50 protein-coding genes and 15 pseudogenes (1 of these 65 running past the window's edge) are annotated in these 56,766 nt (G+C 37.7%); 46 read left to right on the top strand and 19 right to left on the bottom strand.

Annotated elements, in window-relative coordinates:
* From V3224_RS17080 to V3224_RS17090, 3 genes are all read left to right on the top strand, one after another.
* Nucleotides 1–200, top strand: the 3' portion of a protein-coding gene (locus V3224_RS17080; RefSeq protein WP_032116137.1) for a co-chaperone GroES. It extends 94 nt beyond the left edge of the window; 200 of the gene's 294 nt are visible here — the last part of the coding sequence; its start codon lies beyond the left edge, outside the window; the stop codon is at nucleotides 198–200.
* Between the two features lie 47 nt (nucleotides 201–247).
* Nucleotides 248–1,885, top strand: coding sequence for a chaperonin GroEL (groL, locus tag V3224_RS17085; RefSeq protein ID WP_334471963.1), 1,638 nt, complete (start codon nucleotides 248–250; stop codon nucleotides 1,883–1,885).
* A 744-nt stretch (nucleotides 1,886–2,629) separates the two neighbouring features.
* Nucleotides 2,630–2,971: a DUF4156 domain-containing protein gene (locus tag V3224_RS17090; RefSeq protein ID WP_334471965.1), complete on the top strand. Its 342-nt coding sequence runs from the start codon at nucleotides 2,630–2,632 to the stop codon at nucleotides 2,969–2,971.
* Nucleotides 2,972–3,032: 61 nt separating this feature from the next.
* Here the strand turns inward: V3224_RS17090 and epmB are convergent, their stop codons facing one another.
* On the bottom strand, nucleotides 3,033–4,055 hold the full coding sequence (gene epmB / locus V3224_RS17095) for an EF-P beta-lysylation protein EpmB (RefSeq protein WP_334471967.1): 1,023 nt from the start codon (nucleotides 4,053–4,055) through the stop codon (nucleotides 3,033–3,035).
* Between the two features lie 44 nt (nucleotides 4,056–4,099).
* On the opposite strand from epmB, the gene efp reads away from it, so the two are divergent.
* The gene (efp, locus tag V3224_RS17100) at nucleotides 4,100–4,666 is read left to right on the top strand and encodes an elongation factor P (protein ID WP_334471969.1); all 567 of its coding nucleotides are present in this window, start codon (nucleotides 4,100–4,102) and stop codon (nucleotides 4,664–4,666) included.
* 184 nt (nucleotides 4,667–4,850) lie between these two features.
* Here efp and V3224_RS17105 read toward each other — a convergent pair.
* The 7 genes and pseudogenes from V3224_RS17105 to V3224_RS17135 form a co-directional block, all read right to left on the bottom strand.
* A pseudogene (locus V3224_RS17105) lies at nucleotides 4,851–5,710 on the bottom strand (carbon starvation CstA family protein); the annotation flags it as partial.
* Nucleotides 5,711–5,746: 36 nt separating this feature from the next.
* Nucleotides 5,747–6,955, bottom strand: coding sequence for an IS256 family transposase (locus tag V3224_RS17110; RefSeq protein WP_334471971.1), 1,209 nt, complete (start codon nucleotides 6,953–6,955; stop codon nucleotides 5,747–5,749).
* 105 nt (nucleotides 6,956–7,060) lie between these two features.
* Nucleotides 7,061–7,909 carry a HEPN domain-containing protein gene (locus tag V3224_RS17115; RefSeq protein ID WP_334471973.1) on the bottom strand — a complete coding sequence of 283 codons (849 nt, stop codon included), beginning with the start codon at nucleotides 7,907–7,909 and terminating at the stop codon, nucleotides 7,061–7,063.
* 2 nt (nucleotides 7,910–7,911) lie between these two features.
* On the bottom strand, nucleotides 7,912–8,886 hold the full coding sequence (locus V3224_RS17120; protein ID WP_334471975.1) for an IS701 family transposase: 975 nt from the start codon (nucleotides 8,884–8,886) through the stop codon (nucleotides 7,912–7,914).
* A 246-nt stretch (nucleotides 8,887–9,132) separates the two neighbouring features.
* Nucleotides 9,133–9,501 carry a hypothetical protein gene (locus tag V3224_RS17125; RefSeq protein WP_334471977.1) on the bottom strand — a complete coding sequence of 123 codons (369 nt, stop codon included), beginning with the start codon at nucleotides 9,499–9,501 and terminating at the stop codon, nucleotides 9,133–9,135.
* 377 nt (nucleotides 9,502–9,878) lie between these two features.
* Complete coding sequence (locus V3224_RS17130) at nucleotides 9,879–10,751, bottom strand: IS982 family transposase (protein ID WP_334467716.1); 873 nt, start codon at nucleotides 10,749–10,751, stop codon at nucleotides 9,879–9,881.
* Between the two features lie 187 nt (nucleotides 10,752–10,938).
* Nucleotides 10,939–11,478 carry a single-stranded DNA-binding protein gene (locus V3224_RS17135; RefSeq protein WP_032116167.1) on the bottom strand — a complete coding sequence of 180 codons (540 nt, stop codon included), beginning with the start codon at nucleotides 11,476–11,478 and terminating at the stop codon, nucleotides 10,939–10,941.
* 265 nt (nucleotides 11,479–11,743) lie between these two features.
* On the opposite strand from V3224_RS17135, the gene uvrA reads away from it, so the two are divergent.
* From uvrA to V3224_RS17170, 7 genes are all read left to right on the top strand, one after another.
* The gene (gene uvrA / locus V3224_RS17140) at nucleotides 11,744–14,611 is read left to right on the top strand and encodes an excinuclease ABC subunit UvrA (protein WP_334471980.1); all 2,868 of its coding nucleotides are present in this window, start codon (nucleotides 11,744–11,746) and stop codon (nucleotides 14,609–14,611) included.
* A 456-nt stretch (nucleotides 14,612–15,067) separates the two neighbouring features.
* Nucleotides 15,068–15,202 (top strand): phenolic acid decarboxylase, encoded by a 135-nt coding sequence (locus V3224_RS17145; RefSeq protein WP_334471982.1) that lies wholly within the window; start codon nucleotides 15,068–15,070, stop codon nucleotides 15,200–15,202.
* 221 nt (nucleotides 15,203–15,423) lie between these two features.
* Entirely contained in the window at nucleotides 15,424–16,350 is a 927-nt protein-coding gene (locus V3224_RS17150) for a sulfatase-like hydrolase/transferase (RefSeq protein ID WP_334471984.1), read from the top strand.
* Between the two features lie 134 nt (nucleotides 16,351–16,484).
* Entirely contained in the window at nucleotides 16,485–17,162 is a 678-nt protein-coding gene (locus V3224_RS17155; protein ID WP_334471986.1) for a sulfatase-like hydrolase/transferase, read from the top strand.
* Between the two features lie 39 nt (nucleotides 17,163–17,201).
* Nucleotides 17,202–17,888: an acyltransferase family protein gene (locus V3224_RS17160; protein ID WP_334471988.1), complete on the top strand. Its 687-nt coding sequence runs from the start codon at nucleotides 17,202–17,204 to the stop codon at nucleotides 17,886–17,888.
* A 179-nt stretch (nucleotides 17,889–18,067) separates the two neighbouring features.
* The gene (locus V3224_RS17165) at nucleotides 18,068–18,775 is read left to right on the top strand and encodes an acyltransferase family protein (protein ID WP_334471990.1); all 708 of its coding nucleotides are present in this window, start codon (nucleotides 18,068–18,070) and stop codon (nucleotides 18,773–18,775) included.
* A gap of 11 nt (nucleotides 18,776–18,786) precedes the next feature.
* Nucleotides 18,787–19,188 (top strand): SGNH hydrolase domain-containing protein, encoded by a 402-nt coding sequence (locus V3224_RS17170; RefSeq protein WP_334471992.1) that lies wholly within the window; start codon nucleotides 18,787–18,789, stop codon nucleotides 19,186–19,188.
* Nucleotides 19,189–19,200: 12 nt separating this feature from the next.
* Here the strand turns inward: V3224_RS17170 and V3224_RS17175 are convergent, their stop codons facing one another.
* Nucleotides 19,201–19,557, bottom strand: coding sequence for a tail fiber assembly protein (locus V3224_RS17175; RefSeq protein ID WP_334471994.1), 357 nt, complete (start codon nucleotides 19,555–19,557; stop codon nucleotides 19,201–19,203).
* A 178-nt stretch (nucleotides 19,558–19,735) separates the two neighbouring features.
* Here V3224_RS17175 and V3224_RS17180 point away from each other — a divergent pair, with 178 nt between their 5' ends.
* From V3224_RS17180 to V3224_RS17190, 3 genes and pseudogenes are all read left to right on the top strand, one after another.
* The gene (locus V3224_RS17180) at nucleotides 19,736–19,996 is read left to right on the top strand and encodes a hypothetical protein (RefSeq protein WP_334471996.1); all 261 of its coding nucleotides are present in this window, start codon (nucleotides 19,736–19,738) and stop codon (nucleotides 19,994–19,996) included.
* 160 nt (nucleotides 19,997–20,156) lie between these two features.
* Nucleotides 20,157–20,360: pseudogene (locus V3224_RS17185) on the top strand (IS701 family transposase); the annotation flags it as partial.
* A gap of 194 nt (nucleotides 20,361–20,554) precedes the next feature.
* Nucleotides 20,555–21,103: pseudogene (locus tag V3224_RS17190) on the top strand (transposase); the annotation flags it as partial.
* A gap of 344 nt (nucleotides 21,104–21,447) precedes the next feature.
* Here V3224_RS17190 and V3224_RS17195 read toward each other — a convergent pair.
* From V3224_RS17195 to dnaB, 5 genes and pseudogenes are all read right to left on the bottom strand, one after another.
* On the bottom strand, nucleotides 21,448–21,885 hold the full coding sequence (locus V3224_RS17195; RefSeq protein ID WP_334471999.1) for a hypothetical protein: 438 nt from the start codon (nucleotides 21,883–21,885) through the stop codon (nucleotides 21,448–21,450).
* A gap of 123 nt (nucleotides 21,886–22,008) precedes the next feature.
* Nucleotides 22,009–23,073, bottom strand: a pseudogene (locus V3224_RS17200) (filamentous hemagglutinin N-terminal domain-containing protein).
* Nucleotides 23,074–23,361: 288 nt separating this feature from the next.
* The gene (locus tag V3224_RS17210; protein ID WP_334472002.1) at nucleotides 23,362–24,558 is read right to left on the bottom strand and encodes an amino acid aminotransferase; all 1,197 of its coding nucleotides are present in this window, start codon (nucleotides 24,556–24,558) and stop codon (nucleotides 23,362–23,364) included.
* A 58-nt stretch (nucleotides 24,559–24,616) separates the two neighbouring features.
* Entirely contained in the window at nucleotides 24,617–25,702 is a 1,086-nt protein-coding gene (gene alr, locus V3224_RS17215) for an alanine racemase (protein ID WP_334472003.1), read from the bottom strand.
* Nucleotides 25,703–25,742: 40 nt separating this feature from the next.
* Nucleotides 25,743–27,152 carry a replicative DNA helicase gene (gene dnaB / locus V3224_RS17220; protein WP_334472063.1) on the bottom strand — a complete coding sequence of 470 codons (1,410 nt, stop codon included), beginning with the start codon at nucleotides 27,150–27,152 and terminating at the stop codon, nucleotides 25,743–25,745.
* Between the two features lie 346 nt (nucleotides 27,153–27,498).
* Here dnaB and V3224_RS17225 point away from each other — a divergent pair, with 346 nt between their 5' ends.
* Together V3224_RS17225 and V3224_RS17230 are read left to right on the top strand one after the other, a co-directional pair.
* Nucleotides 27,499–27,690 carry a hypothetical protein gene (locus V3224_RS17225; RefSeq protein ID WP_334472004.1) on the top strand — a complete coding sequence of 64 codons (192 nt, stop codon included), beginning with the start codon at nucleotides 27,499–27,501 and terminating at the stop codon, nucleotides 27,688–27,690.
* 197 nt (nucleotides 27,691–27,887) lie between these two features.
* Nucleotides 27,888–28,606 (top strand): IS5 family transposase gene (locus tag V3224_RS17230; protein WP_334472064.1). Its coding sequence is split into 2 segments (ribosomal slippage): nucleotides 27,888–28,181 and nucleotides 28,184–28,606, totalling 717 coding nucleotides; the frame shifts between segments, so codons are not numbered across the junction.
* 114 nt (nucleotides 28,607–28,720) lie between these two features.
* Here V3224_RS17230 and dusA read toward each other — a convergent pair.
* Nucleotides 28,721–29,755 (bottom strand): tRNA dihydrouridine(20/20a) synthase DusA, encoded by a 1,035-nt coding sequence (dusA, locus tag V3224_RS17235; RefSeq protein WP_334472065.1) that lies wholly within the window; start codon nucleotides 29,753–29,755, stop codon nucleotides 28,721–28,723.
* A 500-nt stretch (nucleotides 29,756–30,255) separates the two neighbouring features.
* Between dusA and V3224_RS17240 the strand changes: the two genes are divergently transcribed.
* Nucleotides 30,256–30,648 (top strand): pentapeptide repeat-containing protein, encoded by a 393-nt coding sequence (locus V3224_RS17240; RefSeq protein ID WP_334472005.1) that lies wholly within the window; start codon nucleotides 30,256–30,258, stop codon nucleotides 30,646–30,648.
* A 478-nt stretch (nucleotides 30,649–31,126) separates the two neighbouring features.
* Entirely contained in the window at nucleotides 31,127–31,387 is a 261-nt protein-coding gene (locus V3224_RS17245) for a hypothetical protein (protein WP_334472006.1), read from the top strand.
* 1,178 nt (nucleotides 31,388–32,565) lie between these two features.
* Here V3224_RS17245 and V3224_RS17250 read toward each other — a convergent pair.
* Nucleotides 32,566–33,539: pseudogene (locus V3224_RS17250) on the bottom strand (IS701 family transposase).
* On the opposite strand from V3224_RS17250, the gene V3224_RS17260 reads away from it, so the two are divergent.
* The 5 genes and pseudogenes from V3224_RS17260 to V3224_RS17280 all read left to right on the top strand — a co-directional run bounded on the left by V3224_RS17260 (nucleotide 33,524) and on the right by V3224_RS17280 (nucleotide 36,720).
* A complete protein-coding gene (locus V3224_RS17260; protein WP_334472008.1) occupies nucleotides 33,524–33,790 on the top strand; it encodes a hypothetical protein in 267 nt (88 codons plus the stop codon). The pseudogene V3224_RS17250 and the gene V3224_RS17260 overlap by 16 nt on opposite strands.
* A 389-nt stretch (nucleotides 33,791–34,179) precedes the next feature.
* A pseudogene (locus V3224_RS17265) lies at nucleotides 34,180–35,061 on the top strand (IS701 family transposase); the annotation flags it as partial.
* A 155-nt stretch (nucleotides 35,062–35,216) separates the two neighbouring features.
* Entirely contained in the window at nucleotides 35,217–35,351 is a 135-nt protein-coding gene (locus tag V3224_RS17270) for a hypothetical protein (RefSeq protein WP_334469502.1), read from the top strand.
* 23 nt (nucleotides 35,352–35,374) lie between these two features.
* The gene (locus tag V3224_RS17275; RefSeq protein ID WP_334472010.1) at nucleotides 35,375–36,271 is read left to right on the top strand and encodes an Rpn family recombination-promoting nuclease/putative transposase; all 897 of its coding nucleotides are present in this window, start codon (nucleotides 35,375–35,377) and stop codon (nucleotides 36,269–36,271) included.
* 299 nt (nucleotides 36,272–36,570) lie between these two features.
* The gene (locus tag V3224_RS17280) at nucleotides 36,571–36,720 is read left to right on the top strand and encodes a hypothetical protein (RefSeq protein WP_334472011.1); all 150 of its coding nucleotides are present in this window, start codon (nucleotides 36,571–36,573) and stop codon (nucleotides 36,718–36,720) included.
* Here the strand turns inward: V3224_RS17280 and V3224_RS17285 are convergent.
* Nucleotides 36,717–37,691 carry an IS701 family transposase gene (locus V3224_RS17285; protein ID WP_334472012.1) on the bottom strand — a complete coding sequence of 325 codons (975 nt, stop codon included), beginning with the start codon at nucleotides 37,689–37,691 and terminating at the stop codon, nucleotides 36,717–36,719. The two genes, V3224_RS17280 and V3224_RS17285, sit on opposite strands and share 4 nt — an antisense overlap.
* Before the next feature lie 482 nt (nucleotides 37,692–38,173).
* On the opposite strand from V3224_RS17285, the gene V3224_RS17290 reads away from it, so the two are divergent.
* From V3224_RS17290 to V3224_RS17320, 7 genes and pseudogenes are all read left to right on the top strand, one after another.
* Nucleotides 38,174–38,335, top strand: a complete 162-nt coding sequence (locus tag V3224_RS17290) for a hypothetical protein (protein WP_334472013.1) — start codon at nucleotides 38,174–38,176, stop codon at nucleotides 38,333–38,335.
* Nucleotides 38,332–40,089 (top strand): annotated as a pseudogene (locus V3224_RS17295) (DNA primase family protein). Before V3224_RS17290 ends, V3224_RS17295 begins: the two are co-directional and overlap by 4 nt.
* A 173-nt stretch (nucleotides 40,090–40,262) precedes the next feature.
* A pseudogene (locus V3224_RS17300) lies at nucleotides 40,263–40,637 on the top strand (IS701 family transposase); the annotation flags it as partial.
* Between the two features lie 119 nt (nucleotides 40,638–40,756).
* Nucleotides 40,757–41,629, top strand: coding sequence for an IS982 family transposase (locus tag V3224_RS17305; protein ID WP_334467716.1), 873 nt, complete (start codon nucleotides 40,757–40,759; stop codon nucleotides 41,627–41,629).
* A 28-nt stretch (nucleotides 41,630–41,657) separates the two neighbouring features.
* A pseudogene (locus V3224_RS17310) lies at nucleotides 41,658–42,260 on the top strand (transposase); the annotation flags it as partial.
* A 33-nt stretch (nucleotides 42,261–42,293) separates the two neighbouring features.
* The gene (locus V3224_RS17315; protein ID WP_334472015.1) at nucleotides 42,294–43,922 is read left to right on the top strand and encodes a Na+/H+ antiporter; all 1,629 of its coding nucleotides are present in this window, start codon (nucleotides 42,294–42,296) and stop codon (nucleotides 43,920–43,922) included.
* 18 nt (nucleotides 43,923–43,940) lie between these two features.
* Nucleotides 43,941–44,810, top strand: a complete 870-nt coding sequence (locus V3224_RS17320; RefSeq protein ID WP_334472016.1) for a carboxylate/amino acid/amine transporter — start codon at nucleotides 43,941–43,943, stop codon at nucleotides 44,808–44,810.
* Nucleotides 44,811–44,897: 87 nt separating this feature from the next.
* Here V3224_RS17320 and V3224_RS17325 read toward each other — a convergent pair whose 3' ends face one another.
* Complete coding sequence (locus tag V3224_RS17325) at nucleotides 44,898–45,290, bottom strand: YidB family protein (protein WP_334472017.1); 393 nt, start codon at nucleotides 45,288–45,290, stop codon at nucleotides 44,898–44,900.
* Nucleotides 45,291–45,642: 352 nt separating this feature from the next.
* Between V3224_RS17325 and udp the strand changes: the two are divergent.
* The 11 genes and pseudogenes from udp to tatC form a co-directional block, all read left to right on the top strand.
* Nucleotides 45,643–46,218, top strand: a pseudogene (gene udp, locus V3224_RS17330) (uridine phosphorylase); the annotation flags it as partial.
* A 180-nt stretch (nucleotides 46,219–46,398) separates the two neighbouring features.
* Nucleotides 46,399–46,599, top strand: a complete 201-nt coding sequence (locus V3224_RS17335) for a hypothetical protein (protein ID WP_442890607.1) — start codon at nucleotides 46,399–46,401, stop codon at nucleotides 46,597–46,599.
* Nucleotides 46,600–46,977: 378 nt separating this feature from the next.
* A complete protein-coding gene (locus tag V3224_RS17340) occupies nucleotides 46,978–47,508 on the top strand; it encodes a DedA family protein (protein WP_334472018.1) in 531 nt (176 codons plus the stop codon).
* 123 nt (nucleotides 47,509–47,631) lie between these two features.
* Nucleotides 47,632–48,969: a DNA recombination protein RmuC gene (gene rmuC / locus V3224_RS17345; protein ID WP_334472019.1), complete on the top strand. Its 1,338-nt coding sequence runs from the start codon at nucleotides 47,632–47,634 to the stop codon at nucleotides 48,967–48,969.
* A 95-nt stretch (nucleotides 48,970–49,064) separates the two neighbouring features.
* A complete protein-coding gene (gene ubiE, locus V3224_RS17350; RefSeq protein ID WP_334472067.1) occupies nucleotides 49,065–49,814 on the top strand; it encodes a bifunctional demethylmenaquinone methyltransferase/2-methoxy-6-polyprenyl-1,4-benzoquinol methylase UbiE in 750 nt (249 codons plus the stop codon).
* A 1-nt stretch (nucleotide 49,815) separates the two neighbouring features.
* Nucleotides 49,816–50,325, top strand: coding sequence for a ubiquinone biosynthesis accessory factor UbiJ (locus tag V3224_RS17355; RefSeq protein WP_334472020.1), 510 nt, complete (start codon nucleotides 49,816–49,818; stop codon nucleotides 50,323–50,325).
* Nucleotides 50,326–50,335: 10 nt separating this feature from the next.
* Nucleotides 50,336–50,476 (top strand): hypothetical protein, encoded by a 141-nt coding sequence (locus tag V3224_RS17360; protein ID WP_334472021.1) that lies wholly within the window; start codon nucleotides 50,336–50,338, stop codon nucleotides 50,474–50,476.
* Nucleotides 50,457–52,096: pseudogene (gene ubiB / locus V3224_RS17365) on the top strand (ubiquinone biosynthesis regulatory protein kinase UbiB). The gene V3224_RS17360 and the pseudogene ubiB overlap by 20 nt, the downstream one beginning before the upstream one ends.
* A gap of 111 nt (nucleotides 52,097–52,207) precedes the next feature.
* Nucleotides 52,208–52,445: pseudogene (gene tatA, locus V3224_RS30140) on the top strand (twin-arginine translocase TatA/TatE family subunit).
* Between the two features lie 71 nt (nucleotides 52,446–52,516).
* Nucleotides 52,517–52,836 (top strand): annotated as a pseudogene (gene tatB, locus V3224_RS17375) (Sec-independent protein translocase protein TatB); the annotation flags it as partial.
* Nucleotides 52,837–53,063: 227 nt separating this feature from the next.
* Nucleotides 53,064–53,802 (top strand): annotated as a pseudogene (gene tatC, locus V3224_RS17385) (twin-arginine translocase subunit TatC).
* An 85-nt stretch (nucleotides 53,803–53,887) separates the two neighbouring features.
* Here tatC and V3224_RS17390 read toward each other — a convergent pair.
* Nucleotides 53,888–54,058, bottom strand: a complete 171-nt coding sequence (locus V3224_RS17390; protein ID WP_334472022.1) for a hypothetical protein — start codon at nucleotides 54,056–54,058, stop codon at nucleotides 53,888–53,890.
* Nucleotides 54,059–55,463: 1,405 nt separating this feature from the next.
* Here V3224_RS17390 and V3224_RS17395 point away from each other — a divergent pair.
* The 5 genes and pseudogenes from V3224_RS17395 to V3224_RS17415 all read left to right on the top strand — a co-directional run.
* A complete protein-coding gene (locus V3224_RS17395; protein ID WP_334472068.1) occupies nucleotides 55,464–55,589 on the top strand; it encodes a hypothetical protein in 126 nt (41 codons plus the stop codon).
* A complete protein-coding gene (locus V3224_RS17400; protein WP_334472023.1) occupies nucleotides 55,573–55,722 on the top strand; it encodes a hypothetical protein in 150 nt (49 codons plus the stop codon). Before V3224_RS17395 ends, V3224_RS17400 begins: the two co-directional genes overlap by 17 nt.
* Nucleotides 55,723–55,888: 166 nt before the next feature.
* Nucleotides 55,889–55,960, top strand: a complete 72-nt coding sequence (locus V3224_RS17405; RefSeq protein ID WP_334472069.1) for a hypothetical protein — start codon at nucleotides 55,889–55,891, stop codon at nucleotides 55,958–55,960.
* 232 nt (nucleotides 55,961–56,192) lie between these two features.
* On the top strand, nucleotides 56,193–56,357 hold the full coding sequence (locus tag V3224_RS17410; protein WP_334472024.1) for a UbiD family decarboxylase domain-containing protein: 165 nt from the start codon (nucleotides 56,193–56,195) through the stop codon (nucleotides 56,355–56,357).
* 190 nt (nucleotides 56,358–56,547) lie between these two features.
* Nucleotides 56,548–56,766: pseudogene (locus V3224_RS17415) on the top strand (3-octaprenyl-4-hydroxybenzoate decarboxylase); the annotation flags it as partial.

Genomic DNA, 56,766 nt, shown 5'->3' on the forward strand with positions numbered 1-56,766 from the left:
CTGGTAAGTCAACTCGAGGCAAAGTGCTAGCTGTTGGTAACGGTCGCATTTTAGAAAATGGTGAAAATAAACCGTTAGATGTGAAAGTTGGCGATACTGTTATTTTTAACGACGGCTATGGCGTGAAGACAGAAAAGATTGATAACGACGAAGTATTGATTATGTCAGAAAGCGATATTCTGGCAATTGTTGAAAAATAATTTCTCGCTTAGATCTTCAGAATGAATGAATTTAAAGGAAAGAAACAATGGCAGCTAAAGACGTAAAATTTGGGATTGACGCCCGTGCAAAAATGCTTCGTGGAGTGAGTATTCTTGCTGATGCAGTTAAAGTTACTTTAGGTCCGAAAGGCCGTAATGTAATTCTGGATAAATCTTTCGGAGCACCTTCAATTACTAAAGATGGTGTGTCTGTTGCGCGTGAAATCGAATTAGAAGATAAATTCGAAAATATGGGTGCCCAGATGGTAAAAGAAGTTGCATCTAAGGCGAATGATGCAGCAGGCGATGGCACAACCACAGCAACAGTACTCGCTCAATCGATTGTTAGCGAAGGTTTAAAAGCGGTTGCTGCCGGCATGAACCCAATGGATTTAAAACGCGGTATTGATAAAGCGGTTTCTGCGGCAGTTGAAGAATTGAAAAAATTATCTAAACCGTGTGCTGATAATAAAGAGATTGAACAAGTCGGTACGATTTCGGCTAACTCTGATAAAACCGTCGGTGAATTAATTGCTAAAGCAATGAAAGCAGTTGGCAAAGAAGGCGTTATTACCGTTGAAGAAGGTTCCGGTTTAGAAGATGAACTAGCTACTGTTGAAGGTATGCAATTTGATCGTGGTTATTTGTCTCCTTATTTTGTTAATAAGCCAGATGCGGGCTCTGTCGAATTAGAAAATGCCTATATCTTGTTAGTAGATAAAAAAGTTTCTAATATTCGTGAATTGTTACCTGCATTGGAAGCTGTCGCTAAAGCAGGCAAATCGTTGTTGATTATTGCTGAAGATGTTGAAGGTGAAGCCCTGGCGACATTGGTGGTAAACAACTTACGTGGTATTGTAAAAGTTGCTGCGGTAAAAGCCCCTGGTTTTGGTGATCGCCGTAAAGCCATGTTGCAGGATATTGCTATTCTAACCAAAGGTGCTGTTATCTCTGAAGAGATCGGTATGGAGTTGGAGAAAGCGACTCTAGAAGATTTAGGTCAAGCGAAACGTATCGTTATTAACAAAGATAACACCACTATTATTGATGGTATCGGTGAAAAAAGCACGATTAAAAGCCGTATCGAACAAATTAAGCAACAACGTGATGAAGCAACCTCCGATTATGATCGTGAAAAATTACAAGAGCGTATTGCCAAGTTATCAGGCGGTGTTGCGGTGATTAAAGTAGGTGCTGCGACTGAAGTTGAAATGAAAGAGAAACGTGCCCGTGTTGATGATGCGTTGCATGCAACTCGTGCAGCCGTAGAGGAAGGTATTGTTGCTGGCGGCGGTGTTGCTCTGGTTCGTGTTGCAGCTGCATTAGATAAGTTGAAAGGTGACAACGAAGATCAAAAAGTTGGTATTGATATCGCCCTTCGCGCGATGGAATCACCTATGCGCCAAATTGTTGAGAATGCGGGCGAAGAATCAGCTGTAGTTGTTAACAATGTTAAACAAGGTAAAGGCAACTACGGTTATAACGCTTTAACTGAAGAGTATGGCGACATGCTTGACATGGGTATTCTGGATCCAACTAAGGTTACTCGTTCGGCTTTACAATTTGCTGGCTCAATCGCTGGTCTTATGATCACAACTGAAGCTATGGTAACTGATTTACCAAAAGAAGATAAAGCTGATCTAGGTGCTGCTGCTGGTATGGGTGGTATGGGTGGTATGATGTAAGGTATTAAAATCCTAACATCGTTATCCTTATCACGAGAAGAACCCTGAGTTTAACTTTTGACTCGGGGTTTTTTATTATCAAATTTTTATCTGTTTGCAATTTGATTTCATTAAGGCACGAGTTTCGCACCAACACGAGTTTCGCACCAATAAAAAAACGCTCTATTTTTAAGTTTAATTCAGCATAATATGTAAATAGATAAAACCTTATAAATTAAATATAACTTATTGTAAATTAAGTGAATTTATGCATTTCAGTAACTTGCAGATTAATCATTACTTTTAAGCCATTTCTAGAATTTTATAGGCCTGTGCGAAACTCGTGACCAATAAAAAAACGCTCTATTTTTAAGTTTAATTCAGCATAATATATAAATAGAAAAAATCTCATAAATTAAAAATAACTTATTGTAATTTAAGTAAATTTATACGTCTTAGCAAGTTACAGATTAATTATTGTTCTGAAGCCATTTCTAGAATTTTATATGCCCGTGCAAAACTCGTGTAAGGGTTTGCTAGCGGCTGGTTATTGGCTTTAAGTCTATTTTTTCACATAAGATGATTTAACCGAGTATATTTACTAGAATAGGGTAAAATATTGTTAACACGCTGGTATAAAAGATTGATGGCCAAACTATTTGGTTGGATATTATGTTGTTATTGATAATAAGCTTAATTTGGCAAAAAAATTCGGTAATGTAAGCGTTGATATTAATGTATAGCTAAAAGTAAATGAGGAACAACATGCGAATTAAAGTATTGCTTGGTGCCACACTATTTGTCTTGGCTGGCTGTTCAACAACCAATAAAATTACTACCGCGGGTGAAAAAGTTCGTTTCGTTAATGCCCAGCCTGGAAGTGAATGTCGGCATTTAGGGTCGATTACCGGCATCCAAAGTAATTGGCTTAGTGGCGTAAATAATGAGTCTAGTTCACTGCGTGGCGCAGCAAATGATTTACGCAATAAAGTTGCTGAGATGGGAGGTAATGTTATTTATGGCGCTAATAGCCCAACGGAAACGTTACTCTCGAGTTTTATTCCTACTGACAGTAAAATGATAGGACAAGTTTATAAGTGTCCATAACGCATGCTAAGCATGATCCTGAATAATATAGGATCATGCGTTTTATCATGTAGCTAAATTGTTATTGTAATTGTAAGTCAATCGATGTTTTACTCAATTTTCCACCTATTTCTCTGGTTAATCTCGGTACCAGATAGCCTGAGATACGGGTAAGCAGTTCTTTCATTATGATGCGAGCCTCTTCATCCGTTACCATAAAATGCGCGGCACTTTGGACTTTATCTAATAGATGTAAATAATAAGGTAGTATGCCGTTTTCAAACAGTTTATTACTTAATTTAGCGAGACAGTCAGCATTATCATTCACACCGCGCAAAAGTACACTTTGATTTAATAAGGTAACACTTACCTGTTTTAACTGTTCCATCGCGCGACTAAACTCACTGTCAATTTCGTTGTCATGATTGATATGAGTCACCATAATAATCTGTAATCGAGAAATATTGAAACGTTGGCAAAGTGTTGTGGTAATGCGAGCAGGAATAACCACCGGTAATCGGCTATGGATCCTAAGCCGTTTGATATGAGGGATAGTTTCTAACTGTGACATCAGCCAATCTAACTCATGATCTTTTGCCATCAAAGGATCGCCGCCTGAAAAAATAACTTCATTAAGCTCAGTATGGCGTTGAATATAATTTAATGCAGTCTGCCAATTTTGTTTGTTGCCTTTGTTTTCTTCATACGGAAAGTGACGCCGGAAGCAGTAGCGGCAATTAACGGCACAACCTCCTTTAACTAATAGTAGGACGCGATCCTGATATTTATGTAATAATCCTGGAATTGGACTATTTTGCTCATTTAACGGGTCAGTCGAAAATGTTGGCGTAATATTAAATTCAGATTTTAGCGTAATAACTTGGCGTAAAAGGGGATCATTGGCATCACCGATCCGCATTTTTGCAATAAAAGGGTGAGGTACGCGCAGCGGAAATAAAGCACGAGCAGCACTTCCAGCACGCAATTCCGGATCATTTTGTAGTGACAGTAATCGTAGCAATTCGTCAGGATCAGTGACAGCTTCTGCAAGTTGTTGTAGCCAGACTTCTCTGGCAGGGCTTTTTTGAGTTACAATATTAAACATTTTTTGGCTATGCCATTTTTACTTAAAAAATTTAGAGGATTTCTATGGCTACCTATAGTACCAATGAATTTCGCTCAGGTCTTAAAATCATGTTAGATGGCAAGCCTTGTGCAATTGTGGAAAGCGAATTTGTCAAACCAGGCAAAGGACAAGCGTTTGCTCGCGTACGGATCCGTAAATTAATTTCTAATAAGTTATTAGAAAAAATATTTAAGTCAACTGATTCTGTCGAAAGTGCTGATGTTATGGATCTGAACTTGACCTATCTATACAGTGATGGTGAGTTTTGGCATTTTATGAATAATGAGACTTTTGAGCAACTAGCTGCTGATGAAAAAGCGGTCGGTGATAATGCAAAATGGTTAATCGATCAAGCTGATTGCATTGTTACATTATGGAATGGACAGCCTATTGCTATCACGCCACCGAATTTTGTTGAACTGGCAGTGGTTGATACCGATCCGGGTTTAAAGGGGGATACCGCAGGTACGGGCGGAAAACCGGCAACATTAAGTACCGGTGCGGTGGTAAAAGTTCCGCTATTCGTTCAAATTGGTGAGGTAATTAAAGTTGATACCCGCTCCGGTGAATATGTTTCTCGGGTGAAATAATATTTAGCTAATCTATCGCTTTTAATTAAAGGTTGTTTGTTAACAATGAATGGAGTGATAGGAGCATTATTTTTTATTGCTAATAATAGCCTGAAAATTTCAGGCTATTATTGTTTCCTCAATATTTTCTATTATCTTAGCTATTGATTTATCTGTTTTCTATTAGCCATTAGTGATTTAGGACTTAGGTATTAATAATTCGCTGTGGATTCACAATAATGTTCTTATCATTTGCCGCTATTGCTAAGTAGGGTGTTTCACGGCTGGTTGGAGTGGCTGATTTGAGCGCGCTTAAAATCGTTCTGATTGAAAACAATGCTAAAATCACCACCGTGATCATAAAAAAACTGGTCAATCCTGCATCGACACGATTATTAAAAACTAATTGCACTAACTGAGATTGGTTATATTGTGGCGGAATATTACCGCTGTTAATCAGCGACTGAAATTTGTTGGCAATGGCCAAAAAACCGATACTACTATTTTTACTAAATACTTTCTCCCAAGCCGCTGTCATCGTACAAATGATCAGCCAACAGGTGGTAATAGGGTTACCCAAGCATAAATATGTCGTTTCATTTTGAATAAAACGACGGTGCAGAGCATTAACGCCATACTTGCTAGCATCTGATTGGCAATACCGAACAGTGGCCATAATGTATTGATACCGCCTAATGGATCTACTATACCTTGATAAAGAAAATATCCCCACGCTAACACACAAAGTATTGTGGCAATAACATTGGCAAGTAATGAATCAGTTCTTTTTAGCGGTGGTGATATAACACCTAATAAATCTTGCAACATAAAGCGTGCAGCTCTTGTTCCAGCGTCGACAGCGGTTAAAATGAATAACGCTTCGAACAAGATCGCGAAATGGTACCAGAAAGAGACATTGAGTAAGCCGCTAAATGCACTATGTAGTAGATAAGCCATCCCAACAGCCAGGGTTGGTGCCCCACCGGCTCTTGAAATAATAGATTGTTCTCCAACTTCGTTAGCAATGTTGATTAGGGTTTCTGGTGTAATATGAAATCCCCAGCTACGACCCTGTACACGATTCTGTGTAAATGCCTTTTCTCAGTAGTGACCGTCCAGGCGGTCACCGAACTCGATAATAAAGCGGCTCATCGCCATACGCGAGTCCCTCAGCGGCATTGTCCATTTCTGTGACGCCGCCTGGATTGCCAGCCACACCACCTTTTTCACTGCGTCATCCGTCGGGAACACCTTACGCTTTTTGATGGCATGCCGGATCACGCTGTTCAGCGACTCTATGGCATTCGTTGTGTAGATCACCTTGCGGATGTCTGCCGGGTAAGCGAAGAACGTCGCCAGGTTGGCCCAGTTTGTCTGCCAGCTCCGGCTTATCTGCGGGTAGCGGCTGTCCCATGCGCTGGCGAACGCTTCCAGCGCCTGCTGGCCTGCTTCTCCCGTGGAAGCCTGATAGATGGCTTTCAGGTCGCGTGTGACGGCTTTGTAGTCCTTCCAGGAGACGAACCGTAGGCTGTTACGCACCATATGCACGATGCACAGCTGAATGCGGGCTTCCGGATACACGGTGTTGATGGCGTCCGGAAAGCCTTTCAGACCGTCGACACAGGCGATGAGGATATCGTTCAGACCACGGTTTTTTAGTTCTGTCAGCACACTGAGCCAGAACTTCGCGCCCTCGTTTTCGGCCAGCCACATACCCAACAGTTCTTTCTGACCTTCGATGTTGATACCCAGGGCCAGAAACACGGATTTATTGATGACGCGACTGTCCTGCCGGACCTTCAGGACGATACAGTCAAGATAAACAATAGGATAGACTGCATCCAGTGGGCGATTTTGCCATTCGGTAACCTGCTCCATCACGGAATCGGTGACCTTCGAGACCAGCGCCGGTGAGACATCCGCGTCATACAGTTCTTTGAACGCAGCCGCTATCTCGCGGGTGGTCATCCCTTTGGCGTACAACGATAAAATCTGGTTATCCATCCCGGAGATCCGGGTCTGGTTTTTCTTCACCAGTTGCGGTTCGAAAGAACCGTCACGATCGCGCGGAGTGCGTAGTTCCAGAGGACCATCGCCGGTGGTAACGGTCTTTGTGGAATAGCCGTTGCGGGAGTTGGCACCCGGTTTGGGCTGATTTTTATCGTAGCCCAGATGGTGGGACATTTCGGCGTTGAGAGCCGCCTCAACGCTGATTTTCTTCAGCAGACGATCGAACTGGCTGAGATCGTCAGGGGTTTTGAGATTTTTGGCCAATTCATTAGCCAGAGCCTGCAATTGTTTTTCGTCCATAAATTAACCTTCATTTGATGCTGGATTGAACATATCAAAATCAGGCAATTACACAAATTTATGTACAGGCTCGCGCAGCTCCATTGCATGTCAGTGCTTTATTTATTAATTTTTTTGTAATTTTCGTTTCAGTGGTTCACAATTTTTAACTATTTTTTTAACCTCATCAACAGTGAAACCAATAACGTTCAAAAAGTGTAAATTTAATATAAATTCCATTTTTAAACAGAGAATATAGAGATTTCGTTCCTTAACAAATTCACCTTCTAAGTTTTCATTGTAATGAGTCAAATAATTCCTCATATCTACAATTTTTCTTATAAACTTATTTCGTTCTTCACTTGTTCCAAGATGCTCTTTAAACGGCTCAATAAGCCTTTTTAACCTTTTACGTAGATTAATTTCATTTCCCTGCATTAATCTGCCTTTTAACCAGTCAATATGATCATCTGGGCACACTGCCAATGACTCAAAAACTTCTGGCTCCATTAACTTTTCATCGCTAGTTCTTCTATGAAAGATTTCCAACCCTTGTGCAAAAGCTAAAAACTTACCATCAAGGTATTTTCGAGCCCCCATTTTAGTTGAGAAATATAAACCAAATGCAGGAGATAAATATTCATAAGCATTTATCCAATTGTTGAATACTTGATGAGCCTTATCCTTGATAGCACCATAATTAAATAGCATGTCATGCGAATCTCGTTTGGGTACTTTTTCAGAATATGGAATACTTTGATAATAGATTTTGATTGGAACAGAGTCTTGTTTACCATCTCCAAGATCACGTGGTATTTCGCATGACGTTGCTGAAACGTTTTTCATAGCAACAACGTCATCCATGGCAAAGCACATAAGGTGGGTAATCTTAAAAGCAACAGCTGTAAAGTCGTTCAGATCAAGCAACTCTTCTGATTCAAGCTTAAAATAAGCTCTCTCACGAGTTTCGCACAAAACTAATTTGGGTACGCTAATAAAACACGGATTTGCTCAGTAATAGCACTTTTGATTACGTCCCAATTTTGTTGATAAAGGGTTATTTTTTCAGATATACGACGTTTATGTTGTTCAAACCACGCAGAAATAGCGAGAAAAATATGATTTCTTTGCGCTCGGCTCGTGCGAGCCTGACAGCGTTCAATACCACAGTTTTGTTTAACTTCTCGATGATAAACTTCAACAGACCAACGGGCATCCATGATAGATTTGACGTATTGACGGGTGTGATTCTCTTTGTTTGTTACTATGTAATCAATACGGCCGTTTTTGGCTGTAAATTTGAAAACGGTTACCCAACCATATCCTCGCAAGTGTATTGACGTTCCTTCTTCTGAGATGTCTAACTTGTTCAGTTGTTTGTTATGGTTAACAATCCTATTTTTCCTCAGCGTGGTTACCCAGATCCAACCATGAGAGCGAATTGATTTCAGGTTATCCAGGCTAGAATACCAAGCATCCATCACTACGGCTTCTGGCATGATCCCTCTTTTTTTAGCAAGAGTGAGCATTTCGGAAAAGTGCGTGTTTTTTGTTTTTCCATCAGAATCTTTATCATAAATACGATAATTGATAGGAATTGATTCAACCTTCGTCAGATCATGCCAAAGCAAATTAACTAAACCTATGCCAGCAATAACATCATGTTCATTACCTGAATATTGATAATGGACCATCACTATTTTTTTACTACGTGTTTTGGCAATCAATGTATCATCGGCAATTAGTACGCAAGGGCTTTTTTTGTCTATAGAAGGTTCAACTAATCGCCATAGGTCTTTAGGTCTAAAACATCTACTTTTTAGCCATCGGCTAACAGTGTCATGAGATAAAGGCGATGGGCTTACTTCTGATAACGCTAAACCAGAGTATCTTAAACTGCTTACTTGTAAGAATGTTTTATAGATATCTTTAATACATGGATAACCCGACAAAATATGAACACCCTGATTTTTTCTTGTTTTTAAATTTATACTTCTTTTTTGGAGATTGTGAAACTCGTGTCTCTGAGTGATCTTTGCCTCTTTTAAACTTGGAAAACAAGGAAGAGTATATGTGAAGCAAATTTCAAGCTTCATTCCATTATCAAGAATAAAGCTTATTTTTTCAGGAGGGTTATAACTAATCGTTGCGGTCTTGCCTTTCCAGTCGTGATCTACATTTATTCCACTGCTCCCAATTCATTCATCCAGGCAGTCTACTGCAAAGGAAAAAGTATTAAATGTTACGGCCTCATTTTGATCCCAAGCTGCCCCACTTAACATTCGATGAACAAAAATTTTTGATTTTGAGATACCTCCAAACGGGAAGCTTTTTTTAATATAAAAACAGTTATCAAGAGTTACTAGGCCATCATGTTCAACATGGCCTATTATTCTATCTATGTTAATGTTTTCCAGGAAAGATTTCGCACCCTCATCGAAAAGACCTGCGATTTCTAACTCAATTTTTCCACCATCGCTGATTGATAATATGCCGGGGATATTCTTTTCTCCATTTCCCGGTAGCCAAAAATAGCCAATTTTTTTGTATTCTTCTTCAATTCTCACAATATACCCCTTTTAAAATCTAATTTTGTATATTGGGCTGGCATATTTCCTACTTCCCCAGCATCTATTTATTTTTTAACGTTGCTATTTTAATTACTAAACTATTCCATTTACCTCAAACACAACACCAATATACGGTCTTTCTTTGATCTCTCACACTTTCTCATCGCAACTTTTTAAATATTTTATCTAAGCATCATCAATAACGTAAAACTTCACCAATCAACTCCTTGATAGCAAATAGCAAAAAGCCTCGCAAAAGCGAGGCTAATAATTTTTTTAATTTCACACTTATCACAAACTTGGCTGATAACCAAAAAGTTCTCAAGTGGATATTACATTTATAAATAACCTGAGTTCGGGATAAGCATTATCAATTATACTTGAAGATACGTACCTGCAACAGGTATCTTTGGTTTAGATGGCATTAAACAATATGCAACCAGTCCGCCTAATAAATTCACTACAAAGTTAGCCGGAGAGCGATGTCGCGTATGCTCTATTTGACAAAGATTTTTTAACTCATCAAATACCGTTTCAATGACAGAACGATGACGCAAGATGGCTTTGTCGAAACAAGTCTGTTTAATAGGCTTCATTTTCTTCTTGATATTCGTTATAAGGCTAATTCCCATCGTTTTGAGTTGCTGTTTCAGTGAAGCCGATAAATACCCTTTATCTGCGTACAAACAACCAGAAAGATCCTTTGTCAGCTCAGGCAATGGTTTCCGATCATCGGTGTTTCCTGGTGTGAGTCGAAAACTGAGTATTTCCCCCAAATGATTGATAATTACATGAAGCTTGAAACCAAAGAACCAACCTGTTGAATTTTTTCCCCGTTCAGCTATCCCATTGAAGACTTTATGTCTGCGGATCCGTAAGTTATCACACACCGCTATCGGAGTAGAATCGGCAACCGATAGCCCCGTGCATTTTCCCTTAATTGACTCAAACAGTGCCGTTAACGCTAAGGCACTACGCGGAAGTAACTCTACACAGCGTGAATAGGATGGCAAGTTAGGAAATTCCTTCCGGAGATATAAGCGGACATAATAGAGATAAAATACCTTGAATTGCCTGAATCGGAGTTGATGAAACAACACAACCAGTGTCATCATTTCCGCCAACGAAAGCTGAGTAGACCGTCTACGACGCTTAGTACCGTTAGTCAGCAAATATTCATGCATTTTTGGCTCGAAGTCTTTGCAAAAATCATCCATCAGGCAATAAAGTTCAGTAAGATTTTCCATAATTGTTTAACAATGCTCTACTCTTTAACCAGACTGTTAGAGTATTTTAACAAAACAGGCTCATTCAACTATTTGAATATCAAGACTTTCTCTTTATTTCTTATCCCGAACTCAGGTTATAAATAAAGGAGAACCCCGAATCACGGGGCTTACAGATTGAAATTTAACAAATAACTCTATGTATTTTTTAAAACGGTATATCATCATCGAAATCAATGGGTGGCTCAGCTGGTGTAGCTGGAGCAGTTTTACCGGAATGGGCAGCAGGCGCTGGCGCGTTACCACTAAACTGCTGAGTTGGTTGTGGCTGTTGCGGCTGTTGTGGTTGCCCCCAACCACCCGCTGGATTATTTTGTGGCATGCCTTCTTGTGAGCCGCCACGCGCACCTAACATTTGCATGGTGCCACCAATATTCACCACCACTTCGGTAGAGTAGCGATCCTGGCCATTTTGATCTTGCCATTTACGAGTTTGTAGTGAGCCTTCTATATAAACTTGTGAACCTTTACGCAAATATTCACCTGCCACTTCCGCCAGCTTGCCAAAGATCACAACGCGGTGCCATTCTGTTTTTTCCCGCATTTCACCACTTTGCTTATCACGCCAACTTTCAGAGGTTGCCAGAGTAAGATTCGCAACCGCACCACCATTTGGCATATAACGAATTTCAGGATCTTGTCCCAAGTTGCCGATAAGTATGACTTTGTTAATGCCTCTGCTGGCCATTCTCTACTCCTAATGAATTAATTTTTAATATTGCTAGTTTAACATGCTAACACGTTATTGAATATGCAAACCAAACCGTTGCCATTGCGCTTTGCGAAACGCCTTAGAAAATTATACTGCAATATTGCTAAATTTTTTCAAGTTTGGCTATTAAATTGCAGAATATGACTCCCTATACTGTACTGTATATTCATTCAGCCAAAATTGTGTAATAATAAAACGTTTTATTTATTGTTTGAATATGTTCTCATCCGGGATGTGGTATATGGATAACATTGAAGTCAGGGGTGCGCGCACCCATAATTTAAAAAATATCAATTTAATTATTCCTCGCGATAAATTAATTGTTATTACTGGGTTATCAGGTTCAGGAAAATCTTCTCTGGCATTTGATACCCTGTATGCAGAAGGTCAGCGCCGTTATGTTGAGTCACTGTCTGCCTATGCTCGGCAGTTTTTATCCTTAATGGAAAAACCGGATGTTGATCATATTGAAGGGCTGTCACCAGCCATTTCAATTGAACAGAAATCCACTTCACACAATCCACGTTCAACGGTAGGTACCATTACCGAAATCCATGATTATTTACGTTTATTGTTTGCCCGTGTCGGCGAACCCCGCTGTCCAGATCACGATATTCCGTTAGCTGCCCAGACCGTTAGTCAGATGGTTGATAATGTCCTGGCGCTGCCTGAAGGTAAGCGACTAATGTTGCTAGCACCGGTAGTTAAAGAACGTAAAGGTGAACATATCAAGCTACTGGATGATCTGGCAGCCCAAGGTTATATTCGCGCCCGCATTGATGGTGAAGTATGCGATCTATCCGATCCACCTAAATTAGAACTACATAAAAAACATACCATTGAAGTGGTGGTTGATCGTTTTAAAGTTCGCGCTGACCTGGCACAACGACTAGCTGAATCGTTTGAAACCACGCTTGAGTTATCAGGTGGTACTGCAGTTATCACTGATATGGATGACAACCAGGCAACCGAATTAGTTTTCTCCGCTAATTTTGCCTGCCCTGTCTGCGGTTATAGCATGAGCGAGTTAGAACCGCGCCTGTTTTCTTTTAACAATCCAGCGGGTGCCTGTAGTTCCTGTGATGGGCTCGGAGTACAACAATTTTTCGATCCAGAACGCGTGATCCAAAATGAGGAAATTTCTTTAGCTGGCGGGGCAATTCGTGGTTGGGATCGCCGTAATTTTTATTATTTCCAGATGCTACAGTCGTTAGCTAAACACTATAAATTTGATGTTGAAGCCACGTTTAGTTCGTTAGAACCATCGATCAAGCAAATGATCTTATATGGCTCCGGCAAAGAAGCGATTGAATTTAAATATCAAAACGATCGCGGTGATGTTACTGTCAGATGCCATCCTTTTGAAGGGGTGATCCATAATATGGAGCGTCGCTATAAAGAAACCGAGTCGATGGCGGTGCGCGAGGAATTGGCAAAATATATCAATAATCGGCCATGTATTGCTTGCCATGGCACCCGCTTACGGCAAGAAGCCCGTTATGTATTTATTGAAAATACCACCCTGCCTGAAATTTCCGATTTTAGTATCGGCCATGCGATGACATTTTTCCAAACATTGCAGCTCAGTGGGCAACGGGCACAAATTGCGGAAAAAATTCTGAAAGAGATTAACGATCGGTTAAAATTTTTGGTCAATGTGGGATTAAATTACCTGTCTCTTTCCCGCTCAGCTGAAACATTATCCGGTGGCGAAGCACAGCGCATTCGGCTGGCAAGCCAAATCGGTGCCGGTTTAGTTGGCGTCATGTATGTATTGGATGAGCCATCAATTGGTTTACATCAACGAGATAATGACCGGTTGTTACAGACTCTGCTGCATTTACGTAATTTAGGCAATACGGTTATAGTGGTGGAACATGATGAAGATGCGATCCGTGCTGCCGATCACATTATCGATATCGGCCCAGGCGCCGGCATACATGGAGGACGCATTGTTGCTCAAGGCAACCTGGACGATATTATTAGCAATCCAGATTCATTAACCGGTAAATACCTTAGTGGTGAACGTAAAATCGCCATCCCGCCTAAACGAGTAGCTATCGATGCAGAAAAAACCCTGAAACTGATTGGTGCACAAGGTAATAATCTAAAAAATGTCACGCTGGAGTTGCCTGTTGGCTTATTTACCTGTATTACCGGCGTTTCCGGCTCAGGTAAATCAACTCTAATTAATGATACGTTATTTCCTATTGCTCAGCGTCAATTAAATAAAGCTACTAATGCCACTCCAGCACCTTACACCGATATCGAAGGTTTACAGTATTTCGATAAAGTGATTGATATTGACCAAAGCCCGATTGGCAGAACACCACGTTCCAATCCAGCCACCTACACTGGCGTATTTACGCCAGTACGTGAATTATTTGCCGGCGTACCCGAGTCTCGTGCGCGGGGTTATACACCAGGAAGGTTTAGTTTTAATGTCAAAGGCGGTCGCTGCGAAGCCTGCCAGGGTGATGGCGTGATCAAAGTTGAGATGCATTTTTTGCCCGATGTCTATGTTCCCTGTGATCACTGTAAGGGTAAACGCTATAATCGTGAAACGTTAGAGATCAAATATAAAGGTAAAAATATTCACGAAGTATTAGAAATGACCATTGAGGAAGCCCGTGAATATTTTGCTGCGGTTCCAGCGTTAGCGCGTAAATTGCAAACATTGATCGACGTTGGACTTTCCTATATTCGTTTAGGTCAATCCGCAACAACCTTATCGGGTGGTGAAGCACAACGGGTTAAGTTATCTCGCGAACTTTCCAAACGCGGTACCGGCCAAACGCTCTATATTTTCGATGAACCAACTACCGGTTTACATTTTGCTGATATTCAACAACTGTTGCATGTATTACATCAACTCCGTGATCAGGGCAATACTATTGTGATTATTGAACACAATTTAGATGTGATTAAGACCGCCGACTGGATCGTTGATCTGGGGCCTGAAGGCGGTAGTGGTGGTGGTGAGATTTTATTTGCCGGTACACCCGAGCAGATAGTCAAATGTAAGCAATCACATACTGCTCAATTTTTAAAACCGATCCTAAAACGAACGCGGTTACTAATCAGCAGTAATTTCCGCTATCAAAATTGAAAAATAGCCCGGCGCAGCTGCCGGGAACAATATTGCTCAACAGTATTGTTGAGCAATAATCAAAGTGCAATATTTGATAATAAGAAATTCTTTTTTATGCTAGTTCCATGCTGATAATCGGTTTGGCTGCTGTTTTTGATGGCATAAATGCAAAAATTCTCCATCTATTCTATTATTAACAAAAAGTTAATAATAAGAGCGAATTTTCAGCAAGAATAATCTTAGGCTGATTTTTTCTTCTTCACCTTACTTTTTTATCCACAATTTCAAGTGTTAAATATAAACAGCGTCTTACTGCACAATTTTAGCAAACGCTATTATTACCGTGTTGCACTATCGCTAATTAAGTTGCTATTAGATTCTGTTAAAACAAAAATTACCTTATTAAGTAATTGCGTTTTCTGGTCAAAAAATTAATAAATACTTTAGTTAACACCCACCAAAAGAGAGTGAAAAATGAACAATTTTGAAAAGCATGATTTAACTAATTTGGTTGGCAAACATCTCATATATACTTATGAAAACGGTTGGCAGCATGAAATTTACATAAAAAATGACATTAATTTCAAATTAAAAATTAATAATCAATAAGTTAATTAGAATAAATTCATTTTAATTTATTTTTATATACACAATTATGTACAAATTATTTTTCCACCCCTAATGTGCTATCTTTACCACACTACCAAGAACAAAACCGCTATTTCAGACAAAACCATTAACGAGCAACTAAAGGTTAACAACTTCCTCCAACGCTGCTAATATGATGCCCCTTAAATGGGGCTAATTTGTTATTATAAAAATTGAAATATATGAAAAAGATAAAAAATAATCTTAACTATATAATTTTGCTATTAATATTTTTAGTATCGATACTTCTGAATATTCTTGTTTTTGAAGAAGATTCTAGAGTCCCTCATGTATCTACTTTTACTATTCTCTTAATAACCTTTGTATTAATTATTAATAATAGCAAAATAAAAAAGCTCATCGGGATATTTCTTTTATTTTTAATAAATTTAAAAATTATATATGCGTTATACTCTAACGGTAATGTGACAATATCCGTGCTTCAATCAATGCTTGAGACCAACATAAAAGAAGTATTATTGATGTTATATGGATTATTTTTACAGTTAATTTTACCTTCATTGATTTTAACAATAGCCTTATTTTTCTTTCTAGCTAAAGTAAAAAAACACTTAAGTAGTAATCGTTCATTTTTATATATAACGCTACTTTTCTCTTTTTTAACTATTGCATTAACGCTTGTTGACATAAAAGATGAATACAGATTGATTCCTAATATCAAAGAAGATAAAAGAGAGCTTGGTGTTTTTTTACATCATAAAATACCTTTAGTGTTTGGCGATGCAGCTTATTTACTCATTGCCTCATATGGTGATAGCGAATATTCAGATACCCGTGAAATAGAGAAATTAAACAATTCCATAGTCTCAAAGAAAAACAACGATAATAAAAATATTATATTGATTATGGGAGAGTCCTCATTATTCTCACGTTACAGCGCATATGGTTATCCTTTAAATACAACTCCTCATATGGCAAAAATCTTCTCTACAGAAGATGCCTGTATAGTCAATAATGTTCATTCCAGTGCACCGATAACCCGAGATTCCGTATCAATGACCCTGGCATTTCACACGCCAGAAAATAAATATAACACGAGTTTCGCACCAATAAAAAAACGCTCTATTTTTAAGTTTAATTCAGCATAATATATAAATAGAAAAAATCTCATAAATTAAAAATAACTTATTGTAATTTAAGTAAATTTATACGTCTTAGCAAGTTACAGATTAATTATTGTTCTGAAGCCATTTCTAGAATTTTATATGCCCGTGCGAAACTCGTGTATAATTTAAAACACAATAAATCCATCGTCGAAATGGCGAGATACAATGGCTATAAAACTTACTGGTTAGGCTCTCAAGAAATTGAAGGGACTCACGGTTCTAGATATGGCTTCATTGCTAAAAAAAGTGATCATATAAAACTCACTAATTATAATGACAATAAATTAGTAGAACTATTATCCGAAATTTTATCAGATAACACTCAAAAACGATTTATTGTTATTCATCTCTTTGGTAATCATAAGCCGTATAATAACTATGATGAAATAGATAAAAAAGCATTACCAAAAGCCGAAAAATATGATTTGACTATTCATCATACTGACCGGATTGTTAATGATATATTCAATGTCATTAACGAAAAGAAAATTAATTATAATTTAATTTATACATCTGACCATGGCGAGGTTGTTAACGTCGGGCATGGATTAAAAAAAGGTAGAGAGCAATATCTTATACCGTTTATGTATAAATCTACTAATCCTGAATATAACTGTCAGTTTATTGAATCTTTTCGCAATAAAAACGGATATCTAAGTGGTTTAATGAATAAGTATATTTTATCGGAACTTCTTGGTTATGGAATTGATAAAAGTACGCTTACAAAAGAACGTGAATATGATCGGATCTTAACCGCAAATGAAGATGTTGTGGCCTTTTCAGATATAGAGTAATAGTTTTTGTTTATGATAAAACATTCTGGTTTATAATGTATGCAAATAAGATATCGCTCAGACATAGATGGATTAAGAGCTTTAGCCATCATCTTCGTTCTTCTTTTTCATGGAAATTTAAATATCTTCCCTTCGGATTTTATTGGCGTTGATATCTTTTTTATTATTTCAGGGTTTTTAATTTCTTCAATAGTGAAAAACGCTATTGATAACGATAAATTTTCATTCTGTGAATTTTATAGACGAAGGCTGTGGCGTTTACAGCCACCGTTATTAGCGCTTATTGTTTTTACTTTAGTGCTCGCAATCATCTTCTACTTACCTGAAGATTTTATTGATTTTGCAATAAGTGAAAAATACACCACGCTTCTATTATCAAATCAATATTTTTCAAGAGCAACAACGGGCTATGCTGTTCAAGATGCTAATTTTTTATTATTACTACATACCTGGTCATTAGCTATTGAGTGGCAATGGTATTTAATTTTCCCGATTACATTCTATTTTCTGCATAAAATTAAAAACAAAAATACCATTATATTTATACTGGTTATGTTAACTATAAGCGCATTTCTTATCGCTTTGTGGTCATCCCATTATGATGAAAATAAGAGTTATTACTTTTTAATATCTAGAATTTTTGAGTTTATGACAGGCGCTACGTTATCCTTAATACCGTCATCTAAGAATAATAAAAAAGCAATATTTATATTATCAATATATTAAGTCTATTAGCCTTAGTAGGCTTATTCTATATCGCAAGTTATAAAAATATATTATCGGGGTACCCAAACTATTATGCCTTGATAGTCTGTATTTCAACGGCAATACTTATCTATACCGGCTCAAAGAGTGGATTAATCTACCAACTATTATCATTCCGACCTTTTGTCTATATTGGGCAGTTGTCCTACTCACTTTATTTATGGCACTGGCCTATATTTGCTACGGCAAGATATATCGGCGTATTCAATGATATAAAAGTAAAAGCTATCTGTTATATTTTAACAATATTGTTTTCTTTTATTTCTTACCAATGCATAGAAAAGCCGCTAAGAAAACAAAATATTTCTTTCTTTAAATCACTATTAATCTTAATGATAGTACCTATTATATTATCTCTAGCAATTGATGAGATAAGCGATAAATATAAAGGATTTAATTTTAGGTTCGGTGAAGAATATGCACGTATTGATAATATTTTAACCCAATATTCTGCCAAGAATAGAACAAAATGCTTTAATAAAGAAAACGATATTGCTGATAAAAGATGTGAAATTGGGAAAATTAGTAGTACCAAAAAAGCATTGCTCATTGGTGATTCAAACGCTAATCATTTCTGGAATTTTTTTGATGTTATAGGAAAAAAATATGATACATCAGTCACTTCTATTACGAGCTCCAGTTGTCCTGCCCTGCCAAAAATAAGACAATACCACTGGGGTAATAATAGTATCAATACCTCTTGTGAAAAAAATACAATCAATTATTTTAATTCAATCGCAACGTCAAAATTTAACTTTGTTATCATTGCTGAACGGTGGTCAAACTATCTTGGTTTTATTGTAACGCCAGAAGATAAAAAAATAGCGGTGATAAACCTCAAGATATAATTTTCCATGCATTGGATGAAGCGATATCTTTCATAGAAAAATCAGGCGCAAAAGTTGTTTTAATGAAGGAAATTCCACGAGCAAAATATGATTACCTTAATTGTTTTTATACAAGATTCAAAAATCGAATATTTCATCAAGAAAAGGATATTGACAACTGTAATTTTGATATTAATGAAACAAATAAAGGAATTAATAATACTTTATGGGTTGCAGAAATGTTTCAAAAGATACAAATAAAGTATCCTTCAGTTGTTATTATCAATCCTGCTGATTTACTCTGCCATGGTGGAAAATGCTTGGGAAATATAAAGGGAGTTCCAACGTACAGGGATGATGGTCATTTAACTGATTATGCGTCCTATCAATTGGGCGTTAAATATGCAAAAGAAATCGGTGATCCCTTTCAATAATCATTGATACGGTTATAACGGGGGTTTAGGCCATGTTATCTCTTGTGTAGTTGATGTTTCTATACGATTAACTAATACACGATATCTTTTCCAAGCTATGAGTCGTCTTTCTTCCTCTTCCGTCGCTATGTCTAAATCTATGGCATCTTGAAGAGGAGCAATTTCACGAGTGGCATCATATAATTTTTGTTGTTTGAAGCCTTCCAATTTATGTCTTTTTGCTAAATTTTCAGCTTCAACATCCTTGACCCATTTTTCACCATCCCAAACATCAAATTCGCTTTTAGGGGTTGATGATGTTAAATATTCCGGTACTTTCCCTAATTTTTCAAGGGTGACAGATTGACGGTTTTTCGTATCAAATAACACCAAGCCTCGATGATCTTCCTGATATTCCCATTCCTGATTTTGTTCATTAAAAACAACGGCAAAACCTTGCCTTTTATCAAGCGGTTTCTTCTCAGTATGAAAAGGCAGTCACGAGTTTCGCAATCTCCAAAAAAGAAGTATAAATTTAAAAACAAGAAAAAATCAGGGTGTTCATATTTTGTCGGGTTATCCATGTATTAAAGATATCTATAAAACATTCTTACAAGTAAGCAGTTTAAGATACTCTGGTTTAGCGTTATCAGAAGTAAGCCCATCGCCTTTATCTCATGACACTGTTAGCCGATGGCTAAAAAGTAGATGTTTTAGACCTAAAGACCTATGGCGATTAGTTGAACCTTCTATAGACAAAAAAAGCCCTTGCGTACTAATTGCCGATGATACATTGACACGAGTTTCGCACGGGCATATAAAATTCTAGAAATGGCTTCAGAACAATAATTAATCTGTAACTTGCTAAGACGTATAAATTTACTTAAATTACAATAAGTTATTTTTAATTTATGAGATTTTTTCTATTTATATATTATGCTGAATTAAACTTAAAAATAGAGCGTTTTTTATTGGTGCGAAACTCGTGATTGATTGCCAAAACACGTAGTAAAAAAATAGAGATGGTCCATTATCAATATTCAGGTAATGAACATGATGTTATTGCTGGCATAGGTTTAGTTAATTTGCTTTGGCATGATCTGACGAAGGTTGAATCAATTCCTATCAATTATCGTATTTATGATAAAGATTCTGATGGAAAAACAAAAAACACGCACTTTTCCGAAATGCTCACTCTTGCCACGAGTTTCGCACGGGCATATAAAATTCTAGAAATGGCTTCAGAACAATAATTAATCTGTAACTTGCTAAGACGTATAAATTTACTTAAATTACAATAAGTTATTTTTAATTTATGAGATTTTTTCTATTTATATATTATGCTGAATTAAACTTAAAAATAGAGCGCTTTTTTATTGGTGCGAAACTCGTGCTTGCTAAAAAAAGAGGGATCATGCCAGAAGCCGTAGTGATGGATGCTTGGTATTCTAGCCTGGATAACCTGAAATCAATTCGCTCTCATGGTTGGATCTGGGTAACCACGCTGAGGAAAAATAGGATTGTTAACCATAACAAACAACTGAACAAGTTAGACATCTCAGAAGAAGGAACGTCAATACACTTGCGAGGATATGGTTGGGTAACCGTTTTCAAATTTACAGCCAAAAACGGCCGTATTGATTACATAGTAACAAACAAAGAGAATCCCACCCGTCAATACCTCAAATCTATCATGGATGCCCGTTGGTCTGTTGAAGTTTATCATCGAGAAGTTAAACAAAACTGTGGTATTGAACGCTGTCAGGCTCGCACGAGCCGAGCGCAAAGAAATCATATTTTTCTCGCTATTTCTGCGTGGTTTGAACAACATAAACGTCGTATATCTGAAAAAATAACCCTTTATCAACAAAATTGGGACGTAATCAAAAGTGCTATTACTGAGCAAATCCCTGTTTTATTAGCGTACCCAAATTAGTTTTGTGCGAAACTCGTGTACTAATATCAATGGGCTCTTGAATAACTGAACGACAATCCCCTGCGGTTGCTTTACCAGCTGCTAAATCTTTCTCTAATTGCTGAAATTCTTTAATCGTAAGAGTGATTATTCTGCACCGCGATCACCCCTATATCTGCACCACTGTAGGTACTTTCTGCGGTTCATGAGGTAAGGGCTCCAACTAGGCCACTTATCACTCGGCTGATTAATGGGTATTAAGGTGTCTTAATGTCAAGAGTAAATGATGCATCAGGTGCTTTGTCTGCCGGTATAAAGGAAAGATATTGATCTTGATCGATAGAATAACAGATACAAACGTCATCCTAATCATTATCTTGATAAGTATAATCTGGCAGGTATCCAATGCTACAGCTGAGGTAAGGATCCGTACAGTAAAGTATACATCTAGCGCATTTTATAAAACCTACCCAGACAAATTTTTCACCCAGTTTTTGATTAATAGCGGTAATATGCTTCCTGTGCCAATAATTATCATTGACTAATAGATTACTTTTAATATAGCGATGGTTACTGGCAGAAATACGACCAAACATCAGAGGGGAAGCTAATGCGTAGGCCGTTTTTTCCAATTGAACAAATTGCGTAAACACAGCATCGATTTCACCAAACCAGCGCTGTTTTCCATTAATTTGATAATTAGGTTTTAGATTTTTGTTGACACTTGTATTCAGACCACCGCCACTTGCCCTGACAACATACACTTTAACCTTGTTACAATCCGGCGTTATTCGTTGTTCCATGATTATTGCTTTAGTTAATCACTTGTTTAGCTTTCAGGAACAGGTCACCGGTTTGCGTTGAGATAGTCGCCGCGCTATTTTCAAACCTTTTACTTAAAGTTCACCCTGAGCATTTTTTTGTAGTCAGAGATTATTATAAGCTGCAATTTTAGCGATTTCACCTTGACTACTGATAACATTACTAAATAGATGAATATAATGTTTAGCCGTTACTTTAACTTGATTAATCAGACTATCGCTTTCAAGTAATAGCTTTTGCTGAGATAAAATTTCACTGGTTGCCGGAATTATAATGGCTGGCACTTTGGCGATTAAATGCCTGTTAGTGGTAATATGACCTAGCGTCAGTTTCCCTTTAGCGGAAACAAATAAATCACTTTCGCTGGTTTTAATATTATCCAGCTTAACTTCACTGTCTGGTTCGGTAGCAATGATTTTAATGCGATTGGCATAAATCCCACCAGGCTCTGTAATGTTAACCGCAAATTGTGGTTTTAGGTCCGGGCTAGTTATTTGAGAAACTGTTCCAGTCTGATAGTCAATCGCATTCATGCCTAGCAGCAAGCTAATATTTTTGCTCAGAATACTGGCATTGATAGTAACAGTACGGCTGATCATTTCAGTATACTGTTGACTACCACTATAGAGCCCTTTATTACGGATGGTAATATCACCTTTTTTCACCCTTAAATGAGCGAATTCACCTCGTTGATTCAGTGTCGGCCGGCCGCTAGTTAAGGTTAAGCCACCAATATTGCTGAAACGACAACCATCACAACTGATGCCATTAGGATTAGCGATGATCACATCCGCTTTCTTGCCTGCAATTTCCAATTTGCCATTTAGTTGGGAAGAAGATGAACCGGTTACTTCATTAATAATCAAAGTGGCCGTCTGTTCACCAAGCTACCCATTTTTAGCCAGCTGGCCGGCTAGTTCACTTTTCGCTGGTTGGATAGCATTGTTCAGCACCGCACCTTCTGGCGGTATATTAAATTGCTGATATCGATTATGAGAAATACCCGCCCGATTAGGTGCCGCTATATCGATGACAGCAATTTGATTTTTAACCGTTAGTTGAGTTTTTTCATCCGCTGGTTGGACAGTGGAACTGAAAACCGGTAACAGAGGATAACTGGCGATGAAATAAATTATATTTCTGCTATAGCGAATCTTTTTATTTTTCATAGCATTACCTATATTCTATTTTTATATTAATATGGCGATGAATGTTACCGCTTCAAAATAGAAAAGAAAAATTTAATAGGCAATATATAATAATCAATAATTTAATTAGTTAATCCAATGATAATCATTATTTTTAATTATAATTCAATATGTTAAATTTAATTAATACTATTTTATTTTTATTCCTAAAATTAAATCTGATTTTAATATTTTTATATTTAATAAATTAAAGCCAGTGATTAAATAATCACTGGCTTTAATAGAATTATTGATTGTAATTAAATTCAGTTAACGACTTACTGCTGCAAAAGCCTGAGCAATACGCTGAACATTATGTTCATTAACACCCGCCATACAAATACGCCCAGTACTAACCAGATATATGGCAAATTCCTCACGTAGACGCTTAACCTGTTCTGCGCTAAAACCGGTGTAACTAAACATACCATGCTGCTTTAATAGGTGATCAAAGTTTTTTTCAGGTAACGCATTTTCCAAATTGCTAACGAGCATTTTCCGCATCGCAAAGATGCGCAGACGCATCGATTCTACCTCACTTAACCATTCAGCGCGTAATGTGTCATTTGTTAAAACATGTTCAACAATTTTTGCGCCATTTGATGGTGGGCTCGAATAGAGACGACGCACACCCGCCTTTAGTTGGCCAAATACCCGCTCACACTCCGGTTGATTTTGACAAATAATCGATAGACCGCCAACCCGATCACCATACAGCCCAAAAATCTTGGAAAATGAATTACTGACAAATACCGGTAATCCGGCCTGAGCCATAGTGCGAATAGCATAAACATCCTCATCCATACTTTTAGCAAATCCTTGATAAGCCATATCAAGAAAGGGAATAAGGCGCCGCTCTTTAGCCACTTTGGTTATTTGATCCCACTGTTGCGGTGTTAAATCAGAACCGGTTGGATTATGACAACATGGATGCATTAAGATAATGCTTTTTTCTGGCAACTGTTTGAATGTTGCCAGCATTTCAGCAAATTTTATCCCTTTGGTCTCGGCATCAAAATAGGGGTAATAATGGACGTTAATTCCTGAACCCATGAAGATAGAAGCATGATTTTCCCAGGTAGGATCACTACACCAAACCTCTGAGTCAGGGAAATAACGATGTAAAAAATCGGCTCCCAGTTTTAACGCCCCTGAGCCACCAATAGTCTGTACTGTTGCAATTCGTTGTTCTTTAATTAGTGGGCTATCAGCGCCAAAAAGCAGTTTTTGAATCGCTAACCGGTAGTTATGTAGTCCTTCCATCGGTAAATAGAGGGAGGCTATAGCAGGAAATTGATTAAGCTTGATTTTCGCTTTACCGACAGTGCCAAGTTGGGGAGTATTACCCTTGCCGTCATAATAAAGGCCAATGCTAAGGTTAATTTTATTCTCACGCGGATCTTTATTAAATTCATCCATCAACGACAGGATAGGATCACCGGAAAAAGCATCAACATTCTGAAACACTTAAAATTCTCTCCACTATCATCATATCTATTTTTTTATTAAATAACCGACAACAAATTTATTTGTCCAGGTATTCCATTGCCACCCGTGAGGTTAGCTTGGTCAGTAATTCATAATCACTGACACCAGTATATACTTCCACCTCTTCAACAGGCAATAGATCTCCCCATATAATTGCTTCATCGCCGACCTTATCGTTGGTTTCAATTCCTAAATCGACTGAAATCATATCCATGGAGACTCTACCTACAATCGGCACTTTGCGCCCATTTATTAATACTGGTGTGCCTGACGGGGCATTACGGGGATAACCATCGCCATAACCAATTGCCACTACACCAAGATTGGTATCCTGCTCACTAACCCAAACTCCACCATAACCGACCGGCTCTCCGGCTTTATGTTGACGAATAGCAATTAGATTAGATTTGAGGGTCATCGCTGGCAGGAGACCAAAATCTTTGCCTTGTTTACCTTCTTGTGGTGAAGCACCATACATCATGATGCCAGGACGCACCCAATCAAAATGTGATGTTTGCCATAGTAGAATACCGGCAGATGCCGCGATCGATTTTTCTCCTGGTTTATCTTTTATAAAAGCATTAAAACAAGCCAATTGTTGCTCTGTCGCCGCGGGTAAACCAGGCTCATCAGCACGACTAAAATGACTCATAATATTGATAGGCTTTTGAATATTTTGACATGCCATCAAGCGCGTATAAGATATTTTCACCTCTTCAGGTCTGAACCCCAAACGGTGCATACCGGTATCAAGTTTCATCCAAACTTTTATCGGCTTTTCTAATTTAATCTGTTCTAATGTTTCAAGTTGTTCAATACTCTGTACAACAACATCAATCTCATGCCTGGTGATAATAGGTAATTCAGCTAGCTCAAAAAAACCTTCTAATAATAAGATGGGGTTGTTGATGCCATTTTGACGTAATGCGATTGCTTCACTAATACGAGCAACACCAAAGCTATCAGCCAGATCTTTAACTGTGTGCGCTGTTTCTAGTAAACCATGCCCATAAGCATTAGCTTTAACGACAGCAATTATGCGGCTATGAGGCGCAATTTCCCGAACTCGTTGTAAATTGTGACGCAGAGCGCGGCGGTGAATGACAGCGGTTGCCGCTTTCATTTTACTCTCCGTATTAACGTATTAAAATTAAATAGATAGATTATTCGTCGTGGTAGATTGGCCCAGCATAGTTATCAAAACGTGACCATTGTCCATTGAAAGTCAGACGTACTGTTCCAATCGGGCCATTACGCTGCTTACCGATAATAATTTCTGCTACCCCTTTAAGATCTGAATTATCGTTATAAACCTCATCTCGATAAATAAACATAATTAAATCGGCATCCTGCTCAATGGAGCCGGATTCCCGTAAATCTGAATTGACCGGTTTTTTATCCGCTCTTTGTTCCAGGCTACGATTAAGTTGTGACAATGCGATCACAGGTACTTGTAACTCTTTTGCCAATGATTTAAGCGAACGGGAAATTTCGGCAATCTCAAGTGTACGATTATCAGACAGGGAAGGAACTCGTATAAGCTGAAGATAATCGATCATAATTAGACTTAAACCACCATGTTCACGGTAAACCCGGCGAGCACGTGAACGAACTTCTGTCGGCGTTAACCCAGCGGAGTCATCAATATACATATTGCGTTTTTCCATCAACAACCCCATGGTACTGGACATACGCGCCCAATCTTCGTCATCAAGTTGGCCAGTTCGAATACGAGTTTGATCAACACGCGATAAAGAAGCTAACATACGCATCATGATTTGATTAGCCGGCATTTCCAAACTAAAAATCAAAACCGGTTTTTCTTCTATCATGGCCGCATGTTCACATAAATTCATCGCAAAAGTTGTTTTACCCATGGAAGGACGAGCTGCTACGATAATCAGATCAGAGTTTTGTAATCCTGCCGTTTTTCGATCCAGATCCTGGTAGCCGGTAGAGACACCGGTTACGCCATCATGAGGCTTCTGATATAACTGTTCAATTTTTTCCACCGTCTCAGACAGGATCTCTTCAATCCCTTTCGGACCGTCATCTTTATTAGCACGAGTTTCTGCAATTTGAAAAACACGTGATTCAGCTAAATCCAGTAACTCTTCGCTGCTGCGACCTTGAGGATCATAACCCGCATCAGCGATCTCATTTGCCACCGCAATCATGTCACGCACAACAGCACGTTCGCGCACAATATCTGCATAAGCGTTAATGTTGGCAGCACTTGGGGTATTTTTAGCTAATTCTGCTAAATAGGCAAAACCACCGACGCTATCCAATTCGCCTTGCTGTTCTAACGATTCAGATAAAGTAATTAAATCAATTGGTCTACTCTGTTCAAGCAGACGTTGCATTTCAGCAAAAATGGTGCGGTGTGGTCGGCTAAAAAAATCTGCGTTGGTCACGCGTTCTGAGACATGATCCCAACGCTCGTTATCCAACATTAATCCACCCAGTACCGATTGCTCAGCTTCTAAGGAGTGAGGTGGCATTTTTAGCCCCTCTATTTGACGATCTTTCTGACCAATAAATACGGTTTCTGCGGAATACTTCTTCACCATAGCACTTTCTTTACCCATTAATCAATAGAGTCGCTCATCAGTATATGCTATTTACTGCTATTTCGTGACAATTTGATCATTTAATGTGAGATAAAACCTCAACGATTCTTCACTGTTATCTTTTACAGAAAATCTGAAAATGTTGCAATGTTCCTCAATCAAACATAGCAAAATATTGGCAATAAATCTGAACTTTCCGAAAAATATTGCAATCATGGCTAATAAGCGACTAGTTAAACATAACCATTAACCAACTGCACTTTCAGATTGTTTTATTCGCGAATATTTATATAGTTTATTAATTCTTTAATAAGGAAACCTTTTAATTAAACGGAGTTTAATTGCTATGAATAGTTATCAAGAGATCAATACATTTATTAATCATGTTTATGGCGAAAACCGCTTTTCTAATGATGAATTTCAAACTATTTTTCATTATGCCAATCATAAATTTGACACTCTTCTGACACAATTTGATAAAAATCAGGAATTAGCCGATTTTCAGCAATCAATTAATCATGCCGTACAATTGATGTAAAACAGTCTGGAAAAAATTGGCCAAAACGGGGACATAGAATGCGAACAAAAAAATAAAATAAAAGTCGCTTTTATTAGGGCCTGTCATCAAATGTCGGGATAAACGTGTATGATATGCCCCATATATGATTATCCACTTCGGCCAAAGAGAAAGAGATGACGCGTCGCTATGCACTTCGAGATGATTAATGGGCTCGGATTGAGACATTCCTTCCTGGACGGAAAGGCCATGTGGGCATGACCGCACGTAACAACCGGTTGTTCGTAGAGGCGGTGATCTACCGTTATCGAACAGGTATTCCTTGGAGAGACCTGCCCGAACGTTTTGGCGACTTTCGTATTGTGCACTTACGTCACTCACGCTGGAGCAAGACTGGCGTATGGGAGCGCATTTTCAACGCCCTGGCGCAGGATGCTGACAACGAGTATGCGATGATTGACTCGACTATAGTGCGGGCCCATCAGCATAGCGCTGGAGCAAAAGGGGGGATACAGACAAACAAGCTATCGGGCGTAGTCGCGGTGGGTTAAGCACCAAAATTCATGTCACAGTCGATGCTCTCGGTAACCCTACAGGCTTTCATCTTACGCCGGGCCAGGCCCACGACCTAGAAGGTGCCGATGTGTTGCTTGAGGATACACAAGGCCAAACGATTATTGCCGATAAAGGCTACGATGCTCAAGAGCGCCTTGTCCAGCCATTGAAAGACAAAGGCAAGGCGGTAGTGATCCCATCTCGCTCGAACCGAAAACAACACCGCACGTATGACAAACACCTCTACAAAGCTCGCCATTTAGTCGAAAACTTCTTTGCTCGACTGAAGCAGTATCGCGCTATTGCTACCCGTTACGATAAAACCGCCATCAACTTTCTTGGCGCTATCCATCTGGCCGCTGCCGTCGTCTGGCTTATTTGATGACAGGCCCTAGTCAAATGCTCTATTTATTCGCTAATTTTGATCGCGCTTTTAGCTCTCTTTAATTAAACACACCCCAGGTATGGCATAGATAAAATAACCTGGGTTAGTCAATTATTTACCGGTAATAAACTCGAGTGCCTGCTTAACCACGGTTACATCGGCGCCTTTTTTATGGGCATTTTCACTCAAATGACGGCGCCACTGGCGAGCGCCCGGAATAGCTTGAAATATTCCCAACATATGACGAGTAATATGACCTAAATAAGTTCCCTGTTTCAACTCTCGCTCAATATAAGGATACATTGCTTGTACTGCAACAATCGGATCAATAACCAGGTTACTTTGATCAAAAAATTCAACATCAACCTGAGTTAATAATGCAGGATTTTGATAAGCTTCCCGCCCTATCATAACACCATCAAGATGGTGTAAATGCTGTTTAGCCTGATTAATGCTTTTGATACCTCCATTAACCACAATGGTTAACTGAGGAAAATCTTTTTTCAATTGATAAACGCGTAAATAGTCTAAAGGTGGTATTTCCCGATTCTGTTTTGGACTTAACCCCGATAGCCAAGCTTTACGAGCATGAATGATAAATAAACCACATTGACTCTCTGCCACAATTTTATCAATAAAATCGGTTAAAAAAGCATAACTATCGTCATCATCAACGCCAATACGGGTTTTTACTGTTATCGGGATCGTAGTAGCATCCTGCATTGCTTTTATACAATCCGCTACTAGTGCGCCTTCACGCATCAAACATGCACCAAAACGGCCATTTTGGCCCCGATCTGAAGGACAGCCAATATTTAAATTAACCTCATCATAACCGCTTTGCTGAGCCATTTTTGCACAATCGGACAAGGCCGCAGGCTCATTACCACCCAACTGCAAAGCAACTGGATGTTCCTCTTCACTATAAGCCAGATAATCACCTTTACCATAAATAAGCGCACCAGTTGTCACCATTTCTGTATAAAGTAACGCTTCTTTAGTTAATAAACGGTGAAAATAACGGCAATGACGATCTGTCCAATCAAGCATCGGCGCCACGCTAAAACGGTGGTGGTTAAAATTGCCTGTCGATGCCGTTAATTCGTTACCTGGCGTTAATTTTGTGTTAGTTGTGTTATCGTGCATTTTTCGGTTTTTTGGGATGTTGTTTTTTATTATCACTAAATGGCATTACTCGTTTTTAACAGCCATTATAGCGAGAATTTATTTGTATGCTGCCTATTATACCATAGAGAAACACCCTGGTGTGGGATGGCTTCACTCACAACAAAAAACTACCAGACAGCCATGACTTCAAGCCAATAGTTTCAATTGAAAATGGTAATTAGTGAGAGTTAAAAATTAAATGATAAGCAATTGATAACCACCGTAGACTCAATAGCGTTCATCACAAAAATTAGATTATATACTCATGCATTCTCTGATGAGATCATAGAAAAATTGGTTAATTGAATTGATACTCCTGCTTAGCTGATAGTTTTTACACCAGCTGTGTGAAAACTTATATAAAAAATTAAAAAAATTCTATTTGTGACAATTTATTGCATTTACAAAAATGTAATTGCTTTATGGATAATAAAATTAATATTGTTACTTTTTTGTTGCTTATGCTTTAATGGTAAATTATGAAATTATTATTTAAGACATTAACTATTGTCTCACTTTTAGGACTTAGCTCTCTTTCTTTAGCAGATAAAAACAATGAGACTATATCAGGAGATACGAATTACCCAGATTTAACTGCCGCAAATTTAGGTAGAACGAATTTAATTAAAGCAAATTTAACCGCAACAAATTTAGCTACAACAGATTTAATTGCAGCAAAATTAGGCGGAACATATTTGACTAAAGCAGATTTAAATACAGTAAATTTAAGTGCAACAGATTTAACTAAAGTAGTTTTAACTGCCGCAAATCTAGGTGTAACACATTTAACTGAAACAGATTTAAGTACAGCAATTTTAACTGAAATAGAAAATGGAAAAATTCTCGCTGAAGCAGGTTTTGATGCCAACTGATGTTACGTCACTAACAAAAATCATACATTCTATCGTATTGACAAATAGAAATTAAGAAACAGGTTTTTAGCTCCGTTCCTTAGTGAAACACTTAAATAAACCAAGCATACCTTTTCACATTAAGAAGAGGTTAATAAGATAATTAGCTATACTTTATTCAAAGTAAATTAAGATAATAATTGGCATAACGATAATTATAACTACAGAGATACTGATTTATTCTTTTACTTTATAATCTGTCTTAACCGCTTCCTTAACCCAGAAACCAAGCTTCTAAGGTTTCAAGTTAACTCCTGAGACAAAATCATTTACACTAAATCAACTATTAATTTAATAGATTTTGCATCTTTGATAGTTGATTTCACTAGAAATGTTATTAATTTAATTATAATCATTTTAATTAAATTAATGGTTAATTAAATGTTAAATATTAGTGTATTGTTAATAGTGATTTTCATTTATTTTAGGAGGATAAATTATGAGATCATTATGCAAAATCTTTTCGATTATCGCTGCTCTAGGATTTAGTTTTATTACGATAGCCAATGATAATAACACCAAAAGTCTAGGTTATGTTATTGTTCCAACACCTAAAGGTGATGTAAAAGCAGAATCTTGGTCTAATAAAAAGAAAAACGGTGATATAGATCTTTGTTGGCAAGATCCTAACAAAGGGCCAAGTTGTTTTGATTATGGTACTCGTGAAGTATATGAAGCCCCTAACAAAATATCTAACTAAATACAGATATAACTGTTTTAATCTTTAAAAAAGTAAATAAAACTCATCCTTCAGTGCTGTAAGCTAAAAACATTTGATTGTTTTACCAAAGCAACTGCGATCAATATTAGCAATGGTGGAATAACGTGAGCCGAAGAGATGGGTTTTAAGATCAACTAAATTGGGTGAAAAATTATCTAAAAGATTAAAAAATGTGATTGGCAGCATTCTATTGTATTTATATCAATGTTATTGAATTGCTGATGGTTAAGGCTGAAAATATTTTTTAATTTAATCATAAGAAGATAAATTATGAAATCATAATTATTTTTACTCTATTTTTAGAAAATAGCTTTTTATCAATTGCCTAAAAATAAATAATTGACTGTGAATACATATCTGTACCAAGTGAAGATAATATATTTCTAAATGAAGTCAACAAGTAAAGAAAAATGTTTGTTACGAAACATCAAAAGCATGGAAAAATGAATACTCTAGATTAACCAGAAAATTAATTTTGCTGGTTAATGCCATCCCACTATACAAATTCTACAGTTTAATTGATATATTCCCCACTCTTTGCTACCGACAACATAAATCAAACACAATAGCAACATTTGTAATCGCATCTCATAATAACAACAAAAAATCTACAATACGGTGAACAAATCAACATGAGTTTGCTGTAAATTTACACAGAAAGTATTTATTTTTAACATATAACATCAATCAGAAACTTAATATGTTTAGAACAAATCCTGCGACTAATGTCTGACTAGACTCAGCAAAAAATAAATACTAATGGTATATTAGTAACAATATACTGATTTAAAATATAAATTCTCAATCCATGCCAATAAGAATTGAACACGATAACTTGCTACAATTAGCTACCCTTTACATTCCTCGATAAAAATAAAATCACTGTTTTTATCTCAAATCGAAGACTATAAATCCAATATAATCATAAATAAAATACATTATTCACGATGAAAGTAAATTTCAGCAAATATGACAGCAACTATATGTGATAAAAGCTAGGCAATTATTCAATTATACTGAGGAAAAATCACTATCTTGCAAATACTGAATACTATCAGTAGATAATGCTGTTTGCAGCAGCGCAAATGCATAACATAATCGGGTTAATTATTGCTAAATTTAGATGAAAAAATATAATACACGAGTTTCGCACAAAACTAATTTGGGTACGCTAATAAAACACGGATTTGCTCAGTAATAGCACTTTTGATTACGTCCCAATTTTGTTGATAAAGGGTTATTTTTTCAGATATACGACGTTTATGTTGTTCAAACCACGCAGAAATAGCGAGAAAAATATGATTTCTTTGCGCTCGGCTCGTGCGAGCCTGACAGCGTTCAATACCACAGTTTTGTTTAACTTCTCGATGATAAACTTCAACAGACCAACGGGCATCCATGATAGATTTGAGGTATTGACGGGTGGGATTCTCTTTGTTTGTTACTATGTAATCAATACGGCCGTTTTTGGCTGTAAATTTGAAAACGGTTACCCAACCATATCCTCGCAAGTGTATTGACGTTCCTTCTTCTGAGATGTCTAACTTGTTCAGTTGTTTGTTATGGTTAACAATCCTATTTTTCCTCAGCGTGGTTACCCAGATCCAACCATGAGAGCGAATTGATTTCAGGTTATCCAGGCTAGAATACCAAGCATCCATCACTACGGCTTCTGGCATGATCCCTCTTTTTTTAGCAAGAGTGAGCATTTCGGAAAAGTGCGTGTTTTTTATTTTTCCATCAGAATCTTTATCATAAATACGATAATTGATAGGAATTGATTCAACCTTCGTCAGATCATGCCAAAGCAAATTAACTAAACCTATGCCAGCAATAACCTCATGTTCATTACCTGAATATTGATAATGGACCATCTCTATTTTTTTACTACGTGTTTTGGCAATCAATGTATCATCGGCAATTAGTACGCAAGGGCTTTTTTTGTCTATAGAAGGTTCAACTAATCGCCATAGGTCTTTAGGTCTAAAACATCTACTTTTTAGCCATTGGCTAACGTGTCATGAGATAAAGGCGATGGGCTTACTTCTGATAACGCTAAACCAGAGTATCTTAAACTGCTTACTTGTAAGAATGTTTTATAGATATCTTTAATACATGGATAACCCGACAAAATATGAACACCCTGATTTTTTCTTGTTTTTAAATTTATACTTCTTTTTTGGAGATTGCGAAACTCGTGAGGATAAAAAATCCGCTAAAAAAATCACCTTTCGAAACATGTATCGACATGTCTTTAAAGTCGATCCACTGGCTTGTCTCTTATGCGGGAAAGAATTACTCTTCGCAGGAATGAATTTTGGATTGAAGCTTAAAGGGCTTATGGCTCGTCACGATGAATTGGCACGTTTGCGGTGGCAATAAAAACTCACTATAGGGTAGATCTATCTTTTGTTCAAAACTGATTAATAATTAATCGTTCCTTAACCCTTTATTCTGTTTTTTATCTCAACCTTCAAAAATAATTCTGGCAAAACTTAGAAAAAATAAAAATGGGTTCATCAGGGCATAGGTTAATTAGTAACCTTTTCTGGTATTAATTTCTTATACATCAAGGCTGCTAAACCTTGATCACTGGGGTTCTTCTATTGACATTATTATCTTAATAGATTTAGGGATATATCTCAACAATCGAGGGTAAATACGTTACACTGGTCAGTAACTCAAAAATGGAAAAATACCTACACGAGTTTCGCAATCTCCAAAAAAGAAGTATAAATTTAAAAACAAGAAAAAATCAGGGTGTTCATATTTTGTCGGGTTATCCATGTATTAAAGATATCTATAAAACATTCTTACAAGTAAGCAGTTTAAGATACTCTGGTTTAGCGTTATCAGAAGTAAGCCCATCGCCTTTATCTCATGACACTGTTAGCCAATGGCTAAAAAGTAGATGTTTTAGACCTAAAGACCTATGGCGATTAGTTGAACCTTCTATAGACAAAAAAAGCCCTTGCGTACTAATTGCCGATGATACATTGATTGCCAAAACACGTAGTAAAAAAATAGAGATGGTCCATTATCAATATTCAGGTAATGAACATGAGGTTATTGCTGGCATAGGTTTAGTTAATTTGCTTTGGCATGATCTGACGAAGGTTGAATCAATTCCTATCAATTATCGTATTTATGATAAAGATTCTGATGGAAAAACAAAAAACACGCACTTTTCCGAAATGCTCACTCTTGCTAAAAAAAGAGGGATCATGCCAGAAGCCGTAGTGATGGATGCTTGGTATTCTAGCCTGGATAACCTGAAATCAATTCGCTCTCATGGTTGGATCTGGGTAACCAGGCTGAGGAAAAATAGGATTGTTAACCATAACAAACAACTGAACAAGTTAGACATCTCAGAAGAAGGAACGTCAATACACTTGCGAGGATATGGTTCGGTAACCGTTTTCAAATTTACAGCCAAAAACGGCCGTATTGATTACATAGTAACAAACAAAGAGAATCCCACCCGTCAATACCTCAAATCTATCATGGATGCCCGTTGGTCTGTTGAAGTTTATCATCGAGAAGTTAAACAAAACTGTGGTATTGAACGCTGTCAGGCTCGCACGAGCCGAGCGCAAAGAAATCATATTTTTCTCGCTATCACGAGTTTCGCACCAATAAAAAAACGCTCTATTTTTAAGTTTAATTCAGCATAATATGTAAATAGATAAAACCTTATAAATTAAATATAACTTATTGTAAATTAAGTGAATTTATGCATTTCAGTAACTTGCAGATTAATCATTACTTTTAAGCCATTTCTAGAATTTTATAGGCCTGTGCGAAACTCGTGGCTATTTCTGCGTGGTTTGAACAACATAAACGTCGTATATCTGAAAAAATAACCCTTTATCAACAAAATTGGGACGTAATCAAAAGTGCTATTACTGAGCAAATCCGTGTTTTATTAGCGTACCCAAATTAGTTTTGTGCGAAACTCGTGACCTAATGAGCAAAAAATTTACGCCTACACCTCATGATACAATTTTTAAGCAATTTCTTAGTGAAAAAGAGACGGCCAAAGAGTTTTTTGAAATCTGGCTACCAGACGAGATAAAATCAGTCTGTAATCTAGAAACTATCCGTGCCGAATCAAGTTCATTTATCGATGAAGAGATGAAAAATTACCAGAGTGATATTCTCTACTCTGTCAATACCAAAAAGGGAAAAGGCTATTTATATCTGCTCATTGAGCATCAATCTACGCCAGATAAACTCATAGCATGGCGATTGATGCGGTATAGTATGGCCGCCATGCAAAAACATTTAGAAGCGGGTCACAAAAAATTACCGCTGGTGTACCCGATTTTGTTTTACGCCGGTGAAAAAAGTCCGCATCCACATAGTACCTATCGGTTAGACTGTTTTAGTGATAGTAAACTTGCTGAGAAGATATATACAAAACCATTTAAATTGGTTGATGTAACGACGCTTGATGACGGTGAGATTATGAAACACCGTAGAATTGCACTCTTAGAATTAGTACAAAAACACATTCGACAACGTGATATGTCCGAATTATTGCACGAAATTGCAAAATTATTGTCGTATGATTATTATACAGAAAAACAGGCAATAACAATGATGAATTACTTGATCCAAGAGGGTAATACTGAAAACCCCCAAAAATTCATTACGGATATTGCTAAAAAATCAAAGAAACATGAGGGTGCGTTTATGAATATTGCACAAGGGTTAATTCAAGAAGGAAAACTTCAAGGTGAAAAAGAAACATCGATCAAAATAGCTATACAAATGCTTGATAGTGGTATGGACAGAAAGTCTGTTACTAAATTTACAGGTCTTTCTAACGATGAATTGAGAAAATTAGCTAAAAAATCTTGATTTATATAGGTCTAATCGGTTGACATAAAAAGAGTTAAACTGTTATATTTCAGTGGTCACTACTAATTAGTGATCTGGGTTTGGCATACCAAACGACAAAGCGGACATACCGCTATCAACTGCGGCTTTTTTGTGTCCGTAATAACCATTGCTACATACCATATATGGTGGGGCGTAGCGGGGGAGCTTAACCGCTCGCCGGTTTCTTTGTCACCGGTATGTCAAACCTGTTACGTCTCACCACCCCGTTTGACATAGGTCTGGTAAGATTCTTGAAATCTGACAAAGAGGCCGTAACTATGGTTACTACCTGTATTAAAAATCACCCTAAATTTATTGATACCTACTGGATTATTCCAAACCACTCAAGCAAACCCGCAACAAAAGCATCACTGACGCAGGACAGGTTAAATTTACTTAAAACCTACACGAGTTTCGCACAAAACTAATTTGGGTACGCTAATAAAACACGGATTTGCTCAGTAATAGCACTTTTGATTACGTCCCAATTTTGTTGATAAAGGGTTATTTTTTCAGATATACGACGTTTATGTTGTTCAAACCACGCAGAAATAGCGAGAAAAATATGATTTCTTTGCGCTCGGCTCGTGCGAGCCTGACAGCGTTCAATACCACAGTTTTGTTTAACTTCTCGATGATAAACTTCAACAGACCAACGGGCATCCATGATAGATTTGAGGTATTGACGGGTGGGATTCTCTTTGTTTGTTACTATGTAATCAATACGGCCGTTTTTGGCTGTAAATTTGAAAACGGTTACCCAACCATATCCTCGCAAGTGTATTGACGTTCCTTCTTCTGAGATGTCTAACTTGTTCAGTTGTTTGTTATGGTTAACAATCCTATTTTTCCTCAGCGTGGTTACCCAGATCCAACCATGAGAGCGAATTGATTTCAGGTTATCCAGGCTAGAATACCAAGCATCCATCACTACGGCTTCTGGCATGATCCCTCTTTTTTTAGCAAGAGTGAGCATTTCGGAAAAGTGCGTGTTTTTTGTTTTTCCATCAGAATCTTTATCATAAATACGATAATTGATAGGAATTGATTCAACCTTCGTCAGATCATGCCAAAGCAAATTAACTAAACCTATGCCAGCAATAACCTCATGTTCATTACCTGAATATTGATAATGGACCATCTCTATTTTTTTACTACGTGTTTTGGCAATCAATGTATCATCGGCAATTAGTACGCAAGGGCTTTTTTTGTCTATAGAAGGTTCAACTAATCGCCATAGGTCTTTAGGTTTAAAACATCTACTTTTTAGCCATCGGCTAACAGTGTCATGAGATAAAGGCGATGGGCTTACTTCTGATAACGCTAAACCAGAGTATCTTAAACTGCTTACTTGTAAGAATGTTTTATAGATATCTTTAATACATGGATAACCCGACAAAATATGAACACCCTGATTTTTTCTTGTTTTTAAATTTATACTTCTTTTTTGGAGATTGCGAAACTCGTGACCTACTCAAATGCCCGTCTAATCTGGTCAGGTCGTTTACCTGTTCGGACGGTGGCAGCATGAGCAGCATGAAAGTGATTGATATAAGATAGCTTGAGAACCTCAATAATTATTTTCCAGAATTAACCCCTGACCAGCTTGAAACGGGTATGCTGTTTTCGATGGGAATAAAGAAAAAAGAAATTGCTTTCCTTCGTTCAGTGACCGTTTTCACAGTTGATAAAATGCTTGACACAATCAAACAAAAATTTGAGGTGGGTTCGCTCACTCAATTGTTATCTATTTTTCAGTAAAGATTATACTTTATTATCTTAATTAAAATGACTCAACCGGTTAAAGATTAAACAATATTAATAAACCAGGGCTCAATAAAAATTTGAGCCTTGGTTGTTTTTATTTATCTCAAATTCAATATGACCAATAAATTAACTGGCTTTACTGCCAGTGGTATTGCTTTACCTGAAATTTACTCCGGTGACAAATGGCAGGATAAAAAAGGTGATTTGTTGCCGTGTATTTATCCTTATTCACGTTTTATTAAAGCGTTTCAGGCAGTGGAGAACACGCACCAATGAAAAAAGCACCCAATGTTAAAAAACTGCCAAAAGACCCGCTGTCTGAGGCAATTATTTTTGCGGGCGATGAAGCATGGACACACGCGAAAAACTGGTAGAATGATAATCCGGCAAACGATGAGATACCGCCTGTAGTGCTGGCTGAGAAGCAACTGGCAGAACTGGATAACCTGATAATTGTGAATCAGGGACAACGGTATGCCAGTGTATATCGTGCCGGAACACTGACAGAGGAGCAGACAACGGCGATTGCAACAAAGCTGGCATTAGCTGGCGTCAAGAAAGCGCTATTTTACGCTGAGGACTATGCGTTACTGGAGGACTGGACTTCACAATTACCCCGTCTAAAAAGTGATGCTGAAAGCGGTAATAGCCTTGTTGTACAAATACCATGTGAAGAAACCAACCTGTTGCAGATGGCAGACAATGAAAAAGCCTTATTACTCGCTAAACGTTACGAAGGGATCGCCATTCAGGATGAGAGTCAGGCCGTTTATTTGTACCGTAGTGGAGTGTGGGAGAAAGCCGCTCCACTGGAGTTAAGTCGAGAGATGGTAGCGATTTATAACGAGAATCAAACCAATTTCAGCAAACGTGCAATAAGCAATGTTATTGAGGCGCAAAAAATTGTTATTCCTGTGATGGATGAACCAAGGCATAGCCTGATTCCGTTCGCTAATGGGGTTTATGATATGGAAACAGGGAAGTTTTCAGCCCATTGCCCATATAATTGGCTGATTAACCATAATGGAGTGGTGTATACACCCGCCGTTCAGGGAGAAAACTTCCGCGATTATGCATCAAACTTTCACAAATGGTTAAGTGACACCGCAGGCAGAGACGCACTTAAGATGCAGCGTATTTTGGCTGCGTTATTTATGGTACTGGCTAACCGCTATGAGTGGCAGTTATTTCTTGAGATAACAGGGGAAGGTGGTAGCGGGAAAAGTGTATTTACACAGATAGCAACCTTGTTAGCGGGTCAGCACAATACCGCTAGTGGTAATATGGCGGCGCTGGATAGTGCGAGAGGTCGTGCGCAGTTTGTCAATAAGAGCATGATTACTTTACCGGATCAGCCCAAATACACAGGGGAAGGAACGGGGATAAAAGCCATAACGGGGGGTGATGCTGTTGAAATTGACCCGAAACATGAGCACCAATATACCGCGATATTAAGAGCCGTTGTCATCGCAACAAATAATACCCCGATGATATTCACTGAACGGGCAGGCGGTATAGCCCGTTGTCGGGTGATTTTCCAGTTTAACCACCGCGTCGAAGAAGAAGATAAAGATCCTGAACTGTCTGAAAAAATATCGGCTGAAATTCCGGTGATCGTTCGTCAGTTATTAGTGAATTTTGCTGATCCAGAAAAGGCCAGACGGTTATTGCTGGCGCAGCGTGACAGTGAAGAAGCACTTGAAGTAAAACAGAATAATGATCCTCTTTACGCTTTCTGTGCTCACCTGAAAAAACTGGCGGAGTGTACCGGTATGCTGGTGGGTAATCGTAACATGCCTTTTTATCCAAGAATTTACGTTTATCACGCTTATTTATCATTTCTTGAGGCGAATGGGTTTGATAAACCGATGACGCTAAATAAATTCTCAGAAGGGATGAAAATTGCCATGCGGGAATTTAACCACGATTACCGGCGGGAGAGAAAAACACGAGGGGTAGTTACTAATGTGGAACTTTCAGAAAGTGCAGAGGAATGGTTACCACAGACGCCCTCTAAAACTTTTAAATAGTTTTTTATAAAAAATGGCTTAAGGTGTTCATAGTATTCATGATTTTAAAAATTACTTTTATAAACAATAAGATACTATATGAACACCTTTAACTCAAAGTATTCCACGAGTTTCGCAATCTCCAAAAAAGAAGTATAAATTTAAAAACAAGAAAAAATCAGGGTGTTCATATTTTGTCGGGTTATCCATGTATTAAAGATATCTATAAAACATTCTTACAAGTAAGCAGTTTAAGATACTCTGGTTTAGCGTTATCAGAAGTAAGCCCATCGCCTTTATCTCATGACACTGTTAGCCGATGGCTAAAAAGTAGATGTTTTAGACCTAAAGACCTATGGCGATTAGTTGAACCTTCTATAGACAAAAAAAGCCCTTGCGTACTAATTGCCGATGATACATTGATTGCCAAAACACGTAGTAAAAAAATAGAGATGGTCCATTATCAATATTCAGGTAATGAACATGAGGTTATTGCTGGCATAGGTTTAGTTAATTTGCTTTGGCATGATCTGACGAAGGTTGAATCAATTCCTATCAATTATCTTATTTAACCTGAGTTCGGGATAAGAAATAAAGAGAAAGTCTTGATATTCAAATAGTTGAATGAGCCTGTTTTGTTAAAATACTCTAACAGTCTGGTTAAAGAGTAGAGCATTGTTAAACAATTATGGAAAATCTTACTGAACTTTATTGCCTGATGGATGATTTTTGCAAAGACTTCGAGCCAAAAATGCATGAATATTTGCTGACTAACGGTACTAAGCGTCGTAGACGGTCTACTCAGCTTTCGTTGGCGGAAATGATGACACTGGTTGTGTTGTTTCATCAACTCCGATTCAGGCAATTCAAGGTATTTTATCTCTATTATGTCCGCTTATATCTCCGGAAGGAATTTCCTAACTTGCCATCCTATTCACGCTGTGTAGAGTTACTTCCGCGTAGTGCCTTAGCGTTAACGGCACTGTTTGAGTCAATTAAGGGAAAATGCACGGGGCTATCGGTTGCCGATTCTACTCCGATAGCGGTGTGTGATAACTTACGGATCCGCAGACATAAAGTCTTCAATGGGATAGCTGAACGGGGAAAAAATTCAACAGGTTGGTTCTTTGGTTTCAAGCTTCATGTAATTATCAATCATTTGGGGGAAATACTCAGTTTTCGACTCACACCAGGAAACACCGATGATCGGAAACCATTGCCTGAGCTGACAAAGGATCTTTCTGGTTGTTTGTACGCAGATAAAGGGTATTTATCGGCTTCACTGAAACAGCAACTCAAAACGATGGGAATTAGCCTTATAACGAATATCAAGAAGAAAATGAAGCCTATTAAACAGACTTGTTTCGACAAAGCCATCTTGCGTCATCGTTCTGTCATTGAAACGGTATTTGATGAGTTAAAAAATCTTTGTCAAATAGAGCATACGCGACATCGCTCTCCGGCTAACTTTGTAGTGAATTTATTAGGCGGACTGGTTGCATATTGTTTAATGCCATCTAAACCAAAGATACCTGTTGCAGGTACGTATCTTCAAGTATAATTGATAATGCTTATCCCGAACTCAGGTTATTTATGATAAAGATTCTGATGGAAAAACAAAAAACACGCACTTTTCCGAAATGCTCACTCTTGCTAAAAAAAGAGGGATCATGCCAGAAGCCGTAGTGATGGATGCTTGGTATTCTAGCCTGGATAACCTGAAATCAATTCGCTTTCATGGTTGGATCTGGGTAAACACGCTGAGGAAAAATAGGATTGTTAACCATAACAAACAACTGAACAAGTTAGACATCTCAGAAGAAGGAACGTCAATACACTTGCGAGGATATGGTTGGGTAACCGTTTTCAAATTTACAGCCAAAAACGGCCGTATTGATTACATAGTAACAAACAAAGAGAATCCCACCCGTCAATACCTCAAATCTATCATGGATGCCCGTTGGTCTGTTGAAGTTTATCATCGAGAAGTTAAACAAAACTGTGGTATTGAACGCTGTCAGGCTCGCACGAGCCGAGCGCAAAGAAATCATATTTTTCTCGCTATTTCTGCGTGGTTTGAACAACATAAACGTCGTATATCTGAAAAAATAACCCTTTATCAACAAAATTGGGACGTAATCAAAAGTGCTATTACTGAGCAAATCCGTGTTTTATTAGCGTACCCAAATTAGTTTTGTGCGAAACTCGTGATAAGTAAGGATAATATGGAAATATTTTTTACCATCCTCATTTTGATTTTGGTGGTTTCAGTATCTGGCGTTATTACAAAAGTTATTCCGTTTCGTATACCGTTGCCCATTATGCAAATTGCGATAGGAGCATTGTTAGCGTGGCCGCATTTTGGTTTACATGTTGATTTTGATCCAGAGCTTTTTCTGGTTCTGTTGATCCCGCCGCTATTATTTGTTGATGGTTGGAAAACTCCAACACGTGAATTTTTTATCCTAGTTTTAGGCTTAGTATTGGTAACGGTAGTTGGAATAGGTTACGTGATCTATTGGCTGTTACCAGGTATCCCGCTTATTGCGGCTTTTGCATTGGAGGCAGTTCTTTCCCCTACTGATGCGGTGGCACTCTCCTCAATTGTCGGTCGAGGTCGAATACTGAAGCGGATGATGAGTGTGTTAGAGGGTGAAGCACTGATGAATGATGCCTCCGGCTTAGTGGCACTAAAATTTGCTGTCGCCATTGCTATGGGAACTATGATCTTTACTGTATCTGGTGTCACCCTTGAATTTTTTAAAGTTGCTGTCGGTGGTTTATTGATAGGTATTGCAGTGACTTGGATTTATAGCAAATCACTGCGCATTATAAGTCGCTGGAGTGGTGATGATCCGGCAACCCAGATGATCTTAATGTTATTATTACCTTTTGCCTCATATCTTATTGCTGAACATATTGGTTTTTCTGGTATTTTATCGGCTGTTGCTTCGGGCATGACCATCAGTAAAGCTGGGGTCATTCGCAATGCACCACTAGCCATGCGGTTAAGATCGGATAATGTTTGGTCGATGCTGGAGTTTGTTTTTAATGGCTTAGTTTTTATCATGCTTGGCTTACAGTTACCAGGTATCTGGGAAACCTCTGTTATTCAAGCTGAGCTTGATCCTAGTGTTGAAACTTGGATGCTATTTGTCGCCGTTTTCATTATTTATACCGCTTTATTATTGTTAAGGTTTAGTTGGTTATGGTTGATGAAGCGATTTAGTCGGTTGTTATTAAAAAAACGGCCGTTGCAATTTGCTTCTTATACTTATCGTGAATTGTGGTTGGCATCATTTGCTGAAGTACGTGGAGCAATCACCTTGGTAGATGTCCTTTCCATACCGCTATTTCTTACCGATGGTACCCCTTTTCCCGCTCGCTATCAGTTAGTTTTTATTGCCGCTGGGGTTATTATGCTATCGATTTTTATTGGCGTGCTTGCTTTGCCGCTTTTATTGCATAACTTTAAAGTGGGTGACAAACTGGCAGATATTAATGAGATGCGAATGGCAAAAGCGGCGATGGCGGAAGTGGCTATTGTCAGCTTAAATAAAATGGAAGAGCGCCTTTCGGCCGATGCTCAAGAAGCGCTAGATCCTGACGTTATTAATGAAGTTGCTTCCCGTGTTACTGGTTATCTGCGTCGTAGAACCGACGGTCAGGATGAAATGGAGCATAATTTGTTAATAGAAGATTTAGAGCGTCGTTTTCGTTTAACGTCGTTACGAGCCGAGCGGGCAGAGTTATATCACTTACGTGCAACGAAAGAGATCAGTAATGAAACCATGCGAACACTATTATTAGATCTTGATTTGATGGAAGCTTTGTTGATTGATAAAGAGCATTAATCTACTAAGAGACAGACCATGGAATTGTTAGTTATTACGACGCTGCTGTGGGCAGCGTCTTTTAGTTTAATCGGCGAATATTTAGCAGGCCAAGTTGATAGTTGGTTTGCTGTTTTAGTCCGGGTTGCTCTGGCGACAATGGTTTTTTTACCTTTTCTACGCTGGCGTGGATTGTCGTTGAAAATTATTTTACTTTATATGCTAGTCGGTGCTTTTCAGTTAGGTATCATGTATCTATTTGTTTTTCAAGCATATAATTATCTTAGCGTCGTTGAATTTTTACTCTTCACAGTGTTAACCCCGCTTTATATAACGTTATTTTATGATCTATTGGAAAGGCAGCATCTACGCTGGGGATATTTGTTGAGTGCAATGCTGGCAGTGATTGGAGCTGCTATCATTCGTTATGATCATTTGAGCGGATCTTTTTGGCTAGGTTTACTTTATGTGCAATTGGCGAATATTTCCTTTGCGATTGGCCAAGTTGGTTACAAAAGAATGATGGAAATTTATCCTATTCCACAGGGGCAAGCCTTTTCTTGGTTCTATATCGGAGCCTGTACTATAGCACTATTCGGTTGGATGATATTTGGTGATGTTAGTAAATTACCCACCACAAAAATACAGTGGGGTGTTTTAATTTGGTTGGGAGTGGGCGCTTCTGGTATTGGCTACTTTATGTGGAATTATGGCGCGACGCAGGTAGATGCTGGTACGTTGGCCATCATGAATAATATGTTGGTACCAGCCGGATTATTGGTCAATTTTGTTGTCTGGCAACAGCATCCCGATTGGCTTAGCTTTATTTTAGGTAGCAGTCTACTGTTGTTATCTCTTTGGGTACATCGGCATTGGCTCTATCGATCAACTTTAAGCAAGATAGATTGAACGCCAACAATTGGATCCAGAGTGACGGAAATGGTCGCCGCTAATTAAACGAAATTTGCCCATCGTAACAGGGATGGGCAATAATGATTAGCTACCAAAAAATTTATCTTTTAGTAGTTTAAGACCAATCGACGTTAAATCTAATTTTTCCGGTATTTTACCATCTGGGGTTGCTGTATTAACTAATTTAGGTAAATACTCTGCGATTAAGGAAGACGTTTGTTCTGAGTTTAAACCGACTTTACTGGCTAAGGCAGAAATATTACTTGTACCAAATATTGAGCTAATTTGCTCCATACTTACGGGTAAGTTCTCCCCTGAGCCTATCCAGGATTGGATAATTCCTCCAAATCCTTGTTGCTCAAATTTATTAATTAAGCCCCGAATGCCACCTTGTGTTTCAATCCAGCTTAAAATATTTTTATATTGATTAAATTTTTCACCACCAACCATATGGGTAAGTTGATCTAAAAATCCCATGATAACCCCCTTGCAACATCAAAATTGGTTAAACGATTGGTATCTTCCAACCTTTAAATTCTACAAGGTTAGAAATTATTAAAATCTTTGCTAGTCATACGTTAATAATAGTGAGTGATAAGCTAAAAATACAATAAAAGCCTTAAAAGATTTACCGGATCCTTTTAATTAATCAAGTGATTTTTATTTATTAAAAATACGATATGATCAAGCTAGCATAAATAATTTGATCATATTTTTGTGTAAAAGCAGCTTTTCATTATTGCTTTAAATGATCCCTATCATTAAAAGGTTATCATTTTATTATTAAATTAATGGATTAAATAAATTAAAAATACAGTATGGTGTAATTATGTCTGATGTTTTTCACTTGGGATTAACTAAAAATGACTTACAAGGTGCAACGCTTGCTATTGTGCCTGGCGATCCAAATCGGGTAGAAAAAATTGCCAAATTAATGGATAACCCGGTATATCTGGCTTCGTTACGTGAATTTACCTCATGGCGTGCTGAATTTAATGGTAAGTCGATTATTATTTGTTCAACCGGTATTGGTGGCCCCTCGACTTCTATTGCCGTTGAAGAATTAGCACAATTAGGCATACGTACTTTTCTTCGTATCGGTACTACCGGTGCAATTCAAAAAAATATCAATGTCGGTGATGTACTTATTACTACTGGCGCAGTACGTCTAGATGGTGCTAGCTTACATTTTGCGCCTTTAGAATATCCTGCGGTAGCTGATTTTAACTGTACCAATGCGCTTTATGATGCAGCTAAAGCAGCAGGGAGCACAACCCATGTTGGTATTACTGTGTCTTCGGATACTTTTTATCCTGGTCAGGAACGTTATGATACCTATAGTGGGCGCGTTGTTCGTCGTTTTCGCGGATCGATGGAAGAGTGGCAAAAGATGGGAGTGATTAATTCACGAGTTTCGCACCAATAAAAAAAACGCTCTATTTTTAAGTTTAATTCAGCATAATATATAAATAGAAAAAATCTCATAAATTAAAAATAACTTATTGTAATTTAAGTAAATTTATACGTCTTAGCAAGTTACAGATTAATTATTGTTCTGAAGCCATTTCTAGAATTTTATATGCCCGTGCGAAACTCGTGTAATTATGAAATGGAGTCGGCCACCTTACTTACTATGTGTGCAAGCCAGGGATTATCAGCAGGTATGATTGCTGGCGTGATTGTTAACCGTACACAACAAGAAACACCAGATGAAACATTATTACGTCAAACAGAAGGGAATGTTTTAGGGATCGTGGTTGATGCTGCTCGCCGGTTATTAAATTAAAAAGTTCTGCAGGTTTGGCTAATTTTTCGATAAAACGAGGATAACTAATTGTTATTTTTATGAAAATAGAGATAAATTTATTTTTTATATCTTTTTTATTTAATCGCTGTTTTTATTTGTCTTAAGTAATTCTCGTTTTATTTTTTTATCGAATGTATTTAGTAATTTTTATTTTGATAAATTAACGGATAATTTTTGTTATTTGGTATTTTTTAGTAAACTAATGAATGTTAATAGCCGGATAATAGCATAGAATAAAATAACTTAAATTTAACATTTTGTAAGTTAAATTTGCCGCATTATTATATTTTAATCTGACAATAATTTACATCATTGGCTGCATAATAACGAATGTTTAACTGAAATAGGAATAATAAATTGACATTGTCAGAGATTATTAATGTTATTACCGAATTTGCTCGCGACCATCAAATATTAGCTATCTTTATTGTTTTTATATTAGCTTTTGGCGAATCGTTAGCCTTCATTTCATTATTACTCCCTGCGACAGTGATTTTGCTTGGTTTAGGCGCATTAATTGGTGATAATGGGCTCACTTTTTTACCAATATGGTTAGCTGCTGCCTGTGGTGCTTTTTTGGGCGATTGGTTATCTTATTGGTTTGGCTTTCATTATAAGAACAGTGTACGCCATATGTGGCCAATTTCCCGTCGTCCTGAAATGCTCGATCGAGGTCATCTTTTTTTTGAACGTTGGGGAGTATGGAGTGTTTTTATCGGCCGTTTTTTTGGTCCCTTAAGGGCAGTAATTCCCTTGGTAGCGGGCATCTGTGCTATGCCTAAACATTATTTTCAACTCGCTAATTTACTTTCTGCTATGGTCTGGGCATTTGCTATTTTAGCGCCAGGGGCATTTGGTTTATCTTGGCTTGCTCAGTGGATGGGGTAAAATAGCCGTTAAATTTCATCCTGTGCTATTTGTTGACCAAAATAAGCAAAATTTATTCTGGACATTTATACAGTATACCACTAAGTTACTTTATAAAATAAAGACTATTTTAAGGAAACCAAGGTGGATATTCAGTTATTATATGCAATTATTGGCTTTCTTACCGGCACACTCTTCGGTGGTAGTTTGATTTGGCTAATTATCGCGCAAAAAATGAATAAAAAAGAGTCTGAATTGCGAGATTTTTACAGTATCCAAGCTAGCTATGAGGAAAAAATCACCCATCTTAAATATTGGAAAATTGAGTGTGAGCACCGTGATCAAGAATTAAGGTCACAAAGGGAAATTAATCGTAATCAAGAAGTTGAACTACGTGAAGTCATGACACGGCTTGAAGAGACACGGCTGGCTTTTGAAGAGAAACAGCGGCTGTTACTCAATACTGAACAGCGGTTAAATGTTCAATTTGAGAATTTAGCCAATCGTATTTTTGAACAAAATGAACGTCGAGCTTCTGAGCAGAACCGTCAAAGTTTAGTTGCACTGTTAACCCCTTTCCGCGAACAACTAGATGGTTTTCGCCGTCAGGTACATGACAGTTTTAGCCAGGAAGCGCGTGAGCGCCATACTCTAGCTCATGAAATTCGTCAGCTTCAGCAATTAAATGCAGAGATGGCAAAAGAAACGATTAATCTGACTAAAGCGTTAAAAGGGGATAATAAAATTCAGGGAAATTGGGGTGAGACAATTCTCTCTCGCATATTGGAAGCTTCTGGGCTAAGGCAGGGGCATGAATTTGAAACTCAAGTCAGTATTAATACCTCCAATAGTCGTTATCAACCTGATGTGATTATTCGTCTACCGCAAGGTAAAGATGTTGTTATTGACGCCAAAATGTCATTGACAGCTTATGAACACTATTTTAATAGCGAAGGTGAGCAACAGCGGGCAACGGCATTACGAGGGCATGTTAATTCAGTACGCAATCATATAAAAGAACTTGGCCGAAAAGATTATCATCAATTAAATGGGTTAAGATCGCTGGATTATGTATTAATGTTTATTCCACTCGAACCGGCTTATTTGATTGCTTTACGCGAAGCGCCTGAACTTATTGACGAAGGTTTGAGGAATAATATTTTACTCGTTTGTCCTTCAACTTTATTGGTGGCAGTTCGTACAATTAATAATTTGTGGCGTTATGAACGACAGAGTCAAAATGCACAAGTAATTGCCGAGCGTGCTGCTAGAATGTATGACAAAATGCGGTTATTTGTCGATGATATACAGGTGTTAGGTCAGAGCTTGAACAAAGCACAGGTGAATTATCAATCAGCGATCAAAAAATTAGCGGAAGGAAAAGGTAATTTGATTAGCCAGGCGGAAAGTTTAAAAGAATTAGGAATAGAAGTTAAACGCCCGATTGATATTGAATTTAGCAAACAGACTGCTAAATCATAATTAAGAAGAATCGTTAGATCGTAAATAAGATCTTACAATAAACATGATTACAATTTCGATTATTATAATGATTAAATGAGCGCAAATTATGGTAGATTCCAATTAAAGAAAGCACTTATTTTGGCTTTCGCAAAGTAGCCAAGGATGAGAAAGCGGATATGGTTGCTGCTGTTTTTCATTCGGTGGCTGCCAAATATGATCTTATGAACGATCTGATGTCATTAGGGATCCATCGAATCTGGAAACGTTTTACGATAGAAGCCAGTGGTGCACGCCGTGGGCAACATATTTTAGATCTCGCTGGTGGCACTGGAGACTTGACCGCTAAATTTGCCAAAATAGTTGGCGAAAAAGGTGAGGTTATTCTGGCTGATATCAACGATTCTATGCTGAAAATGGGGCGCGAAAAGCTCCGCGATCGCGGTATTGTTGGTAATGTTAATTATGTTCAGGCTAATGCTGAAGAACTACCTTTTCCTGATAACTACTTCGATTGTATAAGTATTTCTTTTGGCCTGCGCAACGTTACTGATAAAGATAAAGCGCTTAAATCAATGTTTAGGGTGTTAAAACCTGGTGGTCGTTTATTAGTATTAGAATTTTCAAAACCGATTTTTTCAGCATTAACTAAAGCTTATGATGCTTACTCTTTTCATATTTTACCACGAGTTGGTCAAATGATAGTCAAAGATGCTGATAGCTATCGCTATCTGGCTGAATCTATTCGCATGCATCCGGATCAGGATACTTTAAAAGCAATGATGGAGTTAGTCGGTTTTGAACAAGTTTCTTATACCAATATGAGTGGTGGAATTGTGGCCCTACACAGAGGGTTCAAATTTTAAGATGGATACCCCGTCAACCAGAAGCTATTCAAAAATCCCGCTATTACATGCCGGAATTGCTTCCTTTTTACAGCTTATGTTGAATAGATTTTTTTATCAGGAAGTGGCGTTGAAATCAGCCAGAGTAAGGTTGGTTGGCAAAGTGTTGGCGATTAATTTAAAAGAATTATCTCAACCATTGATATTTATGTTCTCTGAGCAACGAGTTGATGTAGTAAACCAGTGGCCAACACCGGCAGATTGCGTGATAAAAACCGCGTTAGTGACCTTGAGGCATCTTAAAGATAAACAGCAACTTTCGACTCTGATCAACGACGGTAGGGTTGTTATAGAGGGTGATATGCAAGTTGTGCAGCATTGGTTTGCATTACTAGATGCGACTGAATGGGATCCTGCTCATTATCTTGCTCCTTATGTCGGTGATGTTGTTGCCGAAGGGGTGAGTTGTTGGGTTAAAAAAGGTATAGTTGGAATAAATGGGTTGCTAAAGCAACAAAAAAAAACAGTTTAAAAATGTATTGGTGGAAGAATGGCGAATGTCTCCTAATACATTGGAAGTGCTAAGTTTTGCTGATAAGGTTGAGAAGGTGGTGGCAGATATTTCAGCACTGGAACAACGTTTAGCTAAATTGGAGGAAAAATATGAGACCAGGAGAAATTAAACGTCTCTATTTTATCGTTCGAGTATTTCTAAATTATGGTTTAGATGAACTCATTCCCAAAATTAAATTTACTTTACCCTTAAGGATTGGACGCCGTTGTTTTTTTTGGTTATCAAATAAGCATAAAGACAAACCCCTTGGTGAACGTTTACGTTTAGCTCTACAGGATTTAGGTCCGGTTTGGATTAAGTTTGGTCAGATGTTATCTACTCGTCGCGATCTTTTTCCAACGATAATTTCTGATCAGTTAGCATTATTACAAGATAAAGTGGCTAGTTTTGATGGCCGATTGGCTCGCCAACATATAGAACAGTCATTAGGTGGTTCACTTGAAACCTGGTTTGATGATTTTGATGAGGTGCCCTTAGCCTCGGCATCGATTGCTCAAGTACATACTGCAAAATTAAAACAAAATAATAAACAAATTGTAATTAAGGTTATTCGCCCAGATATATTGCCGGTTATTAAAGCCGATATAGGCTTGATGTATCGGCTGGCTAATTGGCTCCCTCTTTTCCCGGATGGACGACGTTTACGTCCACGAGAAGTTGTTCGAGAGTATGAAAAAACATTAATTGATGAATTAAATTTGTTGCGTGAGGCGGCGAATACTCTCCAATTAAGGCGTAATTTTGAAAATAGCTCCATGCTTTATATTCCTGAAGTCTATTCAGACTACTGTCGGGAAAATGTGATGGTTATGGAGCGTATTTATGGTATTCCAGTTTCTGATATTAACGCGTTAAAGAAACAGGGAATTAATATGAAGTTATTAGCTGAATGCGGAGTAAAAGTCTTTTTTACCCAAGTTTTTCGCGATAGCTTTTTTCATGCTGATATGCATCCTGGTAATATTTTTATTAGTCGAGAACATCCTGAAGATCCGCAATATATTGGTATTGATTGTGGTATCGTCGGTTCGCTGAATAAAGAAGATAAACGTTATTTGGCAGAAAATTTTATCGCCTTTTTTAATCGTGATTACCGTAAGGTAGCTGAATTACATGTTGATTCGGGATGGGTACCAGCAGATACTAATGTAGAAGATTTTGAATTTGCCATTCGAACCGTTTGTGAGCCAATTTTTGAGAAACCGCTAGCTGAAATTTCTTTTGGTCATGTTTTATTTAATTTATTCAATACCGCCCGTCGTTTTAATATGGAGGTTCAGCCTCAGTTAGTATTACTTCAAAAGACTTTGCTCTATATTGAAGGATTGGGAAGGCAGCTTTATCCTCAACTAGATTTGTGGAAAACAGCTAAACCTTTTCTTGAAGATTGGCTACATCGACAAATGGGTTTAGCCGCGATTATTAGTGCGTTTAAGGAAAAAGCACCTTATTGGGCAGAAAAAAATGCCAGAAATTCCCGATCTTATTTACGGAGCGCTTAAGCAGCATAAATATTTACAAGATAGTATCGATAAATTCGCAGTCCAGCTACAAGGGCGACAAGTAAAGCAAAGACAAGGGACAATATTTACTAGGAATTGGAGCAACTTGCTTGTTATGTGGTACTTTATTGCAGATTTTCGATTCAAAAATTGCTGCTATTGGGTTTATATGTTTCGGTATAATTTCATGGGCTATAGGATGGTATCGAACAGGTAAAATTGGCTAAAGTTTGTCTTTAAACATATTTATCTTAGGCTCTGCATGTTTCTTAGATAAAGTTAGTTGTATATAATATGGTTATACATAGTTGAACCTAATTTCGTAGAGGTATATATCAATGGGAACAACAATTGCTATGGCTACATTTGGTAGTCCCGGTCAGCTTCTTATTATTGCTTTACTGGTTGTTTTAATTTTTGGTACTAAGAAGTTACGCTCACTCGGCTCAGATTTGGGGGAGTCATTGAAAAACTTCAAAAAAGCGATGAGTGATGATCACAGTAAAAACTGATGATAGTAACAAAGCAGAAAAACAGCATACTGATGCTGATTTTGAACCCAAAAAATATTACTGAGAAAACAACGACGAGTCAGGACAAAAGAAACGGCTGAAAGTAAAAAAAAATAAAGAGTAGGGTATAAAACCGTGCTTGATATTGGTTTTAGTGAACTGTTATTGGTTATGATTATTGGCCTAGTGGTTCTTGGTCCGGAGCGTTTGCCGATAGCCGTCAAAACGGTTACCGGTTGGATACGTGTGTTGCGTTCATTGGTTGCTAACGTTCAGCATGAACTCTCACAAGAGTTAAAAATTGCAGGAATTGCAGGGAAACCTTGAGGAAAGGCAGAAGAAAAAAGCACAATTACAGACCCTTTCACCGGAACTTAAAACAATCGATGAAAGAATTGAGAGAATCTACGGAGCTATTAAAGAAAAATTATCAATCATCGAACAGTCGTATCGAAGAAGAATTGGCTAAAGTAAAAGCATTTACTAGCGATCTTGATGAAAATAGCACAACTAAAATAGATGAAGAAATACCGATAACAACCAATAAAACAATCTCAGCCAGCACAGACTGATCAGCTGGTAACCCGCGTCAGATAGTCCTACTAAAAGTAAAAATACGCTCAAATCTCCACCAGAGAAAGTAAAAAAGCGCTCTGATCAAACTAACGGTGAAAATTAGTCTATGTCTATCGATGATCCTCAACCACTTATTAGCCATTTAATTGAATTACGTAGACGTATTCTTTATAGCTTATTTACAGTTGCAGTGGGTTTTTTCTAGCTCTGGTCTATTTTTCCAATGATATCTATCATTTGGTTGCTGCACCCTTGATTGAACAGCTCCCCGTCGGTTTCTCGCATGAGTGCGACTGATGTGGCATCAACTTTTTTTTACCCCCTATTAAACTGACGTTTATGGTGGCGGTATTTATTTCTATTCCCAGTTGATCTTATATCAGTTATGGGCTTTTTATTGCTCCTGCCCCTTTTATAAGCATGAGCGGCGCTTGATGTTGCCCTTTACTGGTCTCCAGTAGTGTACTTTTTTACCTGGGGATGCTTTTTTGCCTATTTTGTTGTTTTTTCCTTTAGCATTTGGTTTTTTTTGTAAAAAACCACACCCAGAAAGTGTGAATTTCATTCCTGATATTAGTAAATATCTCAGCTTTGTTATGACACTTTTTATGGCTTTTTGGTGCGGCGTTTGAAGTTCCAGTTTGCTATTATTCTACTTTGCTGGACAGGCGTTACTACGCCCGATTCTTTAAAACGTAAGCGTCCTTATATTATTGTGGGGTGCTTTTATTGTAGGTATGTTTTTTGACACCACCAGATGTGTTTTTCTCAGACCCTATTGGCGGGTACCAATGTATTTATCATTTGAATTGGGCTTGTTGTTGTCACGATTTTTATGTTGGTAAGAGGGCAAAGCAGCAGATGATAAAAATTCGAATGAAATAATAGAATAAAACGCTATTTTTTTTAATTACAATCAATCACTTTTTCTTAAATTGTTTTATTATCTATTAGCTTAGCTACATTTTGATTAAGGATATTAAGAAGAATAAACTGAACGATTTTCACCATCAGGTTTCTGAATAAAATTGCTTTTAGGCCTTCAAAAATACCTTCAGTAATGATGATAGTATCACCTGATACTGGCGTCTTTGGTGCCACGATTTCTTGTTTAGATGCGGATTTTAGTTCATTAATAAATATTATCTGGTACGCGATAACACAGGATAGAGGCCAAATCGAATAAAAATGGCTAACCCCCTCTAGTTGAACGTATCGTTTGTGGTATGGATTTCTTTCAGGATTAAATTTAACGAAAAAGGTTAGTTTGGAAATAATGCTTCAGTAATTGTGATGCCGTTTTGCTTCGCACCATTTTTTTGTATTTGAGCTTCTGGCGTTAAGCAGATAACATGCTGTCTTTTTAGATTTTCTATTGCTCGCTCTATTTGGCCCGCGTTTTACAGTAAAGAAGATACCAATTTTCCATGTTATGGCTCAAAAATAAAATTACACTTTATCATTATATCAAAATTATAAAATTATTAAGATATGTCGCCCAGAACCAGGCATGATTAATTCTTTATGATTCAATTAATATAGTTTTATATGATGATCTAATAAAAGGTAGGGATAGATGGATATTTTTCTTCTTAGCAATGGTCGGATTAACTACGAATTCTCAATGGCTAAATTATGCAACATCACGTTTAAAAGAGATGTTTCAAACGTCGTCAGATCCGCAAAGCAGTATTAGTTCCTTTATGCTGTCTTACGCCGGTGATCATAATCAACGTGCGGCTGAGGCTTAGTCAATCATTAGGTATTGAAGTGGTTTCGATTGAACACTTTGAGTCGCCTGTAGAGGCGATTGAGTCAGCGGAGTGTAATTTTAGTTAGTGGAGGAAATACTTGGTGGCTAAATAAATGCCTGCATGAAAATGGATTGATCGTAGCCATTCAACGTGCTGTTTTTTGAACGTAATTATTTCCCTAGTATTTGGCTGGAGTGCAGGATGCAATGTCGCCACTCCCTTAGTATTAAGAAACCACCAATGATATGCCTGTAAACTAATGTAGTTGTAATGCCTTCCTTGGGGGCTATTTTCCAATACAAATTAATCCGCACTATATTGATAGTCATATTAGTGGGCATATGGGAGAAATTCGAGATGATCGTATTGCTGAGTTTTGTGTGAATCAATCCCCATGAAATTGTTATTGCCTTACGTGAAGGTAGTGGCTTACAGATTAAAGATAATGAAATACATTATTTTAGTGGCAAAAATGAAGGATTTAAGATTTTTCAGTAATAAACCAACATTTTTCCAGAGCAATTTGATACAAAAAATATTAAAAAAATGGGTTCCTTATCAATGTATTTAATTGCATTGTAATTAATTCAAAATATTCACTAATAACAGGACTGAACCTTTATTGGTAACCTGCATGGAACAATTTATAATGAAGCTCCAGCAAATTAAAAAGTAGAAAATATATAATGAAAATACCCTGATCTGAGAGATTTCATATCATTATTAGAACAAAAAAAAAGAAACTGAAGCGTATCAGCTATGAAGTCGATCCTTATTTAGAAATGACAGAAATAGCAGATAGAAACTCTGCGGGCCGGTGGGGCCTGCACTGTTATTTGAAAACCCTAAAGGGTTTTTTCTATGCCAGTTCTGTGTAATTTGTTTTGGGACCGTTTGAACGCGTTTGCGATGGGGATGGGGCAAGAAAATATCCAAGCATTGCATGAAGTTGGCAAATTATTGGCGTTTCTTAAAGAAACCGGAATCCACCTAAGGGATTCGCTGATTTAATCGACAAGTTACCAAAATTTAAGCAAGTTCTTAATATGCCAACCAAAAGGTTAAAGTCGGCAGGCCGGTCAAGAACAGATTTGGCAAGGTGACGATGTTGATCTATTTCGTATTCCCATAATGCATTTGTTGGCCAGAAGATGTCGCACCACTTATAACATGGGGATTGACGGTTACTCGAGGGCCTCATAAGACACGGCAAAATCTAGGGTATCTATCGGCAACAATTATTAACTAAAAATAAGTTTGATTATGCGTTGGTTTATCTCACCGGGGGTGGGGGCATTGGATTTTCAAGAATGGTGTAATAAAATATCCCGCTAAACCTTTTCCTGTCGCAGTAGCTTTAGGGGCTGATCCTGCTACTATTCTAGGCCGCGGGTGACACCTATTCCAGATACGCTTTCCGAATATGCATTTGCGGGATTATTACGCGGACACCGTTCAAACGGTTGTAAAATGTATATCTAATGAGCTTGAGAGGTACCGGCGGGTGCAGAAAATTATTATGGAAGGCTATATTGATCCTGAAGAATTTGCACCGGAAGGCCCCTTATGGTGATCACACTGGTTATTATAATGAAGTTGATAAATTTCCGGTATTTACCGTTACGCATATTACTCAACGTAAGTGATTCCTATTTATCATTTCAACTTACACCGGCCGGCCCCCTGATGAGCCCGCGGTTTTTGGGTGCTGCACTAAATGAGGTTTTAGTCCCCTATATTACAAAAAACAGTTTCCAGAAATTGTTGATTTTTTATTTACCTCCCTGAGGGCTGTTCTTATCGGCTTGCCGTAGGTAACAATAAAGAAAACAATATGCTGGGCATGCTAAGCGCGTTATGATGGGGGGTTTTGGTCTTATTTACGGCAATTTATGTATACAAAATTTTGTCATTGTCTGTGATGAAGATATTAATGCACGTGACTGGAATGATGTTATCTGGGGCAATAACAACCAGAATGGATCCAGCACGAGATACCGTTATGATGGAAAAATACCCCCGATCGATTATCTTGATTTTTGCGTCACCTATCTC

Origin of the sequence: Arsenophonus sp. PmNCSU2021_1 (genome assembly GCF_036919435.1) — a bacterium.
GTDB classification, from domain to species: Bacteria; Pseudomonadota; Gammaproteobacteria; order Enterobacterales; family Enterobacteriaceae; genus Arsenophonus; species Arsenophonus nilaparvatae.

Coding starts and splice junctions, on each gene's coding strand:
- groL (WP_334471963.1), top strand. CDS start 248: ATGGCAGCTAAAGACGTAAAATTTGGGATTGACGCCCGTGCAAAAATG.
- V3224_RS17090 (WP_334471965.1), top strand. CDS start 2,630: ATGCGAATTAAAGTATTGCTTGGTGCCACACTATTTGTCTTGGCTGGC.
- epmB (WP_334471967.1), bottom strand. CDS start 4,055: ATGTTTAATATTGTAACTCAAAAAAGCCCTGCCAGAGAAGTCTGGCTA.
- efp (WP_334471969.1), top strand. CDS start 4,100: ATGGCTACCTATAGTACCAATGAATTTCGCTCAGGTCTTAAAATCATG.
- V3224_RS17110 (WP_334471971.1), bottom strand. CDS start 6,955: ATGGACGAAAAACAATTGCAGGCTCTGGCTAATGAATTGGCCAAAAAT.
- V3224_RS17130 (WP_334467716.1), bottom strand. CDS start 10,751: ATGGAAAATCTTACTGAACTTTATTGCCTGATGGATGATTTTTGCAAA.
- V3224_RS17135 (WP_032116167.1), bottom strand. CDS start 11,478: ATGGCCAGCAGAGGCATTAACAAAGTCATACTTATCGGCAACTTGGGA.
- uvrA (WP_334471980.1), top strand. CDS start 11,744: ATGGATAACATTGAAGTCAGGGGTGCGCGCACCCATAATTTAAAAAAT.
- V3224_RS17145 (WP_334471982.1), top strand. CDS start 15,068: ATGAACAATTTTGAAAAGCATGATTTAACTAATTTGGTTGGCAAACAT.
- V3224_RS17150 (WP_334471984.1), top strand. CDS start 15,424: ATGAAAAAGATAAAAAATAATCTTAACTATATAATTTTGCTATTAATA.
- V3224_RS17160 (WP_334471988.1), top strand. CDS start 17,202: ATGCAAATAAGATATCGCTCAGACATAGATGGATTAAGAGCTTTAGCC.
- V3224_RS17195 (WP_334471999.1), bottom strand. CDS start 21,885: ATGGAACAACGAATAACGCCGGATTGTAACAAGGTTAAAGTGTATGTT.
- alr (WP_334472003.1), bottom strand. CDS start 25,702: ATGAAAGCGGCAACCGCTGTCATTCACCGCCGCGCTCTGCGTCACAAT.
- dnaB (WP_334472063.1), bottom strand. CDS start 27,152: ATGGTGAAGAAGTATTCCGCAGAAACCGTATTTATTGGTCAGAAAGAT.
- V3224_RS17225 (WP_334472004.1), top strand. CDS start 27,499: ATGAATAGTTATCAAGAGATCAATACATTTATTAATCATGTTTATGGC.
- dusA (WP_334472065.1), bottom strand. CDS start 29,755: ATGCACGATAACACAACTAACACAAAATTAACGCCAGGTAACGAATTA.
- V3224_RS17240 (WP_334472005.1), top strand. CDS start 30,256: ATGAAATTATTATTTAAGACATTAACTATTGTCTCACTTTTAGGACTT.
- V3224_RS17245 (WP_334472006.1), top strand. CDS start 31,127: ATGAGATCATTATGCAAAATCTTTTCGATTATCGCTGCTCTAGGATTT.
- V3224_RS17260 (WP_334472008.1), top strand. CDS start 33,524: ATGGATAACCCGACAAAATATGAACACCCTGATTTTTTCTTGTTTTTA.
- V3224_RS17275 (WP_334472010.1), top strand. CDS start 35,375: ATGAGCAAAAAATTTACGCCTACACCTCATGATACAATTTTTAAGCAA.
- V3224_RS17280 (WP_334472011.1), top strand. CDS start 36,571: ATGGTTACTACCTGTATTAAAAATCACCCTAAATTTATTGATACCTAC.
- V3224_RS17290 (WP_334472013.1), top strand. CDS start 38,174: ATGACCAATAAATTAACTGGCTTTACTGCCAGTGGTATTGCTTTACCT.
- V3224_RS17305 (WP_334467716.1), top strand. CDS start 40,757: ATGGAAAATCTTACTGAACTTTATTGCCTGATGGATGATTTTTGCAAA.
- V3224_RS17315 (WP_334472015.1), top strand. CDS start 42,294: ATGGAAATATTTTTTACCATCCTCATTTTGATTTTGGTGGTTTCAGTA.
- V3224_RS17320 (WP_334472016.1), top strand. CDS start 43,941: ATGGAATTGTTAGTTATTACGACGCTGCTGTGGGCAGCGTCTTTTAGT.
- V3224_RS17325 (WP_334472017.1), bottom strand. CDS start 45,290: ATGGGATTTTTAGATCAACTTACCCATATGGTTGGTGGTGAAAAATTT.
- V3224_RS17355 (WP_334472020.1), top strand. CDS start 49,816: ATGGATACCCCGTCAACCAGAAGCTATTCAAAAATCCCGCTATTACAT.
- V3224_RS17400 (WP_334472023.1), top strand. CDS start 55,573: ATGCCAGTTCTGTGTAATTTGTTTTGGGACCGTTTGAACGCGTTTGCG.
- V3224_RS17410 (WP_334472024.1), top strand. CDS start 56,193: ATGAGCTTGAGAGGTACCGGCGGGTGCAGAAAATTATTATGGAAGGCT.